Consider the following 56,111-nt stretch of genomic DNA (forward strand, 5'->3'; position numbering starts at 1 on the left):
GGACGGCAGCCCGGAGTACGCGGAGCTCCGGAACAAGCTGGTCCGGATGCATCTGCCGCTCGTCGAGCACCTCGCGCGCCGCTTCCGCAACCGCGGCGAGCCGCTGGACGACCTCACCCAGGTCGCCACCATCGGCCTGATCAAGTCGGTCGACCGCTTCGACCCGGAGCGCGGCGTCGAGTTCTCGACGTACGCGACCCCGACGGTCGTCGGCGAGATCAAGCGGCACTTCCGCGACAAGGGCTGGGCGGTCCGGGTGCCGCGGCGCCTCCAGGAGCTGCGCCTCGCGCTCACCACGGCGACCGCGGAACTCTCGCAGCAGCACGGCCGCTCCCCCACGGTCCACGAGCTCGCCGAGAAGCTGGCGATCTCGGAGGAGGAGGTCCTGGAGGGCCTGGAGTCGGCGAACGCGTACTCCACGCTGTCCCTGGACGTCCCCGACACGGACGACGAGTCCCCGGCAGTCGCGGACACCCTGGGCGCGGAGGACGAGGCGCTGGAGGGCGTCGAGTACCGCGAGTCCCTCAAGCCGCTCCTTGAGGATCTGCCGCCGCGCGAGAAGCGGATCCTGTTGCTGCGCTTCTTCGGCAACATGACCCAGTCGCAGATCGCGCAGGAGGTCGGCATCTCCCAGATGCACGTCTCCCGGCTGCTGGCGCGCACGCTGGCCCAGCTGCGGGAGAAGCTGCTGGTGGAGGAGTAGTCCCGCGCGGGCCGCCGCCGCGCGTTCTACTTCTCCGCGTTGCCGGGCCCGCGGATCCCGAGGGCCCGGGTCGTCTCGCCGTTGACGAGCAGCACCAGCGCGGCGATCGCGACGACCGCGAGCGCGATGCCCGCCGGGATCGCGATGCTGTCGGCCTGGAGCAGGTTGTAGGCCACGGGCAGCGCCATGATCTGCGTGATGACGGCGGGCCCGCGGCTCCAGCTGCGCTGCCCGAGCAGCCCGCGCGCGGCGAGCAGCGGCAGCAGCGCGAGGACGACGAGCGTGACCCCGCCGGTGACGGCGGACTGCCGGTCGTCCGGCTCGCCCGTGAGCCCCTCCACGAGCATCCAGACACCTCCGGCGACGAGCGCGAGCCCTTCCAGCGCGGCCAGAAGGGCGGCGTAGGTCAGGCGGCGCGGGCGGGGGTCGACAGTTTCCGGGGCGACGGGGTTCTGCTCACTGCTCACCCCAGAAGAGTAGCGCCGGGCCCGGCAGCGCCCTGAAGGGGCGCGGGGAACTGCGCGACCAGCCACGATGAGCCCGCAGACGGACGACGGCATTGCGCGGCACCCCCTTCCCCGCCCTCCCCGCGGAGCGGCTCCGTGGCAAGGTTCACGTACCGATCTCTTACGTGATCCCTACCTCGACCTGTGCCGAGTACCACCCAGTAGGTACGCTGCAACCCATGCGTGCACTTCTCGTGGTCAATCCGGCAGCTACCACCACAAGCGCACGTACGCGCGATGTCCTGATCCACGCGCTCGCGAGCGAGATGAAGCTCGAGGCGGTCACCACCGAGTACCGCGGCCACGCGCGCGACCTGGGCCGCCAGGCGGCGGAAAGCGGGAACATCGACCTGGTGGTCGCCCTCGGCGGCGACGGCACGGTCAACGAGGTCGTGAACGGCCTGCTGCACGCGGGCCCCGCCCCGGAGCAGCTCCCCCGCCTCGCCGTGGTCCCCGGCGGTTCCACCAACGTCTTCGCCCGCGCCCTGGGTCTGCCCAACGACGCCGTGGAGGCGACCGGCGCGATCCTGGACGCGCTGCGCGAGGGCAGTGAGCGCACGGTCGGCATGGGCATCGCCTCGGGCACGCCGGGCACCGAGGACGAAGGGGTGCCGGCCCGCTGGTTCACCTTCTGCGCGGGCCTCGGCTTCGACGCGGGTGTGGTCGGCCGGGTCGAGCAGCAGCGCGAGCGCGGGAAGAAGTCCACGCACGCCCTTTATCTGCGCCAGGTGGTACGCCAGTTCCTCCAGGAGCCGAACCGCCGGCACGGCACCATCACGCTGGAGCAGCCGGGCCAGGACCCGGTGACGGATCTGGTGCTGTCCATAGTCTGCAATACGTCGCCGTGGACGTATCTGGGCAATCGTCCGGTGTACGCGTCTCCTAAGGCCTCGTTCGATACCGGGCTCGACGTACTCGGTCTCAGCCGTATGTCCACGGTCGCGGTTGCCCGATATGGCACCCAGTTGCTCGCTTCGTCCCCCGAGCGCGGACCCCATGGCAAGCACGTCACATCCCTGCACGACCTGACCGAGTTCACCTTGCATTCGAAGGTCCCTCTGCCCCTCCAGATGGACGGCGACCACCTCGGGCTGCGTACGAGCGTGACGTTCACAGGCGTACGCCGTGCACTGCGTGTGATTGTGTGAGCAGAAAGGGCTGAAGTCCTTTCACTCGAACGTTTAGGCCAGGATCCACCCCATGGAAGTACGGCTGTGACCTAGTCGACACCGAGGAATCAAAAAAAACTTTCCGGAAGGGGTTGTATCCGCCGCTGAGGTTTGCGAGTCTCTACGTGGCGATCGGGACAGCCCGCAACACCGGCTCCACAGATCACCGGAACCCCTCTTCAACTCACAGGACCTCGTCAGGGAAACCTGACGGGCGGCCCTTCACTTGTTGAGGGATTCGTGAAAGCGTTCACATTCACAAGCAACTTGCACGTAATACCAAGGAGAGGTAGCAGCCATGGACTGGCGTCACAACGCCGTTTGCCGCGAGGAAGACCCCGAGCTCTTCTTCCCCATCGGCAACACCGGTCCTGCGCTGCTGCAGATCGAGGAAGCCAAGGCCGTCTGCCGCCGCTGCCCCGTCATGGAGCAGTGCCTGCAGTGGGCGCTCGAGTCCGGCCAGGACTCCGGCGTCTGGGGTGGTCTCAGCGAGGACGAGCGTCGCGCCATGAAGCGCCGCGCCGCCCGCAACCGGGCCCGTCAGGCTTCTGCCTGACGCACCCACCCCGCCTGAGCTTGGCGGCGCGTACAGCGAGTACGCATCTCCCGCCCCCGAGCCGCAGCGCGCAGTACCCCCGATGCGCAGCACAAGCTGGCAACGAGCATTCGAGCCCCGGACCACTTCTGGTCCGGGGCTTCTTGCTGTGCCCGGGCACTGAACACGGAGCGTTTCAGACCTACTTGCCGCGCCCGCCGCACGCGCCCGTCCGTACGTGCTCGCCCTACTTGTTCGCGCGCACCGGGACGTCCAGGAGCACCCGGGTGCCGCCCTCCGGCGCCGGGACCATGTCGAACGTTCCGCCCAACTCGCCCTCCACCAGGGTCCGTACGATCTGGAGGCCGAGGTTGCCGGCGGTGTGCGGGTCGAAGCCCTCGGGGAGGCCGACGCCGTCGTCCTGGACGGTGACGAGCAGGCGGGCCTCCTTCGTCGTACCGCCGCGGACCGCCGAGACCTCGACCGTGCCGGTGTCCCCTTCGCGAAAGCCATGCTCAAGGGCGTTCTGGAGGATCTCGGTGAGGACCATCGAGAGCGGGGTGGCGACCTCGGCGTCGAGGATGCCGAAGCGTCCGGTGCGCCGGCCGGTGACCTTGCCGGGCGAGATCTCGGCGACCATCGCGAGGACCCGGTCGGCGATCTCGTCGAACTCCACGCGCTCGTCCAGGTTCTGGGACAGCGTCTCGTGCACGATCGCGATCGACCCGACCCGGCGTACCGCCTCCTCCAGCGCCTCTCGGCCGCGGTCGGAGTCGATGCGGCGGGCCTGGAGGCGGAGGAGGGCGGCGACCGTCTGGAGGTTGTTCTTCACCCGGTGGTGGATCTCCCGGATGGTGGCGTCCTTGGTGATCAACTCGCGCTCGCGGCGCCGCAGTTCGGTGACGTCGCGGAGCAGGACCAGCGAACCGATGCGGGTGCCCTTGGGCTTGAGCGGGATGGCCCTGAACTGGATGACCCCGTCGCCGGACTCGATCTCGAACTCGCGCGGGGCCCAGCCGCTGGCGACCTTGGCGAGCGCCTCGTCCACCGGGCCGCGGGTCGGGGCGAGTTCGGCGGTGGTCATGCCGAGGTGGTGGCCGACCAGGTCGGAGGCGAGGCCGAGGCGGTGGTAGGCGGAGAGCGCGTTCGGGGAGGCGTACTGGACGATGCCGTCGGCGTCGAGGCGGATCAGGCCGTCGCCGACGCGCGGGGCGGCGTCCATGTCCATCTGCTGGTTCGCGAACGGGAAGGAGCCGGCCGCGATCATCTGCGCGAGGTCCGACGCGCTCTGGAGATAGGTCAGTTCGAGGCGGCTCGGGGTGCGCACGGTGAGCAGGTTGGTGTTGCGCGCGATGACACCGAGGACGCGCCCCTCCCGTCGTACGGGGATCGACTCGACCCGCACCGGGACCTCCTCGCGCCACTCCGGGTCGCCCTCGCGCACGATCCGGCCCTCGTCGAGCGCGGCGTCGAGGAGGGGGCGGCGGCCGCGCGGGACGAGGTGGCCGACCATGTCGTCCTGGTAGGAGGTGGGGCCGGTGTTGGGCCGCATCTGGGCCACCGAGACATAGCGGGCGCCGTCCCGGGTGGGCACCCACAGGACGAGGTCGGCGAAGGAGAGGTCGGAGAGCAGCTGCCACTCCGAGACCAGCAGATGGAGCCACTCCAGGTCGGAGTCGTCGAGGGCGGTGTGCTGGCGGACCAGCTCGTTCATGGAGGGCACGGGTGCGAGCGTACCTGGCGGTATGTATGTGGCCTACTGCACCTTCCCGGGGGATAACCCCCGGACCCCCAGCAGAAAAGCGGGTTGGCCCCGGCGACCGGCGCGGATATCGCGGGGCGAACCGAAGTGAACGGGCGCAGAAACACCCGCGGGCCGCGGCGCCTGAGAGGGACCCTCAACCCTCTCGGCACCGCAGCCCGGAGCAATATCGGCCACGGGGTGTGCGGTCCCGGACGGCCGAAGGATGAGGAGCCGGGGCAGTCAGGGCAGAGAGCACCGGTTCCTCGGTCCGCCTTCCTGTGCGGGGAAGACGGAAGTCCGTGTTTTCAGTTCTCTACACACGATTGTGGACTAGACCACTTCATGTGTCCATGCGTTGGAGCCTGTTTGTTGTTGTCGGCTCGCCGAGCGTCCCCGAGGGGCCTGGACCCCCGCTGGAGAACTGATCGGACGCCCTAGCATCCATCACGCAGCCTAACCCGTGTGGGTTCATGTGCGGGGCCAGATGGCCATGGCAATTTCCGCGAGCGCCTCCAGTTCCGCCCGGCTCGCCCCGTCCCGCGCCTGTTGCGACATGCCGGTGACGATCGCCCCGGAGTGCCGGGCGAGAGCGGCGGCGTCGGTGCCGGGCGGGAGTGCGCCGGTGGCGATGTCCGCCCGGATACGACTCTCGAAGGCGGCGATGGTGGCGTTGCGCCGGTCGCGCAGGGAGTCCGCGACCTCCGGGGTCGTGCAGTTGATGGCCGCGTGGGCGACCAGGCAGCCGTGCGGGTGGCCGGGGTCCGTGTACATGGCGGCGGCCTCCCGCAGGGTCCGCGCCACGACGGCGCGGGCGGTGGGTTCCTCGGCGAGGGCGCGGTCGGCGAAGGAGGCGTAGCGGGCGGTGTAGACGCGGACGGCCTCGTCGAAGAGCGAGGCCTTGTCGCCGAAGGCTGCGTAGAGACTCGGAGCTCCGATGTCCATGACCCGGGTGAGGTCGGCGACCGAGGTCGCCTCGTAGCCGTGCTCCCAGAAGGCCAGGATCGCCTTCTCCAGGGCGGTCTCCCGGTCGAAGGAACGGGGCCGGCCGCGGGGCTTGGGCGCGGGCCCGGCCTTCGCCGCGGGCCCGGCCTTCGCCTTCGTCTCCTCGCTGTTCACCATGGAGTGCATTTTATAGCGGGTGCTAGAGAATTGTCGGTGGGCTGTTGTACGGTCTTTCTGTATCGGTCGTTAGCGAATTGCGAGGGGGCGTCGGCATGGGTGGCACAGGTGTGCTCGCGGGCAGGACGGCACTGGTCACGGGGGCGAGCAGGGGGATCGGACGGGCGGTGGCCGAGCGGCTGGCGCGGGACGGGGCGCGGGTCGCCGTGCACTACGGCAGCAATGAGGCGGCGGCGAAGGAGACGGTGACCGCCATCGAGACGGCGGGCGGCAGCGCCTTCGCGATCCGCGCCGAGCTGGGGGTGCCGGGGGACGCGGAGTCCTTGTGGGAAGCCTTCGACCGGCATGCGCAGGGAGTGGACATCCTGGTCAACAACGCGGGCATGGCGTTCTTCGCGGGCATCGAGCAGACGGACGAGGAGCTCTACGACCGGACGCAGGCGGTCAATGCCAGGGCACCGTTCTTCATCGTCAAGCACGGCCTGCGGCGACTGCGCGACGACGGCCGGATCATCAACGTCACGGCCGCCACGGACTCCGCCATCGCCCCGATCGCCGCCACCCACATGGCCAAGGGCGCGGTCACCACCCTGACCCGCTCACTCGCCGCCGAGCTGGCACCTCGCGGCATCACCGCCAACTCGGTCGGACCCGGCTTCATCGACACCGACCTGACGAGCGCGGCCCTGGCCGACCCCGCGATACGGGCGCACGCGGAGTCCGTCTCGGTGTTCAAACGCGTCGGTACGGCGTCGGAGGTGGCCGATGTGGTGGCATTCCTGGCGTCACCGGACTCCCGCTGGGTCACGGGGCAGCACATCGACGCGACCGGGGGGTCACTGCTGAGCCTGCACTAAGGGTGAGAGCCGGACTGGGCTCGCCGACTCTCGCCGACTCTCGCCGACTCTCGCCGACTCTCGTCGGCTCTCAGCGGGTCTCAGCGGGTCTCCGTCACCTTCGCCAGGGCGCGCGGCGCGTCAGGGTCCTGGCCGCGGGCGATGGTGACCTCGTGGGCGAGGAGTTGCAGCGGGATGATCTCCAGGACGGGCTGGAGTTCCTCGGCGACGCCCTCGGTGGGCAGGACGAAGCCGGCCGAGGCCTGGGCGACCTGACCGGCGGGGCCGATGACGACCAGGTCCGCGCCCCGGCCGCGCAGCCGGTCGAGGACGGGCTGGAGGGCCTCGCCGCCCTTGCCGTCGGTGACGACCGCGATGACCGGGGAGACGTTGTCGACCATGGCGAGAGGGCCGTGCAGGAGGTCGGCGCCGGAGTACGAGAGGGCGGGGATGTAGCTGGTCTCCATCAGCTTGAGGGCGGCCTCCTTGGCCGTGGGGTAGCCGTAGCCGCGCGAGGTGATGACCATGCGCTCGGCGAAGCGGTAGCGGGCGGCGAGGGCACGGACCTCGTCCTGGCGGTCCAGGAGCCGCTGGGCCAGGTCGGGCAGGACCTTCGCCGAGGCACCGTCACCGCCGCGCAGGCCCTCGACGAAGAGATAGAGCGCGAGAAGGGAGGCCGTGTAGGTCTTGGTCGCGGGGAGGGCTCTCTCCGGTCCGGCCATGATGTCGATGTGGTACTCGGAGACACCGGCCAGCGGGGAGTCCGGGTTGTTGGTGACGGCGAGGGTGATCGCACCGGCCTCGCGGGCGGCGCGGGTCGAGGCCACCAGGTCCGGGGAGCCGCCGGACTGGCTGACGGTGACGACCAGGACGTCGGTGAGGTCGGGACGGGCGCCGTACGCCGTGGTGGTCGACATCGAGGTCAGACCGCAGGGCAGGCCGAGGCGGATCTCCAGGAGGTACTTGGCGTAGAGCGCGGCGTTGTCGGAGGTGCCGCGGGCGGTGAGCAGGACGAAGCGGGGTGCGCGGGCGGCGATCTCCTGGGCGACCTGGCGGATGCCGGGGGCACCGTCCTCCAGGATCCGGCGCAGCACGGCCGGCTGCTCGGCCATCTCGCGGGCCATGATGCGGCCGGGGAGTTCGCTCTGGGGGGCCGGTGTCGTGGTGGTCATGCGGGTCGTCCTCCCGGGTGGGCCGTGGATGTCGGGGTCACGCTTCCGTGGCAGCGCTTCGGTGGCAGCGCCTGCATGGCATCTCCTATTGCACTCCCCCGGGTGCGGGGACGCCTGTGCGGGGTGGGGATCCGTGCGTCCGACACCTCGTCCTGGCACCTCGCCCCGGCACCTCGCCCCGGCACCTCGTCCACACCTGGTCGTGGCCGCCTTGTAGGGGCCGCTTCACCTGGGCAGGAAAAGCTGGTTCTGTTAAATTGGTCTAAACCACATAGCCCTTTCAGAACGGCAGGCCCAGCGTGGAAGTTGTCATCGTTCCGGACGCCAAGTCGGGCGGCGAGCTCATCGCCGAGGCCATGGCTCAGCTCCTGCGGCGCAAGCCGGACGCGCTGCTCGGCGTGGCCACCGGCTCGACCCCGCTGCCCATCTATCAGGCGCTGACGGCGAAGGTGCGGTCCGGCGCCGTGGACGCCTCGCGGGCGCGGATCGCGCAGCTCGACGAGTATGTGGGGCTGCCGGCCGAGCACCCGGAGTCGTACCGGTCGGTGCTGCGGCGCGAGGTGCTGGAGCCGCTGGGGATCGGGATGGACTCCTTCATGGGGCCGGACGGGACCGCGGAGGACGTGCAGGCGGCGTGCGAGGCGTATGACGCGGCGCTGGCGGGCGCCGGGGGTGTGGATCTGCAGTTGCTCGGGATCGGGACCGACGGGCACATCGGGTTCAACGAGCCGTGTTCCTCGCTGGCCTCTCGGACTCGGATCAAGACGCTCACCGAGCAGACGCGGGTGGACAACGCGCGGTTCTTCGACGGGGACATCGCGCAGGTGCCGCATCACGTGATCACTCAGGGGATCGGGACGATCCTGGAGGCGCGGCATCTGGTGTTGCTCGCGACGGGTGAGGGCAAGGCGGACGCGGTGGCGGCGACGGTGGAGGGGGCGGTGGCCGCGGTGTGTCCTGCGTCGGCGCTGCAATTGCATCCGCATGCCACCGTGGTTGTCGATGACGCCGCCGCGTCCAAGTTGAAGCTGGCGGATTATTTCCGGCACACGTTTGCCAACAAGCCGGATTGGCAGGGGATTTGAGGGTAGTTCGCGGGGTGCGGGCCGTATGTGGCTGGTCGCGCAGTTCCCCGCGCCCCTAAGAGGCAAAAGCAGGCGCCGGTTCCCTTCCAAGGAACCGGCGCCTTTCTCGTCGTACTTCGAGTTACTCCCCCGCGATGACCTCCGCCGCCGCCCGTCCGCACACCCTCGCCGCGCCGTGGGTCGCGATGTGCAGGGTGCCCCGGGGAGGGGACTGGGGGACGCCCATCTCGACCACGATGGTGTCGGGGCGGGAGCGGAGGACGGTGTCCAGGGCCGTTGTCATCCAGGGGTGGCGGTGTTCGTCGCGGACCACGGCGACGATGCGGCGGGGGCCAGCGGCGGCTAGGGCGGCCATGCCGGCGCCGTCCTCGGTGAAGCTGCCGGTCTCGGTGCCCGGGAGGAGGCGGGAGAGTTCGGCGGCTACGCCCCAGGGGGTCTCGTCGCCGACCGCGATGTTGGCGACCGGGGTGAAGGCGGCGACGAAGGGAGGGTCGGTCAGGGGGGTGAAACCCTCCTTGCCGGTCAGCGTCAGGGCGCGGCGGGCTGCGCGGAGGCCCACCTCCGGGTCGGCGTCGGGCTCCGTGTCCGCCGCCGCGGCCGCTGCCGTCCAGCGGGCGAGGGAGCGGACTCGGTCCGCCGCGTCGGCGAGGCGTTCCTCGGGGAGGTCGCCGGAGCGGACCGCCCCGACCAGGGCGTCCCGCAGGCGGCGTACCGTCTCGTCGTCCGCCAGGCCGCCGCCCACGCAGATGGCGTCGGCGCCGGCGGCGATGGCCAGGACGCTGCCGCGTTCGATGCCGTAGGTGGCCGCGATGGCCTGCATCTCCATGCCGTCGGTGACGATGAGTCCGTCGTAGCCGAGTTCGGTGCGCAGGAGGTCGGTCAGGACCTTGCGGGACAACGTTGCCGGGTGGTCGGGGTCCAGGGCCGGGACCAGGATGTGGGCGCTCATCACCGCGCGGGTGCCGGCGGCGATCGCGGCGCGGAACGGGGACAGTTCGCGGGACATCAGCACCGAGAGGTCCGCGTCGATGCGCGGCAGGGCGTGGTGGGAGTCGACCGCCGTGTCGCCGTGGCCGGGGAAGTGCTTGGTGCAGGCCGCCACTCCGGCCGACTGGAGGCCGGTGACGTAGGCGGCGGTATGGCGGGCGACCAGGTCGGCGGAGGCGCCGAAGGAGCGGACGCCGATCACCGGGTTCGACGGGTTGGAGTTGACGTCCGCCGACGGGGCCCAGTTGAGGTTCACTCCGCAGGCCGCGAGACGGCGGCCCAGTTCGGAGGCGACCTGCCTTGTCAGGTCCACGTCGTCCACCGCGCCCAGCGCGTGGTTGCCCGGGAAGGAGGAGCCGGTGCGCACCTCGAGGCGGGTGACGTCACCGCCCTCCTCGTCGATGGCGACCAGGACGTCGTCGCGTTCGGCGCGCAACTGGGCCGTGAGGGCGGACAGTTGGTCCGAGGAGGCGATGTTGCGGCCGAACAGGCCCACCGAGGCCAGGCCCTCCCCCAGGCGGCGCAGCAGCCAGTCGGGGGCGGTGGTGCCGGTGAAGCCCGGCTGGAGGACCGTCAGGGCGTCGCGGGTCAGTGTGTCTGTGCCGCTGGCGAAAGTCGTCATCGGGTGGCGTTATCCCTTCACCGCGCCGGCGGTCAGGCCCGCGGCCATCTTGCGCTGGACGAGGAGGAACAGGACGACGATCGGCACGGCCATCATCGTGGAACCGGCCATCATCGGGGCGTACTCGGTGCCGTGCTTGGTGGTGAAGTTGCCGAGCCAGACGGTGGCGGTCTGGTTCTCCTGGCTGAGCAGCATGAGGGCGTAGAGGTACTCGTTCCAGGCCTGGATGAAGCCGTAGACCGAGGTGGCGACCATGCCGGGGGCCAGGAGCGGGAAGACCACGCGGATGAAGGCCATGGTGCGGGAGCAGCCGTCCACCATCGCCGCCTCCTCCAGCTCCTTCGGGATGTTGACGATGAAGCCGCGCAGCGTCCACACCGTGAAGGGGAGGATGAAGGTCAGGTAGGTGAGGATCAGGCCGGACAGCTTGTCGTACTGGCCCAGGTCGTTGAGGAGCAGGAAGACCGGGATGATCATCGCGACCAGCGGGACCATCTGGACCGCCAGGATGCCCACGATCACGATCTTCCGGCCGCGGAAGGCGAACCGGGAGATGGCGAGCGCCGCCAGCAGGCCGATGACGATGCCGATCGCCACCACCGAGAGCGAGACGATGAGGCTTCGGCCCACCGGGCCCCAGAAGTCGGCGATGTTCAGCGCCCGGCTGAAGTTGGAGAAGGTGACGCTCGTCGGCAGCAGGCTCGGGTCCGGGTCGATGGCGTCCTTGGCCGGCTTGAAGGCCGTGTTGAGCATCCAGTAGACCGGGAAGCCCGCGGTGACGAAGACGAGGAGACCGAGGAGGTTCCAGCCGAGCCGGGACCTGCCGCGCCCCCGCGCGGTTGCCGTACTCATGACGCTCATTCGACTTCCCCGATCTTCAGCATCTGGCGCATGTAGACCGCGACCACGCCGAGCAGGAGCAGCACGGTGAGCAGGGCGATCGCCGAGCCCTGCGCGTAGTCGTTGACCACGAAGGCGCGGTCGTAGGAGTACGTGGTGAGGAGCTGGAACTCGGCTTCCGGATGTCCGTTGCGCATCACGAAGACCTGCGGGAAGACGCCCATGTCCCAGATGACCGAGAGGGTCGTGAGCATCACGATGATCGGCTTGAGGATGGGGAGGGTGACGTATCGGAAGACGCCCCAGGCGCCCGCGCCGTCCAGGCGGGCCGCCTCCTCCAGCTCGGCCGGGACCTGGGTCAGGCCGGCGCTGAGGGTGATGACGACGAAGGGCACCGCTCCCCAGACCACCAGGAGCATGATCACGGCCAGGCCCTGCGGTCCGCTGGCGAACCAGTTGTGGCCGACCATCTCGACCCCGGGCAACTTGCTGAGCAGCGCGTTGAGGATGCCGTAGTCGGCGTCGAACAGCCACTTGAAGACGGTGGTGGCGACGATGATCGGCATGCCCCAGCTGGCCACGAGGGCGATGTTGACGAGGGTCTTCACCCAGCCGGAGACCCGCTGGAGGAGCAGCGCGATCAGCATGCCGATGACCATCGTGAAGATGACGCAGCCGGCCGCGAAGACGATCGTGCGGACGACGACCGCCCAGAACTCGCTGTCGCCCAGCACGCCCGTGAAGTTGTCGAAGCCGACCGACTCGGCGGGCTGGAAGCCCCACAGCTGGGACTGCCCGAACTTCTGGAAGGACAGGGTGACCAGGCGGACCAGCGGGTAGCCCATGACGAGGGCGAGGATCAGCAGACAGGGGGCGAGCAGCAGCCAGGGGGTGCCGGCGCCGCCCGAAGTCCGGCCTCTGCGTGGCTTTTTCGCGACCGCGGGTGGCGGCGGCGCCTGCCGCGGGGGCGGCACCTTGGCAGGGGTGGTGGTCTCTGCGGCACTCATCGCGCGCTCCTCAGCGGTCCCTCAGGTCGTACGAGAAGCAGGGCCCCGTCGTGCTCAACGGGGCCCCGCCGGTGGTCACTTGGTGTTGATGACCTTGTCGATCGCGGCGTCCGCTTCCTTCGCGGCCTCCTCGACCGTCTTCTTGCCGGTGCCGATGGACTGGAGCATGGTCTGGAGGACCTGGGCCTTCTCGACCTGGCCCCAGCCCGGCGCCATCGGGACGAACCAGTTGGACTCGGCCGCGGTGGCCGGGACCGCGGTCGCCGGGTCGTTCTTCAGGGTGGCGAGGTCCGTCTTGTTGTTGGGCAGGTTGCCCTTGGCCATCAGGCCCTTCTGGCCGGAGGAGCCCGCGAAGGCGTTGATCCACTCGGCGGCGACGGCCTGCGCGTCGGACTTCACCGGGACGGCGAGGTCGGAACCGCCCAGGAAGACCGGGAGGTTCTTGCCGGACGGGCCGGGCATCACGAAGTTCTCGACGTTGTTGGCCAGCTTGCCGGTCTTGTCGTTCTCCTTGGCCGCGGCGGTCGCGCCCTCCCATGCGGGGGCGAAGATCATGCCGGACTTGCCCTGGCCGTAGACGATGTAACGGTCGGACTCGTCCTTGGTCTTGTCGCCGTGCATGTACTTGTCGACGACGTTCTGGAACGCCTTGAGGCCCTGGATGGACTCGGGCGAGGAGAGGTTGGCCTTCCACTGGCCGCCCGACTCGACGGCGATGGAGCCGCCGGCGTCGTAGACGAAGGACATGGCCGCGTACCAGTCGCGGGTGGGCTGGTACCAGGCGGAGAACTTGTTCCCCTCCTTCTTCTGGACCTTGTCCAGGGCGGCGGTGAGCTCGGTGTAGGTCTTCGGGGCGGACTTCACGCCGACCGAGGCGAAGAGGTCCTTGCGCCAGTTGGCGACACGGCCACCGGCGTAGTACGGGACGCCGTAGGTCTTGCCGTCGTAGGTCACCGAGGCCTTGAGGCCGTCCAGCCAGGCGCCCGAGTTGTCGAACTTCGCCGGGTCGACGGGGGCGAAGGCGCCCTTGACCATGTAGCTGAGCATCTCGGTGTTGCCCATCTCGACCACGTCGGGGGCCTTGTCCGTGGCGAGGACCGCGTCGAGCTTGGCGTTCTTGTCCGGCCAGCCGTAGTACTCGTGCTTGATCTTGATGCCGGGGTGCTTCTTGGTGACCGCCGCGTCGGCGGCCTTCACCAGCTCGGGCCAGTTGTTCTGCGCGTCGACCGTGAGCCAGACGGTGAGTTCCTTGGCGTCCGCGCCGCTGTTGTCCGAGCTGCCACTGTCGCTGTCACCACACGCCGCGATGGAGACCATCATGCCCGCGATACCGATCGCGGCTATCAGCTTGCGCTTCACGCCACCCTCCTCAGGGATGCCCACACCCCCCACCCATGGAGCTGGGATCTGGACCAATGGTGTAGACCAGTAGGGGGAGCTTGGACCAGACCAGAAGCGCTGTCAAGGGTCCTAGAAAAGGCCCTGACCAGCCGTTATGGGACCTACATATGCAGGAACCTTTAAGTAAGAAGCCAGCGAAAACACCGGCAGCGGAGTACTCTCGTCCGCTATACCACTCACCTCTGTGGACTAGACCAAAAGAGGCGGTGACGGTATACAGAAGGGATCACGACGGGATCGTCCTCGTGACCCGCATCCGGAGCCGGGAAGGCAGACCATGAGCAGCGATGTCAGCAGTGCGGAGACCGAGGGTGGGGCCGGCGTCCGTACCGCGCGCGTGCCCAAGTACTACCGCCTGAAGAAGCACCTGCTCGACATGACGGAGACACAGTCGCCCGGCACGCCGGTCCCGCCCGAGCGCACCCTCGCCGCCGAGTTCGACACCTCGCGCACGACGGTCCGCCAGGCCCTCCAGGAGCTCGTGGTCGAGGGCCGCCTCGAACGCATCCAGGGCAAGGGCACGTTCGTCGCCAAGCCGAAGGTCTCCCAGGCGCTCCAACTCACCTCGTACACCGAGGACATGCGCGCCCAGGGCCTCGAACCCACCTCCCAGCTCCTCGACATCGGCTACATCACCGCCGACGACCGCCTCGCCGAGCTCCTCGACATCACCGCCGGCGGCCGGGTGCTGCGCATCGAGCGCCTGCGCATGGCGAACGGCGAGCCGATGGCCATCGAGACCACCCACCTCAGCGCCAAGCGCTTCCCGGCGCTGCGCAGGTCACTGGTCAAGTACACCTCCCTCTACACGGCCCTGGCCGAGGTGTACGACGTCCATCTCGCCGAGGCCGAGGAGACCATCGAGACCTCCCTGGCCACCCCGCGCGAGGCCGGCCTGCTCGGCACGGACGTGGGCCTGCCCATGCTGATGCTGTCCCGGCACTCCATCGACAAGGGCGGGGAGCCGGTGGAATGGGTGCGGTCGGTGTACCGGGGGGACCGGTACAAGTTCGTGGCGAGGCTGAAGAGGCCGGTCGACTGACCGCCCTTGCAATACGGCTCGCGGTGTAGCGCAACTGCACATCCTGCTCTACGGTCCTTCCGTCTCCATATGGACGGGAGGACCGCGCTGTGCGTACCGCGAACGTCCGAACCATCGCCATCTGGACCCTTGTCGCGCTGATCGGCGCCACCGGCTGGGCCGTGCTGGCTCTGGCGCGCGGTGAGGACGTCTCCGCCGCCTGGATGGTCGCCGCCGCCCTCGGCACATATGCGATCGCGTACCGCTTCTACGCGAAGTTCATCGCGTACAGGGTCCTCAAGGTCGACGGGACGAGGGCCACCCCGGCCGAACGCCTCAACAACGGCATCGACTTCCACCCCACCGACCGGCGCGTCCTGCTCGGCCACCACTTCGCGGCGATCGCCGGCGCCGGACCGCTCGTCGGGCCCGTACTGGCAGCGCAGATGGGCTACTTGCCCGGCACGATCTGGATCATCGCGGGCGTCGTCTTCGCGGGCGCGGTCCAGGACATGGTGGTGCTGTTCTTCTCGACCCGCCGCGACGGGCGGTCCCTCGGTCAGATGGCCCGGGAGGAGATCGGTCCCTTCGGCGGCGCGGCGGCGCTGATCGCCGCGTTCGCCATCATGATCATCCTGCTCGGGGTGCTGGCCCTGGTCATCGTCAACGCCCTCGCCCAGTCGCCGTGGGGCACCTTCTCCATCGCGATGACGATCCCGATCGCTCTGCTCATGGGCTTCTATCTGCGCGTCCTGCGCCCCGGCCGGATCGCCGAGGTCTCCCTCATCGGCGTGGCGCTGCTGCTGCTCGCACTGGTCGCGGGGCGCTGGGTCGCCGAGTCCTCGTGGGCCGACACCTTCACGCTCGCGCCCTCGACGCTGGTCGTCTGGCTGGTGGCGTACGGCTTCATCGCCTCGATCCTGCCGGTGTGGATGCTGCTCGCACCCCGCGACTACCTCTCCACGTTCATGAAGATCGGCACGATCTTCCTGCTCGCGCTCGGGGTCGTCATCGCGCTGCCGACGCTGAAGATGGACGCGGTGACGGACTTCGCCTCGCGCGGCAACGGGCCGGTGTTCGCCGGGTCGTTGTTCCCGTTCGTCTTCATCACCATCGCCTGTGGGGCGCTGTCGGGCTTCCACTCGCTCATATCGAGCGGCACCACGCCGAAGATGATCCAGAAGGAGACGCAGGTCCGGATGATCGGCTACGGCTCCATGCTGATGGAGTCGTCCGTCGCCATCATGGCGCTGGTCGCGGCGAGCATCATCGACCCGGGCCTGTACTTCGCGATGAACGCGCCCTCGGGAGCCATCGGCACCACCGTGCAGGAGGCCTCGCGGGTGGTGACCGGCTGGGGCTACTCCATCTCCCCCGACGACCTGGCCCGCGCGGCCGAACGCGTCGAGGAGTCAAGCCTGTTGTCCCGGACCGGCGGCGCGCCCACCCTCGCCATCGGTGTCTCGGAGATCTTCTCCAAGGTCACCGGCGGAAGCCTGCGCGCCTTCTGGTATCACTTCGCGATCATGTTCGAGGCGCTGTTCATCCTGACCGCGCTGGACGCCGGCACACGCGTGGGCCGGTTCATGCTCCAGGACATGCTGGGCAATGTCATCAAGCCCTTCAAGAACGTGAGTTGGAAGCCCGGACTGGTCATCACCAGCGCGCTCGTGTGCGGGCTGTGGGGGTACTTCCTCTGGGTCGGCGTCCATGAGCCGCTCGGTGGGATCAACCAGCTGTTCCCGGTCTTCGGCATCTCCAACCAGCTGCTCGCCGCCGTCGCCCTGGCCGTCTGCACCACGCTGCTCGTGAAGTCCGGGCGCCTCAAGTGGGCCTGGATCACCGGGATCCCGCTCGCCTGGGACGCCACGGTCACGCTGACCGCCAGCTGGCAGAAGGTGTTCTCCAGCGACCCCAAGGTCGGCTTCTTCAAGCAGCGCCAGGTGTTCCAGGACGCCATCGACGACGGCAGGATCCTGCCGCCCGCCAAGAGCATGGACGACATGCGCACCGTGGTCACCAACTCGACGGTGGACGGCGTACTGACCGCGATCCTCGCGCTGTTGATCGTGGTGGTGATCGCCGACGCCCTGCGGGTCTGCGTCCGGCACATCCGCCGCCCCGCGCTCTCCACGCTCAGCGAGTCGCCGTACGTCGAGTCGAAGCTCGTCGCCCCGGCCGGGCTGATCCCCACCCGGGAGGAGAAGGAGGAGGCACGCCATGAGGTCGGCGCTCCGGCGGGCACTTAGGGGTGTGCGCTGGTATGTACGGGAGTTGACCGACGAGTCGGCGTACGACCGCTATGTCGCGCACGTCCGCGGGGAGCATCCGCAGGCGGACGTGCCGACCCGGCGGGCGTTCGAGCGGATGCGGACGGACCGGCAGGAGGAGGATCCGCGCCAGGGTTTCCGCTGCTGCTGAGCCCGCCGCCGACACACCTCCGCCGGCCCACCTCTGACACCGATGTCAGACCTCTTGTCGGACCTTCACCGAATCGACATACCGATATGCGGACGAGGTCTTCCACTCCTGTCACACCGTGACCTAGATTGCCTGCGCGTTACACGGTGATCAGTGATGAGGGGATCGGAGCCGCCGCATGTCATCAGATTCGCCCGAGGCCAGACCACCGGTGGTGACACCGGTCCGGGTGGTCATCGCGCTCTGCCTCCTCGCGCCCTTCGTGGCGATGCTGTGGGTGGGCTCGTACGCGAAGGTCGACCCGACCCTCGCCGGCATCCCGTTCTTCTACTGGTACCAGATGCTCTGGGTGCTCCTCTCCACCGCGCTGACGATGGTCGCGTACAAGCTGTGGCAGCGTGACCAGCGCGCCCGCAAGGGAGGTGCCACCAAGTGAAGAACGACGTGAACGGCGTCGCACTCGCCGTCTTCATCCTCTTCTTCCTGGCCGTCACGGTCATGGGCTTCCTCGCCTCGCGCTGGCGCAAGGCCGAGAACGAGCACACCCTCGACGAATGGGGCCTGGGCGGCCGGTCGTTCGGCACCTGGATCACCTGGTTCCTGCTCGGCGGCGACCTCTACACGGCGTATACGTTCGTGGCGGTCCCGGCGGCGATCTACGCGGCGGGCGCGGCCGGCTTCTTCGCCGTGCCGTACACGATCCTCGTCTACCCGCTGATCTTCACCTTCCTGCCCCGCCTCTGGTCGGTCTCGCACAAGCACGGCTATGTGACGACGTCCGACTTCGTGCGCGGCCGGTGGGGTTCGAAGGGCCTGTCGCTGGCGGTCGCCGTGACCGGCATCCTCGCGACGATGCCGTACATCGCCCTCCAGCTCGTCGGCATCCAGGCGGTCCTGGACGTGATGGGCGTCGGCGGCGGCGAGAACACCAACTGGTTCGTGAAGGACCTGCCGTTGCTGCTCGCCTTCGGCGTGCTGGCGGCGTACACCTACTCCTCGGGTCTGCGTGCCCCGGCGATGATCGCGTTCGTCAAGGACACGCTGATCTACGTCGTCATCGCGGTGGCGATCATCTACATCCCGATCAAGCTGGGCGGGTTCGACGAGATCTTCGGCGCGGCGAACGACAAGTACACCGCCGCGAAGGCGGGCGGCCTGGTCCCGCCGGAGGCGGGCCAATGGACGTACGCCACGCTGGCGTTGGGCTCCGCGCTCGCGCTCTTCATGTACCCGCACTCGATCACCGCGACGCTCTCCTCCAAGAGCCGTGAGGTGATCCGCCGCAACACCACGATCCTGCCGCTGTATTCGCTGATGCTGGGTCTGCTCGCGCTGCTGGGCTTCATGGCGATCGCGGCCGGAGTCAAGGTCACCAACCCGCAGTTGGCGATCCCGCAGCTCTTCGAGGACATGTTCCCGAGCTGGTTCGCGGGCGTGGCCTTCGCGGCGATCGGCATCGGCGCGCTGGTCCCGGCGGCGATCATGTCCATCGCGGCGGCGAACCTCTTCACCCGCAACATCTACAAGGACTTCATCAAGCCGGACGCGACGCCCGAGCAGGAGACGAAGATCTCCAAGCTGGTCTCGCTCCTGGTGAAGGTCGGCGCCCTGATCTTCGTCCTGACGATGGACAAGACGGTCGCCATCAACTTCCAGCTCCTGGGCGGCATCTGGATCCTCCAGACCTTCCCGGCCCTGGTCGGCGGCCTCTTCACCCGCTGGTTCCACCGCTGGGCCCTGCTCGCCGGCTGGGCGGTCGGCATGATCTACGGCACGGTCGCCGCGTACGGCGTCGCCTCCCCGACGCAGAAGCACTTCGGCGGCTCCTCGAAGGAGATCCCGGGCATCGGCGAGATCGGCTACATCGGCCTCACGGCGTTCGTCCTCAACGTCCTCGTCGCCGTGGTCCTCACCTTCGTCCTGAGGGCCGCCAAGGCCCCCGAGGGCGTGGACGAGACGAGCCCGGCGGACTACACGGCGGACGCGGGCGACCCGGGCGTGGAGGTCGAACTGCCCCCGGCGACGGCGGGCGCCGCGCACTGACGGTTTTCGCACCAAGGGTTACGGTGATCAGCGGGCCGTCGGAATATCCGGCGGCCCGCTGTCGTACCCGTCGGGCACACTCGCCCTCATGGACATCGAGATCCGGGCGGCGGACCCGAGCGAATACGACACCATCGGCGAGATCACGGCCCAGGCCTATCTCCTGGACGACCTCCTGGCCTTCGGCGAGAGCGACTGGTACCTCGGCGAGTTGAGGGACGTCGCCAAGCGCGCCGCCTCCGCGGAGGTGCTCGTGGCCGTCCTGGGCGGCGAGCCCGTCGGCACCGTCACCTACGTCTCCCCGGCCGGCGGACACATGGCCGAGCTCTCCCGCCCCGGCGAGGCGGAGATCCGCATGCTGGGCGTCGCGCAGGCGGCCCGTGGCAGAGGCGCCGGAGAAGCCCTCGTACGCGCCTGTGTGGACCGCGCCAAGGCCACGGAGGGCTGCACCGGCATGGTCCTGTCGACCCAGCCGATCATGCACGCGGCCCACCGCATCTACGAGCGCCTGGGCTTCGTCCGCGCCCCCGAGCGCGACTGGCGGCCGATCGAGGGCGACGACTTCACGCTCGTCACCTATGAGTTGACGTTCTGACACGCTCCGAAGTCACCGCGACACAACATCTGGGGGCGCCAACAGAACCCGGCACAAGATGTATGCTCATGCTCGCTGTCGCCGCAGGGGAATCCGGTGTGAATCCGGAACTGTCCCGCAACGGTGTACTTGTGCATGCCTTGTGCGTGTACGGGAGTCAGTCCGAGGACCTGCCGACAGCGTGCCCGGCCATCGTGGACCGGGTGCCATTGACGTCCGGGCCTCGTGGAATGGGCCGGTGGACGCGACGCCCCGTGCGCTCGTGAGCTGCCGCCTGCCCTCCGCAAGGCCCCGTGCCGAGCGAGGGAGAGCCCCCACGTGACCATCGCGCCAGCCGACCCGGCTTCAGCGACCACCTTTGTGGACGAGGACGGTCCCGGTACCGCGTTGCTGCGGACCCTGACCGAGCTGACCGCCGACCTGCCCGACGCCGACCCCGGACGGGTCGCCGCCGCCGCCCTGCGCGGCCGGTCCGCACGGGCCGACGAAGCGGAGTTGCGCGAGCTGGCGACGGAGGCCGCCGCCGGTCTCATCTCCGAGGACCCCGCCTACTCCCGGCTCGCCGCCCGGCTGCTGACCATCAGCATCGCCGCCGAGGCCGCCTCGCAGGGCGTCACCTCCTTCACCGAGTCGGTCGCGGTCGGCCACCGCGAGGGCCTGATCGCAGACCGCACCGCGGAGTTCGTACGCGTCCACGCGGCGCGCCTCGACGCGCTCATCGACCCGGCCGGCGACGACCGCTTCGGCTACTTCGGCCTGCGCACCCTGCACAGCCGCTACCTGCTCCGGCACCCGATCACCCGTCGCGTGATCGAGACGCCCCAGCACTTCATGCTCCGGGTCGCCTCCGGCCTCGCCGAGGACGACACGACCCGGGCCGTGGACGAAGTCGCCGCGCTCTACGGGCTCATGAGCCGCCTCGACTACCTCCCCTCCTCCCCCACCCTCTTCAACTCCGGCACCCGGCACCCCCAGATGTCGTCCTGCTACCTCCTCGACTCCCCGCTGGACGAGCTGGACTCCATCTACGACCGCTACCACCAGGTGGCCCGCCTCTCGAAGCACGCCGGCGGCATCGGGCTGTCGTACTCCCGGATCCGCAGCCGCGGTTCGCTGATCCGGGGCACCAACGGGCACTCCAACGGCATCGTCCCGTTCCTGAAGACGCTCGACGCCTCGGTCGCCGCCGTGAACCAGGGCGGCCGGCGCAAGGGCGCGGCGGCGGTGTACCTGGAGACCTGGCACTCCGACATCGAGGAGTTCCTGGAGCTGCGGGACAACACCGGTGAGGACGCCCGGCGTACGCACAACCTGAACCTCGCGCACTGGATCCCGGACGAGTTCATGCGCCGCGTGAACGCCGACGCCGAGTGGTCGCTGTTCTCCCCCGCCGATGTGCCCGAGCTGGTCGACCTGTGGGGCGAGGAGTTCGACGCCGCGTACCGCAAGGCGGAGGCGGCCGGTCTCGCCAAGAAGACCATCCCGGCCCGTGACCTGTACGGCCGCATGATGCGCACCCTCGCGCAGACCGGCAACGGCTGGATGACCTTCAAGGACGCCGCCAACCGCACCGCCAACCAGACGGCGCTGCCGGGCAGCGTGGTCCACTCCTCGAACCTCTGCACGGAGATCCTGGAGGTGACCGACGACGGGGAGACGGCGGTCTGCAACCTGGGCTCGGTGAACCTGGGCGCGTTCGTCGACCAGAAGGCCGGGGACATCGACTGGGAGCGGCTGGACGAGACCGTCCGCACCGCCGTCACCTTCCTCGACCGGGTCGTCGACATCAACTTCTACCCGACCGAGCAGGCGGGCCGCTCCAACGCCCGCTGGCGCCCGGTGGGCCTGGGGGCGATGGGCCTCCAGGACGTCTTCTTCAAGCTGCGGCTGCCCTTCGACTCGCCGCAGGCCCGCGCCCTGTCCACCCGGATCGCCGAGCGCATCATGCTCGCCGCGTACGAGGCCTCCGCCGACCTCGCCGAGCGCAACGGCCCGCTGCCGGCCTGGGAGAAGACCCGTACCGCGCGGGGTGTCCTGCACCCCGACCACTACGACGTCGAACTGACCTGGCCGGAGCGCTGGTCGGCGCTGCGCGAGCGGATCGCGGCGGTCGGCATGCGCAACAGCCTGCTGCTCGCGATCGCGCCCACGGCCACCATCGCCTCGATCGCCGGTGTGTACGAGTGCATCGAGCCGCAGGTGTCCAACCTGTTCAAGCGCGAGACGCTGTCGGGTGAGTTCCTCCAGGTCAACTCCTACCTGGTGGCCGAGCTGAAGAAGCTCGGCGTGTGGGACGCGCAGACCCGGGAGGCGCTGCGCGAGTCCAACGGCTCGGTCCAGGGCTTCACCTGGGTCCCGCAGGACGTGCGTGACCTGTACCGCACGGCGTGGGAGATCCCGCAGCGCGGCCTGATCGACATGGCGGCGGACCGCACCCCGTTCCTCGACCAGTCCCAGTCCCTGAACCTGTTCCTGGAGACGCCGACCATCGGCAAGCTCTCCTCGATGTACGCGTACGCCTGGAAGCAGGGCCTGAAGACGACGTACTACCTGCGCTCGCGCCCGGCGACGAGGATCGCCCGCGCGGCCCAGGCCCAGGTCCAGCCTGAAAAGACCATCCCCGTCCAGCAGGTGACCGCCGAAGAGGCCCTCGCCTGCTCCCTTGAGAACCCCGAGTCCTGCGAGGCCTGCCAGTAATGAGTTCGACCGAGAAGAACCTGCTCGACCCGGGCTTCGAGCTGACTCTCCGCCCCATGCGCTACCCGGACTTCTACGAGCGCTACCGGGACGCCATCAAGAACACCTGGACCGTCGAGGAGGTCGACCTCCACTCCGACGTCGCCGACCTGGCGAAGCTGTCCGAGGGCGAGCAGCACATGATCGGCCGGCTGGTCGCGTTCTTCGCGACGGGCGACTCGATCGTGGCGAACAACCTCGTGCTGACCCTGTACAAGCACATCAACTCCCCCGAGGCGCGCCTGTATCTCTCGCGCCAGCTCTTCGAGGAGGCCGTGCACGTCCAGTTCTACTTGACGCTGCTCGACACCTACCTCCCCGACCCGGAGGACCGCGCGGCGGCGTTCGCGGCGGTGGAGAACATCCCCTCCATCCGCGAGAAGGCCGAGTTCTGCTTCAAGTGGATCAACGAGGTCGAGAAGCTGGAGCGCCTGGAGTCGCAGGCCGACCGCCGCCGCTTCCTCCTCAACCTGATCTGCTTCGCCGCGTGCATCGAGGGCCTGTTCTTCTACGGTGCCTTCGCGTACGTCTACTGGTTCCGCAGCCGGGGTCTGCTGCACGGCCTCGCCACCGGCACCAACTGGGTGTTCCGCGACGAGACCATGCACATGAGCTTCGCCTTCGACGTGGTCGACACGGTCCGCAAGGAGGAGCCGGAGCTCTTCGACGACGAGCTCCAGCAGCAGGTCACCGACATGCTGAAGGAGGCCGTGCAGGCCGAGCTCCAGTTCGGGCGCGACCTGTGCGGTGACGGCCTGCCGGGCATGAACACCGACTCGATGCGCCAGTACCTCGAATGCGTCGCCGACCAGCGCCTCACCCGCCTCGGCTTCGCCCCGGTGTACGGCTCCGAGAACCCCTTCTCCTTCATGGAGCTCCAGGGCGTCCAGGAGCTGACCAACTTCTTCGAGCGGCGCCCGTCCGCGTACCAGGTCGCCGTGGAGGGCACGGTCGACCTGGACGAAGATTTCTAGGAAGGGATCCGTGCGGGCGCGTGGTACGTCTCATCGCTGAGGAGGCCATGCCATGCGCCGTACGACATTCGCCCCTGCCGCACTCCTGACGCTCGTGCTGGCGGGGTGCGGCACCCAGGCCGGGAGTGACGGGAGCGGCGGCAGCGACAAGGTGTCGCCGTCGCCGCCCACGTCATCGTCCTCGCCCTCGTCGCCTTCGTCCTCCTGCACGCCCGCGTCGGAACTGAACGCCTCCGACAGCGGCGACACGGTGTGCCTGGCGGTCGGCGGCACGATCCGGGTCGCCCTGGACGGCACCAAGTCCCGCCCCTGGAAGCCGGTCACCACCGAGGGCACCGGCCTGGAGGCCACCAACAGCGGCATCGTCCTGCTGCCGGGCGACGCGAACGCCGCCTACCAGGCGGTATCGGCGGGCACGGTACGCCTGACGTCGTCCCGCCCCCTGTGCGCCACCGAGACCGGCAAGGTGTCCTGCAAGGGCATCCAGGACTGGTCGGTCACCGTGGTGGTCACTTCAGCGTGACGGCGTCCCCGACCGACACGATGTCACGGGAGAGGGTAGGCCTCCTTGATCTGCCGGTCGATCCGGCGCTCGTGGAGATATCCGGCCAGCCCTGGCGCCGCGAGGAAGGCGAAGAGGACCAGCAACGTCACGTATCCGATGAATGCGTCCATGAGGTAAGGATCGTGGATGCCCCACACTCCTGACAGTGGCAGGACTGCCGCACTACCTCGATTTACTGCCAGTTCCGAGGCACACTGGAAACATGCTGAAGAACGTGGCCGCCGTCCTCCTCGACGGAGTGCACCCCTTCGAACTCGGAGTCGTCTGCGAGGTGTTCGGCATCGATCGCAGCGACGAGGGACTGCCGACGTACGACTTCGCGGTCGTCTCCGCGGAGGGCCCCGCGCTCTCCACCCACGTCGGCGGGCTCAGCGTCTCCACGCCCTACGGCCTCGACCGGCTGGAGGAGGCCGACCTCATCGCCGTACCGGCGGGGAGCGACTACGTCACCCGGGACTATCCGCCTGAGCTGCTCGACGCCCTCAGAAGGGCCGTCGACCGGGGCACCCGCGTGCTCAGCGTCTGCTCCGGCGTCTTCGTGCTCGGTGCCGCCGGGCTGCTCGACGGGCGGCGGTGCAGCGTGCACTGGCGGCAGGCGGAGGAGCTGGCGATCAGGAACCCGCGGGCGGTCATCGAGCCGGACGTGCTCTACGTCGACGAGGACCCGGTGATCACCTCCGCCGGCACGGCCGCCGGTATCGACGCCTGTCTGCACATCGTGCGCAAGGAACAGGGCCCCGAGGTCGCCAACAAGATCGCCCGGCGCATGGTCGTACCGCCGCACCGGGACGGCGGACAGGCGCAGTACATCGAGCGCCCCGTGCCCCAGTCGAAGTGCGACACCGTCGGCGAGGTGCTCGTGTGGATGGAGCGGCACCTCGACGAGGAGGTCACCGTCGAGCAGCTCGCCGAGCGCGCCCTGATGTCCCCGCGCACCTTCGCCCGCCGCTTCCAGCAGGAGACGGGGACGACTCCGTACCGCTGGATCCTGCGCCAACGGGTGCTGCTGGCCCAGCGCTTGCTGGAGGGCACCGACGAGACGGTGGACGCGGTCGCGGGCCGAACGGGGTTCGGCACCGCGGCCGCACTGCGCCACCAGTTCGTACGGGCCCTCGGGACCACCCCGAACGCCTACCGAAGGGCGTTCAGGGGACCCGAGGCGGCCTGAGCCTCACCTCGCGACGGGCCGCAGCAGCAGCTTGTGCGGGCGGAGCGTGATGCCCACCCGCGTCGCGTCGTTGGAGCCCGACACCTGCTCGAAGCGGTACTTCGCCGAGATCGCCGCCGTGATCAGCGACAGCTGCGCCATGGAGAAGTGGTCGCTCGGGCACTTGCGGTTGCCCACACTGAACGGGCTCATGGCGTATTTCGGCACCTCCTTGACCGGTTCCGGAAGCCAGCGGTCGGGGTCGAACTCCAGGTTGCCGGCGTACGACTTCGCGTCGCGCTGGATCGCGTACGGGCTGTACACGATGTCCGCTCCGGCCGGAATGCGATACCCACCGAGTTCCGTGTCGGTGACCGCCCGCCGCGTCAATATCCATACGGCGGGACGCAGCCGCATGGCCTCGACGACGACATTGTTGGTGTGGGTGAGCTTGCGAACGTCGTCGAATGCGACGGGCCGGCCGCCGGTTACCGATTCGACCTCGTCCCGCACCCGGTCCGCGTGTTCCGGATGTTCCGCGAGCACCTGGAGCAGCCACATGATCGTGGACGCCACCGTTTCGCTTCCGGGGGTGAGTATGGCGACGACCTGGTCGTGGATCTCCTGTTCCCCGATGGGGTCGCCATTGTCGTCCGTCGCCTCCAGCAATGCCGTCAGCAAATCGTCCGGCTTTTGACCAGATGCGCGTCGCTCGGCGACGATCTCGTCGACGAGGAGATGCAAATCGGCCAGCGCCGCGTTGAATTTGCGGTTGGGCGGCAGGGGCAGCTTGTACAGCGGTCCGAGGGGGACGACCATCCGCCGGTACATCCCGCGGAAGACGGTGGCGAGGGCGACGCACAGCCGCTCGGCGCGCTCGTCCATGAAGTTTCCGCGCAGCAGACAGCGGGCCGCTATGCGCACGGCCACCCGGAAGGACTCGGAGGTGCAGTCGATGGTCTCGCCGGGCCGCCAGCGCTCGGTGAGCGCGTGCGCCTCCTCCTCCATGATCGGCCCGTAGGCGGGTATCGCGTCGAGCCGGAACGCGGGCTGGATGGTGCGCCGCTGGCGCCGGTGCCGCGGCCCGTTGGCGGTGGCCACGCCCTCCTTGCCGAGCAGGCCCTCCAGGGACTCCCACAGGGGCCCGTCGATGATGAAGTCGGGGTTGAGCGCCAGCTCTCCGGTGAGGGCCGGCGTGGTGGGGGCGTACACCGTCTTGGGGCCCAGCTTGAGCCGTACGACGTCGCCGTGGTCGCGCAGTCCGGACATGAAGGCCAGCGGATCGCGCAGCAGCTTCAGCCCGTGCCCGAGCACCGGTACCGCTCCTCCCGCGAGGACCGGCTCGCGCGGCCCGGACGCCGGGGTGACCGGGGCTTCGGGCTTCACAGACTCGACGGTCATTTCTCACCTGCCGCTTCGTTGTTGACGTACGGGGGCGTGGACCGGTCGTCCCAGCTGTCGACCATGTAGCGGCCGGACTCGTGGTGGAACCAGTAGACGGTGCTGAACCAGTTGCGCATATTGCCGACACAGGCCCGCACGGCGGCGCTCAGTTCTTTTCCGCGCACGGTGTTGTCGTCGAGCGATGCGGCGAACCGCAATGCGGCCTTCTCGGCGACGAGGAATTCACTGACACAATTCTCGACGCGCCGCCGGACTTCCCTGACCGCTTCTTCGAGCGTCAGCCCCTCGTGTTTGATGAGACTGATTCCGAGATTGTGGACCTCGTCGCCCGCTATTTCCTTCGGCAGCGAGCAGAGGTCGTTGTACCAGGCGGCGAATTCCTGGCTCAGGAGTGCCGCCCGCCGGTACGCCGGATGTTTCCGGACCCGGTCCGGGAGTTCCCGGCCCGCGCTCGGTTCCAGAAGATCCGTCCAGATCCAGTGCGCGAAGGTGAGGCGGCGCAGGGCGAGGTATTCCTCGACGGTCGGCACGACACCTTCGGTGCGGTTGTGGAATTCCCGGTCGTACGCCTCGATCACCGCGTGGAAGTGGCGGGCGAACCGCGTGTTCCACGTCCGGGGCAGGAACGCGTACAGCCGCACCATGCAGTCCGCGAACGCGGCGACCAGGGGATCCTCGTGGTGCAGATGGTCCTCGGGAGAGTCGAGGGCCGCGTGCAGCCGGTACCTCAGCCGCCGCCAGGCGGCGGGCCGATGGTGGACGATGTCGCGGTCATGACGGTCGTCCCAGACGAAGAACCACGCGCTGTAGTCCGCGATCGCCTGGAGGACCTCGTCGGGCGCGCCGAGGTAGTAGCCCGCCATGAGGTCCGTGTAGCAAAGACCGTCGGCATATTCCTCCACCTTGTCCGCGGGCATGAGCCGCCTTTCCAGCAGCCAGGTGCGTGTCTTCTCCTGGAGCTGGGGCCAATACGGGTGGAGTTGCCGGGGAAACGCCGCCTCGATCACCGGGAGAGAGAGCGACGGTGGGACCGCGACCGCTGTCGGTGTCGATGTGGTGCCGTGTGAGAAAGCATGCACGAACTAACCCCTCTCAGCCGCCAGTTGCGCACGCCCCTCCCGCTGTACCGGGCGTGCGCCGTTGCGTATCCCCGCACTTACTATTCAGCACCACAACTGACCGATCTGGGAACGGATTTGCACCCTTCACTACCCCACAGTGCCGAGAATCTCCCCTTGTGTGACTGATTCTGGATCACTAAGGGAGCACAAACGATCGAACGTGCGACGGACAGACGAACGGCGCCTGGTCAGGAAGGGGAACCTGAACAGACGCCGTGCGTACGGGACTTGTGTGATCTCAGTCGTTCGCGACCACGGGGTAGCGGGGCTCGTTCTCGGCCATCTGCCGCAGCGCGTCCTTGCGTTCACGCTTCGAGAGCCGGTCGATGTAGAGGTACCCGTAGAGATGATCCGTCTCGTGCTGCAAACACCGAGCGAAGTACCCGGTGCCGCGCACCTTGATCGGGTTGCCCTTCTCGTCCTGCCCGGTCAGCTCCGCGTAGTCGGGGCGGGCGAGCGGCGCGTAGGCGGTCGGCACCGACAGGCACCCCTCGTTGCTGTCGTCCAGCCGGCGCTTCTCCGCGGGCAGTTCGACGAGCTTGGGGTTGCAGACCACGCCGACGTGCCGCTTGCCCTCGTCGTCCATGCAGTCGTACACGAAGACCTTCAGGTCCACGCCGATCTGGTTGGCGGCCAGGCCCACACCCTCGGCGGTCCGCTGCGAGGCGAACATGTCCGCGACCAGCTGGTCCAGCTCCGCGCCGAACTCGGTGACGTCCTTGCACTCCTTGTGCAGCACCGGGTTCCCGACCACGGTGATGGGCCGCGAGGTCCCCCGCTCCCGCCAGCCGTTCTCCCGCTCCTCGGTCCCCTCGGTGTCGTTGACGAACCCCTCGTCGTCCACGGGGAGCACGCCCGCGTGCTGCTGATCGGTGTCCTGCTGCGCCATGACCGACGATGCCTTCCTCAAACCAAAACAGGGGGTAGATGCTGATACAGGGTAAGGGGATCGCGCCCCACAGGGGCGCGGGGAACTGCGCGACCAGCCACAACGGCGCCGCAGCGAGCTACGGACCTAACAGACCTCTTCCAAGTCGCGCCAGTCACGAGAATCCGGGCTGTCCGCGACCCACCCGTCCAGCAACCCCCGAACCAGCCCAGCCGGCGCAGCCACCCCGCACTCCCGCTCCGGCACCCACAACTGCCCGTCCGTCCGATGCCCCAGCGGCCCAGGATGCCCAGGCTCACTGTGGTCGTGCGGGTCGAGATGCTCCCCGTCCCCCTCATCGGACGGCATCCGGGACTCCGAACACATCCGACACAGCAGCCGCACCGAAGAAGACCAGTCCTCCGCAGCGAACCCCGCATCAGCCGCGAGCTGCTCCAACGCATCCCGGTCCGCCTCGGTGGCAGCCTCAAGCAGCACCACCCACGTAGGCACCGGCGAAGGCGCCCACAGCTCGATCTCATCGAACACCGGATACGAGTGCCCCGCCGCGGTGGACCGCTCCCCGTGCGGCACCCCGTCATGGAGGACGACCTCACCCCACCGCCGCCCCGAAGACGGCAACGGAATCGACAGCACCTCGACCCTGGCCGGATCCAGCCGCCGCCCCCAGACCACCTCGGCCTCGCCCTCCGGCGACAGCCGTACCGCGGCACTGCCGAGGTCCATACCCACCGGCTCCCCGGACGCCGCGGCCTCCCCCGGCACCCGCAGCCCGTACGCCTGCCAGGCCCGCCGAGCCAGCGGCCAGTCCTGGAGCGCGGTCGCGGCGATGCCGACGTTCCACCAGTCGGGTGCGCCCGTCTCACGGTCGAGGAGGGCCACGGCACGCAGCCCGGCGGCCCGCGCCTGCTCCCAGTCGTGCCGGAACTTGTGCAGAAGGGCGAGGTTGAACCAGGACTCGGAGAGCCACGGCTCCAGATCGGCGGCGCGCGTGAGCAGCGCGCCCGCGTCCTCGTACCGGCCGTCGCCGATGAGCGTGAACGCGCGGTCGGTGGCCTGCCGCCAGGAGGCGGAGGGCCGGTGCCGTCCCTTGCCGAAGATCCTCACGATTCCCGCCTGCCAGTTCCGTTCAGTGGGCTGGCCACTGCCCCCGGACGCCCTCTTTCTCGGGTCTTCCTTCGCATCCAACCACGTACGGCTGGAAGGTCGCTCATTACCCATGGGTTACCCAGCCGAGGGGAGGGTCAGACAGTCTCGCGACAGGACCCTGGCCAGTGCCTCCACGACCTCCGGAGCGTAGTCCCCGGCAGTGCCGAGGCGCAGCTCCTCCAACGCGGTCAGTGGCCCGCCGGGCCCCGCGTCCCGCACCTTCTCCTCGTACGCGTTCACCGTCCGCACGATCCGCGCGGCCACCGGCTGCTGCCGGTACGGGTCGGCCTGCCGCTCCACGACCACGGCCACCGCCCCGTCCACCCCCGTCTGCCGTACGACGGCCCCGCCGAGCAGCGCGATCCGCCGCTGCTCGGCGGCCGGCAGTCCGGCCGTGGCCCCGGACGGCACCGGGTCGACGAGGCTGAGCTGTCCGATGTCGTGCATGAGGGCGGCGTACTCCAGGACGGTGAGATCGGGCCCGGAGAGGCCCAGGTCCCGTCCCACGGCCTTGCTGAGCTCGGCGACCCGGCGGGCGTGCCCGGCGGGGGTGTATCCGGCGATCTCGGTGGCCCGGGCGAGGGAGGCGATGGTCTGCCGGTAGGTGGTCCGGACGGCGGCGTACCGCCGGAAGGCCAGCTGGGTGAGGAGCAGCGGCAGGGAGAACACGGGCAGCGCCCACAGACCGACGACGGCGACCGCGAGCGCCATCACCGCGCCGGTCGCGCAGACGGCGGACCCGATGCCGAGCAGGGCCCGCAGCTCGTGCCGGAGCAGCGGGGCGAAGGGCCAGCGGGTGCGGGAGTGCGCGAGGGCGGCGGCGAGCACGGCGTCGCAGAGCGCGGTGAGGGCGAGCAGTGCGATCAGCAGGAGGGAGTACGCCGGTCCGCCCCAGGCGTCGAGGACGCCCCGGTTGTAGAGGGGCTGGAAGCAGACGGCGGCGAAGGCGGTGCTCAGCACGCGCCGGGAGAGGTGGTCGATCATCGGGCCCTGCCCGCGCGCGATGTGCGGCACGCTGCCGAGCAGCGCGGCGGCGAGGACGACGGTGACGACCTGGAGGACGCCGTGCGTGGTGGGCCGCCCGCCGTCCGCCCCGAGCAGCGCGTACGCCAGCGCCCCGGCGGCCCCGAGCGGCGCGGCCTCCCGAACTCGCGCACCGGTCCAGCGGGCGAGCTCCCCGAGGGTGATCAGGAGCCCGAAGGCGAGGGCGGCCCCGCGCTCTTCGAGGCCGGTCCAGAGGATGACGGCGAGGGAGACGGCGGAGAGGAGCCCGGCGGAGCCGTGGACGAGCAGACGAGGCCACCTCATCGGCGCGCTCCGGAACGCCCCTCGACCGGTCGTCGCGGCCGGGGCGGCTCCTCCTCGTCCGCGGTGACGGCGGGGTGCCAGCCATGTCTGCCCAGCGCCCGCACGAGAGCCGTCACCATCCGCGGATCGAACTGCGACCCGGCACAGCGCTCCAGCTCCTCCAGAGCGGCCGGCACAGGCCGGGCCCGCCGATAGGACCGCGTCGAGGTCATGGCGTCGAAGGCGTCTGCGACCGCCACCACCCGCGCCGGCTCCGGAATCTGGCTCCCCACCAGCCCGTACGGATACCCGCTCCCGTCCAGCCGCTCATGGTGATGCAGCACGGCGGCCCGCGCCTCCCCCAGAAAGGAGATCCCGCGCACCATCTCGTGCCCGTACTCGGGATGCAGTTCGATGATCCGCCGTTCCTCGGGCGTCAGCGGCCCGTCCTTGCGCAGGAGCCGCGTCGGCACGCCCAGCTTGCCCACGTCGTGCAGGATCCCGGCGAAGCGCAGCACCTCGATCCGCCCCTCGTCCATCCCCAGCTCGCGGGCGATCATCATCGAGGCCTGTCCGACGCGCTCGCTGTGCCCGCGCGTGTAGCCGTCCTTGATGTCGACGGCCTGGACGAGGGCACGGATGGTGGCCTGATGGGCGGCCTGCTCCCGGTGGTACTGGGCGAAGGCCCACCAGGACACGCACATCGGCAGCAGCACGAGCAGCGCGGCGACGGGACCGTACGGGCTGCGCCACAGGACGGCCATCATGAGCCCGGCGAGCCCGTGCACGGCGATCGGCGCGAGGGAGCGGAGGAAGAGCCCCCGCCAGGCGAGCCGCGCGGGCACCCGCTCGGCGAGCGCGAGGATGCCGCCGTCGAGCACGGTCAGCACGAGGCAGAAGACGAGGACGGCCGCACCCGCCGGGACAAGCGCGTAAGGGAAGTCGGAGGCCACGACGGCGTCCCGTCCGCCCAGCGCCCAGTGCACCCGGGCCGCCGCCCATACGGCGACGACGAGCTGTGCGGCCCGCCAGATCCGGCGGACGGTGCGGGGCCGCTGCGCGACCGGGGAGAGCAGCGCACCCGGTACCGCGACGAGCGCGGCGGCCGGCGGCGGCAGCAGAAAGGCCCCGGCGAGCAGCACGGGATAGAAGGTGCCGGAGAGCCGCTCGCCCCCGGCGTAGAGGGCGGCGAGCAGAGCCACCGCCCACCAGGGCGCGGTCACCGACGGGAGTGCGCGCACGCAGTACAGGGCACCGAGGACGACACAGACCACGTACAGGCATGCCCGTGCCGGTATCCCCTCCATGACGCCCCTTTAGATCTCCGAGCCAGCTCAGCTCCGGAGCCTAAAGGGGCGAAAGAGGGTCGCGCGGGCCGATTACCCGCGGATTAGCACGTTCGAGTGACGACAGTCCGTTCCCAGAGGGGAGTTCAGGACTCCTGGAGCGGGGCCGTGGCCGGGCTCGCCGTGACGTCGTGCTCGGGCACGGCCTGCCCCGAGCGGATCAGATCGAGCCGCCCGAGGACCTTGGAGCGCAGGTCGGTGGGGACGTCGTCGTGACCGCAGCACCGCTTGACCAGCTTCTTCACGGCCTCTTCGAGACCGTACTTCTCCAGGCACGGCGAGCACTCCGTGAAGTGCTGCTTGAACTTGTCGCGGTCGACGTCCGGCATCTCGCTGTCGAGGAACTCGTAGAGATGATCGAGTACCTCACTGCAGTCCGTCTCGTGCGGCTCTCCGCAGCTCATGAGCCCGAGCCTTTCGCTTCGTTCGACTCTCCGGCGCCGGCCGGGACCAGTCCGCGCTCACGCGCGTAGTCCTCCAGCATGCCGCGCAGTTGGCGACGGCCTCGGTGCAGCCGGGACATCACCGTACCGATGGGTGTCCCCATGATGTCCGCGATCTCCTTGTAGGCAAAGCCCTCAACGTCCGCCAGATAGACGGCGATGCGGAATTCCTCGGGGATCGCCTGGAGTGCTTCCTTCACGTCCGAGTCGGGCAGGTGGTCGAGCGCCTGCGACTCGGCGGAGCGCAGACCGGTCGACATGTGCGACTCGGCACGCGCCAGCTGCCAGTCCTCGATCTCCTCGGCCGCCGAACGCTGCGGTTCACGCTGCTTCTTGCGGTACGAGTTGATGAAGGTGTTGGTGAGGATCCGGTACAGCCAGGCCTTCAGGTTGGTGCCCTCACGGAACTGGTGGAAGGACGCGTACGCCTTGGCGTACGTCTCCTGCACCAGGTCCTCGGCGTCGGCCGGGTTGCGCGTCATGCGCAGGGCGGCCGAGTACATCTGGTCGAGGAATTCGAGCGCGTCCCGCTCGAAGCGCGCGCTGCGCTCCGCCGTGGACTCCGTGCTCGTGCCCTGGCCCTCGGGCTGCTCCGCCTGGCCGTGTTCGGTCCCTGCGTCGGTACCGGGAACCGGACCCACCTCCTCAAGATTCCGGGCAGCACCGAACCCGATGCCACCAGAATCGGAGGATAGACGACTACCCGTCCCCGCCGCCCCTCGAATAGGGCCGGTCTTGGCCGCGTGCAGCACCGACCAGTCCAGGTCAGCGCGGCTGCCACGGCTCGGGCAGAAGGTCGAACCCATGCGGCGGACTTCCTCTCTACGACGGTCGGTGCCGGTTCTTCAGCACTTCCGTGCCGGTTCTTCAGCACTTATGTCCGCCTCAACAGAGGTCCGGGGCTCAACATTCCCGACCCTTTACCCGAGTGACCCGGCCCACTCCACCACCGCGTCGGTGATGATCGTCACGGCCCGCTCCTGCGAGATCTCCGCCCGCTTGGGCACGGCGAACCCATGATCCCCGTACGGCACCTCGACCAGCTCATAAGCACCGCCGTCCGGAAACTCAGCCGGCTTCCCGAACGGGTCGTTGCCCCCTTGTACGACGAGGGTGGGCACCCCCGACCCGAGCAGCTCGTCGGCGCGGGACTTCTCGGGCTTGCCGGGCGGATGGAGCGGAAAGCTGAGCGCGAGCACGGCGGCGGCCCCCAGCTCGACCGCCGTCCGGCAGGCCACCCGGGCCCCGGCACTCCGCCCGCCGGAGACGACGGGCAGCCCCGGCCCGGCCACCGCCGCCCAGATCCCCCGCCACCCCACGTCCAGCGTCTTCGGCGCGGGCGCCACCTTCTTGCCGGCCACCCGCCAGGGCTGCTCGACGAGGGCGACGGTGACGCCGTGGTCGGGGAGCACCTGGGCGAGCGCCTGAAGGTCCCGCGCCTCGATGCCCCCACCCGCGCCATGGCTGACGGCGAGGACGAGGCGTGCCTCGCGCACGGCGGGGTGCCAGGTAATGCGGGCGTCTCCGGCATCCGTGGCGACGGTCTCAGTGGTCACTCGGGTCGCATGGGTCACGTCAGAAGAGTGTGCCCTCTTCGGGCCCCTCCAGCTCGGTCAGCAGCTCCGGCCCGTTGTTGCGGACGTTGCTGACGGCCGTGGAGACGGGGTAGGCGCGCATGAGCCCGGCCGGGGGCGGCTCCAGCAGGGACCGCAGGTCCTCGACGTCCGTACGGGACGGGTCGAGCCAGGAGTCCCAGCGGTCCGGGGTGAGCATCAGGGGCATCCGGGGGTGGATGTCGGCGAGCGCGTGCGGCCCGTCGGCGGGGGAGACGGCGAGCGGGGCGGTCTCGGCCTCGGTCGTGATCACCGAGCAGGTGACCCACCAGGCCTGCGGGTGGTCGTCGGGCAGGGTCTTGTCCCGCCAGAACTCGTAAAGCCCCGCCATGGCGAAGACGGACCCGTCGGCGGGCAGCACGAAGTACGGCTGCTTCCGCGGCCGCTTCTTCTTCCCCTCGACCTCCAGCTCCCGCTCGGCGGCGGCGGTGACCCACTCGTAGTAGCCGTCGGCGGGGATGATGCATCGGCGCGAGGAGAAGGCACGCTTGTACGACGGCTTCTCGTGAACGGTCTCCGCACGGGCGTTGATCATCCGGGCGCCGCCCTCGGGGGTCTTCGACCAGGAGGGCACCAGCCCCCACTTCAGCTTCCGCAGCTGCCGAACCGGCCGCGGATCGCCGGCGTCTTTGAGAGGACGGTCGAGGACGGCGTAGACCTCCTTGGTCGGGGCCACGTTGTAATCGGGGGCCAGGACCTCCTCGGGCTCCCACTTCTCGATCTCAAAGATTCCTGCGAGATCCTCGGGCCCACGACTAGCTGCATACCGTCCGCACATACGTGCCACACTGCCAGACTCCGTACGACCTGAGGGAGCCACCGCCGAACATGGACACCAGCACAGCGACCTCTCTCTGGGACGAGCTGATCGGCACCCAGCCCGACCCCGACCTCTGGGTGGTCCTCGCCACCCTTGTCGCGGCGCTCGCCATAGTCGTCCCGCACGCCCTGTGGCGTGTCTCCCGCAACGCCATCACCATCGCCCACGAGGGCGGCCACGGCATCGTCGCCCTCCTCACCGGCCGCCAGCTCACCGGCATCCGCCTCCACTCCGACACCAGCGGCCTCACGGTCAGCCGAGGCAAGCCGCACGGCATCGGCATGATCCTCACGGCGGCCGCGGGCTACACGGCCCCACCCCTGCTGGGCCTGGGCGGCGCGGCCCTGCTGGCGGCGGGCCGCATCACCCTCCTCCTCTGGCTCGCGACAGCCCTCCTCGTGGCCATGCTGGTGATGATCCGCAACGCGTACGGCGCCCTGACGGTGGTCCTGACCGGCGGCACGTTCGTGGTGGTCTCGTGGCTGGCGGGTCCCCAGGTGCAGGCGGCGTTCGCGTACGCGGTGGTGTGGTTCCTGTTGGTCGGTGGAGTACGTCCCGCTTTCGAGTTGCAGGCGAAGAGGGTCAGGGGCGGGGCGGGCGACTCGGACGCGGACCAGCTGAGCCGCCTGACACACGTACCGGCGGCCTTGTGGCTGTTCCTGTTCCACGCGGTGAGCCTGTGTTCACTGATAGGGGGCGGCAGGTGGTTGCTGGAGGTATGACGCGCCCCAAAGGGGCAGGCGTCAGGGGCGCGGGGCTGCATCCATCAGCGGCTCCGCCGCGGGGCGCGACCAGCCACAACGGCGCCGCACCCGAACCACCACCCCCCACTAGAGTGGGCTCATGGCTTTGAACCCCGCAGACACCGCCCTCTGGCCCGCCCCCCACGCAAGCGGAGCCGTCGACGCAACGGTCCACGTCCCGGGGTCGAAGTCCGTCACCAACCGCGCGTTGGTCCTCGCAGCCCTCGCGAGCGAACCCGGCTGGCTCCGCCGCCCCCTCCGCTCCCGGGACACCCTCCTCATGGCAGCCGCCCTCCGGGAAATGGGCGTAGGCATCGAGGAGGGGGTCGGCCCGGACGGCACAGGCGAGACCTGGCGCGTACTCCCCGCCGGCCTCCGAGGCCCCGCCACGGTGAACGTCGGCAACGCCGGCACCGTCATGCGCTTCCTCCCCCCGGTCGCCGCCCTCGCCGACGGCGAGATCCGCTTCGACGGCGACCCGAGGTCGTACGAGCGCCCCCTGAACGGCGTGATCGACGCCCTGCGCGTCCTCGGTGCCCGTATCGACGACGACGGCAGGGGCGCGCTCCCGCTGACGGTCCACGGCGGGGGCGCGCTGGACGGCGGCCCGGTGGAGATCGACGCGTCGAGCTCTTCCCAGTTCGTGAGTGCCCTCTTGCTGAGTGGCCCCCGCTTCAACCAGGGCGTCGAGGTCCGCCACGTGGGCTCCACGCTCCCCTCGCTCCCCCACATCCGTATGACGGTCGACATGCTCCGCGCTGTGGGCGCCCAGGTGGACACCCCGGAGTCGGGCGGCGAGCCGAACGTCTGGCGGGTCACCCCGGGCGCCCTGCTGGGCCGGGACCTGACGATCGAGCCGGACCTCTCCAACGCCCAGCCGTTCCTCGCCGCGGCCCTGGTGACCGGCGGCAAGGTGGTCATCCCCGACTGGCCGTCCCGCACCACCCAGCCCGGCGACAGGCTGCGGGAGATCTTCACGGAGATGGGCGGTTCCTGCGAACTCACCGAGTACGGGCTGGTGTTCACCGGTTCGGGTGCGATCCACGGCATCGACGTGGACCTGAGCGAGGTCGGCGAGCTGACCCCCGGTATCGCGGCGGTCGCGGCCCTCGCGGACTCCCCCTCGACCCTCCGCGGCGTGGCCCATCTCCGCCTCCACGAGACGGACCGCCTGGCCGCGCTCACCAAGGAGATCAACGAACTCGGCGGTGACGTCACCGAGACCGCCGACGGCCTCCACATCCGCCCGCGCCCCCTGCACGGCGGCACCTTCCACACGTACGAGGACCACCGCATGGCGACGGCCGGCGCGATCATCGGCCTCGCGGTCGAGGGTGTGCGGATCGAGAACGTCGCGACGACCGCGAAGACCCTGCCGGACTTCCCCGACCTGTGGACCGGGATGCTCGGGAGCGATGGGGCGTAGGGACTCACCGTCATGCGCCGCTACGGCAAGCACACCGACGAGGACGACATCCGCTCCCGCCCGAACCGCAAGGGCAACCGGCCGCGTACGCACATCCGCCCCAAGCACGAGGAAGCGGTCGAGGGCATGGTCCTCACCGTCGACCGGGGACGGCTGACGGTTCTGGTCGACGACCACATCGTGATGGCCATGAAGGCCCGTGAACTGGGCCGCAAGGCGGCGATCGTCGGCGACCGGGTGGCCCTCGTCGGCGACCTGTCCGGCAAGAAGGACACCCTCGCGCGGATCGTCCGCATCGAGGAGCGCACCTCGGTGCTGCGCCGCACGGCGGACGACGACGACCCGTACGAGCGCGTGGTCGTCGCCAACGCCGACCAGCTCGCCATCGTGACGGCCCTCGCCGACCCGGAGCCCCGCCCCCGCCTCATCGACCGCTGCCTGGTGGCGGCGTACGACGGCGGTCTGGAGCCCCTCCTGGTGATGACGAAGTCGGACCTGGCCCCGCCGGACAAGCTCCTGGAGCTCTACGGCGACCTGGACATCCCGTACGTCGTCACCAGCCGCGAGGAGCTGGAGAACGGCGACGCGGCGGCCCGGGTGCGCGAGCAGCTGGACGGCAAGATCACGGCGTTCGTCGGGCACTCGGGGGTCGGTAAGACCACGCTGGTCAACGCGCTGGTCCCCGAGGACCGCCGCCGTCTGACGGGCCATGTCAACGCGGTGACCGGGCGCGGCCGCCACACCACCACCTCCGCGCTGGCCCTCCCCCTGGACGGCGACGACGGCTGGGTGATCGACACTCCGGGCGTCCGTTCCTTCGGGCTGCACCACGTCGATCCGTCCCGGGTGATCCACGCGTTCCCGGACCTGGAACCGGGAACCGAGGGCTGTCCGCGTGCGTGCAGTCATGATGAGCCGGACTGCGCGCTGGACCAGTGGGTGGCGGAGGGGCACGCCGACCCGGCCCGTCTGTACTCGTTGCGCCGACTGCTGGCCACGCGTGAGCGGAAGGAAGGCGACTGACCTCCGCGTTGTTTGCCGGGGCACGAGTCCGGTAAGTGCATAATCGCACCGAGCCGGACCGAGCCGGACAAACGGGAGGACAGCACATGGCGTGGCTGCTGGTGGTAGTGGCCGGGTTGCTGGAGACCGGTTTCGCCGTGTGCCTCAAGCTCTCCCACGGGTTCACCCGGCTCTGGCCCACGGTCGCCTTCTGCATCTTCGCCCTCGGCAGCTTCGGCCTGCTGACCCTCTCCCTGCGGAAGCTGGACGTGGGCCCGGCGTACGCGGTGTGGACCGGCATCGGCGCGGCGGGCACGGCCATCTACGGCATGATCTTCCTCGGCGACCTGGTGTCGACGCTGAAGCTCATCTCGATCAGCCTGGTCATCGTCGGCGTGATCGGCCTCCAGCTGTCGGGCTCCGCTCACTAGGCCGGGACCGCCTAAGCTCCCCCGCATGGTCTCGGTGGTGCAGAACGTGGCGATCGACTGTGCGGACGCCTATGAACTGGCGCGCTTCTGGAGCGAGGTGACGGGCAGCCCCCTGGACCCGGACGCCAGGCCCGGCGACCACGAGACACAGGTCCTCCTCCCCGAGGGCCCGGTCCTGTACTTCAACCAGGTGCCGGAACCCAAGACGACCAAGAACCGGGTCCACCTCTGCCTGCGCCCGGAAACCTCCCGCGAGGAGGAGTACGAGCGCCTCCTGAACCTCGGCGCCACCCTCTTCGCCGATCACCGCAACCCCGACGGCACGGGCTGGGTCATCCTCACGGACCCCGAGGGCAACGAGTTCTGTGTGCTCCGCAGCACGTCCGACCGCGAAGCCCCTGGACCGGACCGGGAAACCTCCTAGACCACCTCACGCACCCGCGGGAAGTGGCAGGCGGCCCCGTCCCCCTCCAGCATCGGCACATCATGGGCGCACCGCTTCCGCTCCTCCTCCGCCAGCGTCGGATACAGCGGGCACCGCGCCCGGAACCGGCACCCGTCGTACCGCCGCGTCGGACTCGGCGGATCCCCGGCCAGCAGGATCCGCGACCGCTGCCGCTCCCTCTCCCGCTCCGGGTCCGGCAGCGGTACGGCGGACAGCAGGGCCTGGGTGTACGGATGCCGGGGCCGCTCGAAGACCTCGTCGACCGGCCCTGCCTCGACCGTGCGGCCGAGATAGACCACGCTGACCCGGTCCGCGATGTTCCGTACGACGGACAGGTCGTGCGAGACGAGGAGATAGGCGAGCCCGAGTTCCTCCTTCAGCCGCTGGAGCAGCTTGAGCACTTCGGCCTGCACCGACACGTCCAGCGCCGACACCGGTTCGTCGAGGACGAGCAGTTTCGGCTCGACGGACAGCGCGCGGGCGATACCGATCCGCTGCCGCTGGCCGCCGGAGAACTCGTGCGGGAAACGGTCGGCGTGGGAGGGGTCGAGGCCGACCTGGGTCAGCAGTTCGGGCACCCGGTGGGCGATCGTCGTCTTGTCCACGCCGTGGGTGCGCAGCGGCTCGGCGATGATGTCGCCGACGGGCATCCGGGGGTCGAGGGAGGCCATCGGGTCCTGGAAGACGATCTGGATCCGCCGCCGCAGCGCCTTCACCTCGGCCTTGCCGAGCTCCCCCAGCCGCTGCCCGAACAGCTCCACCGACCCGCCCTCCGGCCGGGCCAGCTCCAGCAGTTCGAAGAGCGTCGTCGACTTCCCGGACCCCGACTCCCCCACCAGGGCGAGCGTCTCGCCGCGCCGTACGTCGAGATCGACGCCGTCGACGGCGTACACCGTGCCGACCCGGCGCTTGAAGGCGGCGCCCTTGAGGACCGGGAAGGTGCGGGTGAGGCCGCGGACCTTCAACACCGGGTCGCCGGTGGGGGATTGGGGTGCGTGTGGGGCGTCGAGGCGGGGGACGGCGGCGAGGAGCTGTCGGGTGTACGGCTCCTGCGGGCGCCCGAAGACCTCCACGGCCGTGCCCGACTCCACGACCCGGCCCTTGTGCATGACGGCCACCCGGTCGGCCATCCCGGCGATGACCCCGAGGTCATGGCTGACCAGGAGCAGCGCGGCGCCCGTCTCGCGCCGGGCGGTGCGCAGGACGTCGAGGACCTGGGCCTGGATGGTGACGTCGAGGGCGGTGGTGGGTTCGTCGGCGAGGATGATCTCGGGGTCGTTGGCCATCGCCATGGCGATCATCGCGCGCTGGCGCATCCCGCCGGAGAACTCGTGCGGGAACGCCCGTGCGCGCAGGGCGGGTTCGGGGATGCCGACGAGGTCGAGGAGTTCGACGGCCCTCACCAGAGCCCGCTCCCGGGACACGTCCTGGTGGGCGCGTACGGCCTCGGCGATCTGGTCTCCCATGCGATGGACGGGCGTGAACGCGGAGAGCGGGTCCTGGAAGACCATGGAGACGCGGTTGCCGCGGATCCGGGTGAGTTCGCGCTCACCGGCACCGACCAGTTCCCGCCCGTCGAGCCGCACTGAGCCCCGTACAGCCGCGTTCCCCGGCAGCAACCCCAGTACCGCCAGGGCGGTCGCGGACTTGCCGGAGCCCGACTCGCCCACCAGGCCCAGGACTTCACCCCGCTCCAGTGCGAGGTCGACTCCGCGGACCGCCGGGCGGCCGTCGAAGTCGACGTCCAGTGCGGTCACTTCGAGCAACGGGCTCACCGGGAGGCCCCTTTCGAGGTCGGGTCGAGGGCATCGCGGAGCCCGTCGCCGACCAGGTTCACCGCCAGGACGAACACGACCAGCAGGCCGGCCGCGAAGAAGAACATCCAGGGATACGTCACCGCTGCGCCGGTCCCCGAGGCGATCAGCGTGCCGAGGGAGACGTCGGGCGGCTGGACGCCGAAGCCGAAGTAGGACAGGGCCGTCTCGCTCATCACGGCGGCGCCGACCTGGATGGTGGCGTCGATGATCAGGAAGGAGGCGACGTTGGGGAGGATGTGGCGCCAGATGATCCGGAACGGCGGGACGCCCATGAAGCGTGCGGCGCGGACGAACTCGCGCTCCTTCAGGGACAGGGTCATCGAGCGCACCACCCGCGCGGTGATCATCCAGCCGAACAGGGCGAGCAGGAGGGCGAGGGCGAACCAGCCGCCCGACCTCAGTCTCGGTGACACGATCGCGATGATCAGGAAGGCGGGGAGGGCGAGCAGCAGATCGACGAAGAAGATCAGCAGCCGGTCGGTCCAGCCCCCGAAGTAGCCCGCGCAGGCGCCGACGAGCGCGGCGAGCCCGGTGGACAGGACCGCCACCAACAGGCCGATGATCAGGGACTTCTGGAGCCCTCGCGCGGTCTGCGCGAACACGTCCTGGCCGATGCGGTTGGTGCCCCACCAGTGGTCGGCGCTGGGCGCTGCGCGCAGGGCGAGGTAGTCGATGTGGGTGTACGACCACGGGGTGACGTACGGGCCGGCGAAGGCGAGCAGGAAGAGCAGCACCAGGACGACGGCGCCGGCGAGCGCGCCGCGGTTGCGGAGGAAGCGGCGCAGGATGACGGTCGTACGTCCGGCGACCGGCGGTGCCGCTTCGGCGGTGAGGGTCATGACGCCTGCCTGATCCGCGGGTCGAGCGCCGCGTGCAGCACGTCCGCGAGGAAGCCGGAGAGCAGGACGGTGACGGCGGCGAAGAGGTTCACGGCGACGACCGAGTTCACGTCGTTCTTCCAGATCGAGGCGACGAACCACTCGCCCATGCCGTGCCAGCCGAAGATCGTCTCCGTGAAGGTGGCACCGGTGAACAGGGCGAGGAAGCCGTACGAGAAGTAGGTGGACATGGGGATGAGGGCGGTGCGGAGTCCGTGCTTGAGCAGGACCGTCCGCCGCCCGAGTCCCTTGGCGCGTGCGGTGCGCAGATAGTCCGAACCGAGCACGTCCAGCATGGTGTTGCGTTGGTAGCGGCTGTAACTGGCCACGGCGAAGAGGGCGATGGAGAGGGTGGGCAGGAGCAGATGCACGGATCGGTCCTCGATGACCGTCCAGAAGCCGCTGTCGACTCCCGGGCTCTTCTCCCCCGTGAACTGGATCAGGTCCGTGCCGGTCGTCTGGTTGAACCAGATCGCACCCGTCTTCAGCAGGATCGCCAGCAGGAACACGGGAGTCGAGAGCAGCGCGAAGGACGCGACGGTCACCGCCCGGTCGCTGAACCGGTACTGGCGTACGGCGGTCCAGGCGCCGAGGAGCACTCCGGCGACGGTCCCGAGGAGCGTCCCGGCGAGCAGCAGCCGCAGGCTGACCCCGATACGGCGGCCGAACTCGGCGTTGACGGAGGTGCCGTCGATGGTCTGCCCGAGGTCGCCCCGGGCCGCGCGCCCGGCCCAGCCGAGGAAGCGGCCGAGGAGGGGCTCGTGGTCGTTGACGCCGATCGCGGTGAGGTGGTGGTTCACCGCGGCGGCGGACACGGGTGGCTGCCGGGCCGCGTAGTACTCGCGCGGGTCGAGCGCGTACGAGGCCAGCAGATAGGAGAGGCAGACGGCGGCCAGGAGCAACACGGCGTAGTAGCCGAGGCGTTTGGCCAGGTAGACAGGCACAGAGAAAATGGTCCAGGCCTCTTGTTGCCGCATCATGAAGAGAACATGTCAGGTGGCCAGGAGGCCTCCCGCGGGTGTCGTACGCCGTTCTACGTTCGGCGCGTCGAGCCATCCAGCTCGCCTTCCGCCAGCCTCCCACCCGCCCCACGAAGGACACCGACATGCGCCAGCAGACCCCCACCGCAGCCTGGGCCGCCGCCACCGCGGCCGCCGCGTTGCTGGTGACCGGTTGCGGCTCCTCCGACGACGACGGCAAACCCGTCGCGCAGCAGAGCGCCGCCCCGGCCGGCAGCCAGGACATCAACGCCCACCCGCTCTCCGCCGTCAAGCAGGGCGGCACGCTCAAGCTCCCGATCTCCCAGTGGATCGCCGACTTCAACCGCTACACGGCCAACGGCAACCAAGGTGACGCGGCGGAGATCAACGAACTGGTCGAGCCCAGCCTGTTCAGCGCGGACGCCAAGGGCGAGGTCCACGAGGACAAGAACTTCCTGCTGTCGGCGGAGGTGACCTCCACCAGCCCCCAGACGGTCGTCTACAAGCTCAACCCGAAGGCCAAGTGGTCCGACGGAAAGCCGCTGAGCTGGCGGGACTTCGAGGCCGTGTGGAAGGCGCTCAACGGCACGGACAAGGAGTACGAGGCCGGCAGCACCGCCGGCTACGAACTGGTCGGCAAGGTCGAACAGGGCGCCGACGCCCACCAGGTGAAGGTCACCTTCACCAAGCCCTACGCCGACTGGAAGCGCCTGTTCGACCCGCTGCTGCCGGCCGCCGGGATCGACACCCCGGAGAAGTTCAACAAGGGCTGGACCGAGCAGATCCCGATCACGGGCGCCGCCTTCAAGATCTCCTCGTACGACAAGACGGCCCAGACGATCACCGCGGTGCCGGATCCCAACTGGTGGGGAACGAAGCCCAAGCTGGACTCGATCGTCTTCCGCGCCCTGGACTACTCGGCCTGGACCGACGCCTACCTCAACAAGGAGATCGACTACGCCACAGCGATCCTCCCCGAGGACTACAAGCGGCTGGCGAAGGCCGCCGGCACGGACATCCGCGTCGGCGCCCGCTGGGACGAGGTGCACATCGAGTTCAACGGCGCCAAGGGCCCGCTGAAGGACGTCCGGGTCCGCCAGGCCCTCCAGCACGCCATCGACCGCAAGTCCATCGCCGCCGCCTTCGGCAAGGACCTCCCGGTCGAACTGAAGACGTACGGCAGCCACTTCTTCATGCCCAACCAGGCGGGCTACCAGGACAACTCCGGTTCGTACGGCGCGTACGACCTCGACGCGGCGGGCAAGCTGCTCGACGCGGCCGGCTGGAAGCTGGAGGGCGACAAGCGGGTCAAGGACGGCAAGCAGCTCACCCTCTCCTACACCCTGAGCTCGGGCAGCACGAGCGCACAGGTGGACCAGGCCCAGCTCGTCCAGGCCCAGTTGGCGGCCGCCGGCATCAAGCTGACGATCGACAAGGTCCCGGCCAACGACTACTTCTCCAAGTACGTCACCATCGGCAACTTCGAGCTGACCAGCTTCCGTTGGGTCGACCAGACGTTCCGCTCGGAGGCGTACCCGATCTACCGGCAGCCCGAGGGCAAGAACCTCTTCCAGAACTACGGCTCGGTCGGCTCCCCCGAGGTCGACGCCCTGCTGGAGAAGGCGGCCGAGACGACGGACCCGGCGGCGGCCAACAAGCTCTACAACGAGGCCGACGCGAAGATCTGGGCCCTCGGCCACTCCGTCCCGCTCTACCAGCGCCCCCAGGTCCTCGCGGTCCGCTCGACCCTCGCGAACTACGGGGCGACGGGTCTCGCGGACGACGACTACACGAAGGTGGGCTGGCTGAAGTAGCGGCCCTCGGGAGTACGGCCTCAGACCGGCTGCCGGTGCAGCGCGCCCCGTACGAGTTCGGCGACCCCGCCCTCACCCGGCGGGGCCGCCACGCAGGACAGCGCGATGCGGACGGTCAGTTCGCAGGAGCGGGCGAGGTCGGCGAGGTCCGACTTGTTGTGCGCGCCGGGTCCGGAGAGCACCGCCACGGCACGGTCGCGGACCAGGGCCACGAAGTCGCCGGGCGAGGGCAGCGGGCCGTCCGCCCGGCGCTGTGCCGGTACCGCCGAGGAGGACGGGACCGCGGACAGCGTCGGGGAGGGCAGCCGCTCGCTCCAGCAGCCGGTGAGCATGGCCCGTACCAGCGCGTTGTCCTTGGCGGTGGCGGCGGTCCACTCGGCGGTCGCGGTCAGCCGCTCGCGCGCGTCGCTGTGCGTGGCGAGAGCGCGCTCGACGCCGGCGAGATAGCCGTCGGCCTCCCTTCTCACCAGCGCGCGGGCCAGCCCTTCCTTGCTCCCGAACTCGTTGTACAGCGTCTGCCGGGACACCCCCGCGGCCGCGGCGACGTCCACCATCCGCACCGCGGACCACGGCCGACGCGCCAGCGCCGTGTACGCGGCGTCCAGCAGGGATTCCCTCGCTGCAGGCATCGTCGCCTCCTAGGGAACGAGCGGGTCTGCGCCCCAGATTTGACGCGCGTGAAGGCACTGTCAAGGGTTCGCGAAGGCATCCGGGGGCGCCCTTGATCCACCGCACGCCGTCCGGCCCGGGGGCCGTCCGCGCCTTGGTCCCGTGTAGCCCCGCACCGACAACCACAGATAGCGTTCGCCACATGGCCGACTACCTCGACGACCTCCGCTTCGCCCATGTCCTCGCGGACGCGGCCGACGCCACCACCATGGACCGCTTCAAGGCCCTTGACCTCAAGGTCGAGACGAAGCCCGACATGACCCCGGTGAGCGAGGCGGACAAGGCGGCGGAGGAACTGATCCGTACCCAGCTCCAGCGCGCCCGCCCGCGCGACGCGGTCCTCGGCGAGGAGTACGGCCTCCAGGGCACCGGCCCGCGCCGCTGGGTGGTCGACCCGATCGACGGCACCAAGAACTACGTCCGGGGCGTGCCCGTCTGGGCCACCCTGATCTCCCTGATGGAGGCGTCGGAGGGCGGCTACCAGCCCGTCGTCGGGGTCGTCTCCGCCCCGGCGCTCGGCCGCCGCTGGTGGGCCGCGAAGGGCCACGGCGCCTTCTCGGGCCGCAGCCTCTCCTCGGCCTCCCGTCTGCACGTCTCCCGTGTCTCGAAGCTGCCGGACGCCTCCTTCGCGTACTCCTCGCTGAGCGGCTGGGAGGAGCAGGGCCGCCTGGGCGGCTTCCTTGACCTGACCCGCGAGGTGTGGCGCACGCGCGCGTACGGCGACTTCTGGCCCTACATGATGGTCGCCGAGGGCTCGATCGACTTCTGCGCCGAGCCCGAGCTCTCCCTGTGGGACATGGCCGCCAACGCGATCATCGTCACGGAGGCGGGCGGCACCTTCACCGGCCTCGACGGCCGCCCGGGCCCGCACAGCGGCAACGCGGCCGCGTCGAACGGCCTGCTCCACGACGAACTGCTGGGATATCTCAACCAGCGCTACTAGTCGTTGCCGGTCCTCAGGCAGACGCACAGGTGAGCGCGTACGCCCTCAATCGTCCGCACGCGCCCCCTTGTTGACCCTCGCTTTACCTGCGACTCTGAGAGGACCCTCATTTGTGAACTTGTGAATCCCTGAACAATCAGAAGGGGATTCCTGTTGGAGGTGACTCCGCACCCATGCTCGTCCGCGACGCCATGAGCACGGTGGTCCTCACCATCGGCCCCGACCACACCCTCCGCCAGGCCGCAGCCCTCATGTCCGCCCGCCGCGTCGGCGCGGCCGTGATCCTCGATCCCGACGCCGGCGGCATCGGGATCCTGACCGAACGCGACGTCCTCAACTCCGTGGGGCTCGGCCAGAGCCCGGACACGGAACGCGTCCACAACCACACCACCACGGACGTCGTCTTCGCCGCCCCGTCCTGGACCCTGGAGGAGGCGGCCCGGGCCATGGCCCACGGCGGCTTCCGGCACCTCATCGTCCTGGACCAGGACGAGCCCGTCGGGATCGTCTCGGTCCGCGACATCATCCGCTGCTGGGCCCCGGCCCGACAGCACGTCTCCGTCTGAGCGCGGCAAGGGGGGGTGGGCCGGGCGATCCGGCCCACCCCTTAACTCTGGACATTGTCCAACTCAAGGTGCACTCTAAATTCACACCTGTTCGGAGCCTGGTCCCCCTTGCTGTTAAGGTGACCCCTATGAGTGACCTTCTGGAACGACTGCGCGGACGCGGATGGCGAATGACCGCGCAGCGGCGCGTCGTGGCCGAGGTCCTCGACGGCGATCACGTCCACCTGACGGCCGACGAGGTCCATGCGCGGGCCGTCGCCAAGCTGCCCGAGATCTCCCGGGCCACCGTCTACAACACCCTGGGCGAGCTGGTCTCCCTCGGCGAGGTGCTGGAAGTCGCCACCGACAAGCGCGCCAAGCGGTACGACCCCAACGCGCACCGTCCGCACCACCACCTGGTCTGCGCCCAGTGCGGCGCGATCCGCGACGTCCACCCGAGCGGCAACCCGCTGGCCGACCTCCCCGACTCGGAGCGCTTCGGCTTCAAGGTCTCGGACGTCGAGGTGACCTACCGCGGCATCTGCCCGAACTGCGCGGCGGCGTAAGCGCCGTCTCCCGAGCCCCGGCCGCCTCCAGGCGCCGGGGCTTTGTGCTGCCTACAGGCTTCCCGGAACTGACGGCCCGTCATACGATCAACGGCACCCACCAGTCCGTACCGCACTCCGTTCCGCACTCCGCGAGGAGACCCCGTGGGAGAGCCGTATCCGAAACTCAGCGCACATGACCTGACCCGCACCTTCGGCCGGGGCCCGGGCGCGGTGGCCGCCCTGGGCCCGCTCGACCTCTCCGTCGCCACCGGCGAGTTCGTCTGTGTCGTCGGCCCCTCGGGCTGCGGCAAGTCCACGCTGCTGCGCATCGCGGCGGGCCTGCTGCGCCCGAGCACGGGCCGCCTGGAGATCCGCACCTCAAGTCCCCGGCCGGCGGCCATGATCTTCCAGGACTACGGCATCTACGACTGGAAGACGGTCCGCGCCAACGTCCGCTTCGGCCTCGACATCCAGCGCGTCCCCCGCCGCGAGGCCAACGCCCGCGCCGACGCCTGGCTGGCCCGCATGGGCCTGTCGGACTTCGCGGACGCCTACCCGGCGACCCTGTCCGGCGGCATGCGCCAACGCGTGGCGATCGCAAGGGCGTTGGCGGTCAAGCCCGAACTCCTCCTCATGGACGAGCCTCCCCCACTGCCCTGAACGGGCGTGGGAGGTGCCCCCAGCGGCCCTGGACGCCCAACTCCGCATGATCCTCCAGGAGGAGCTCCTGCACCTCACCCAGACCACCCCCACCACCACCCTCTTCATCACCCACAGCCTGGAGGAGGCGATCGTCCTCGGCGACCGCGTCCTGGTGATGTCCGCCCGCCCGGGCCGCGTCATCGCCGAGCGCCACCCGCCCTTCGCCCGCCCCCGCTCCGGCGACATCCGCTCGGCACCCGAGTTCACCGATCTGCGGACCGAGCTGTGGGACCTGCTGCGCAAGGAGGCGGTACCGGCATGACGACGACGACTCCCGCACCGGAATCCGTCCTGATCCGCGCTCCCGGCCCGCACGAACTCCACCCCGTACGCACCCACAGGCGCCGCCGCGCACTGGAACTGTCCCTCGCGGTGGCGGTCCCCCTCCTCCTGGTCCTCCTGTGGCAACTCGCCGCCACCCAGGCCTGGATCGACGCCCGCGTGTATCCGGCCCCGTCCACGATCTTCGCGGACGGCTGGGACCGGGCGGCGGCGGGCGACCTGTGGCCGGACGTGTGGGCCACCCTGAAACGCGTCCTCGCGGGCTACGCGGTGGGCACGGCCGCGGGGTACGCCCTGGGCCTCCTGATGGGCTCCCTGTCCTGGGTACGGGCGGCTCTGGAACCCCTCCTCGACGCCCTGTACGTCGTCCCGAAGCTGGCCCTGCTCCCGATCTTCCTGAACATGTTCGGCCTCGGCGAGGGCCCGCAGGTGGCCCTGGTGGCGGCCACGGTCTTCTTCTTCGTCTGGATCTCCACCATGTCCGCGGTCATGTCCATCCCCTCCGGCCACCGCGACGCCGGCCAGGTCTTCGGCGCCTCACCGTGGCAGATGTTCCGCCACGTCCTGCTCCCGGCGTCACTGCCGTCGGTCCTGGTGGGCGCCCGCATAGCGGCGGGCGTGGCCGTACTGGTGATCGTCGCCTCGGAACAGATCGCCGCGCCGAACGGCCTCGGCCACCTGATCTTCGACTCGCGCGCGCTGTTCCAGAACGACGTGATGTTCGTGGGCATCGTGTGTGTGGCGGTGTTGGGAGTGGTCTTCTCCGAACTGGTGCGCGTGGTGGGCCGTCTGCTCACCCCGTGGGCACCGAGGGACCGTGGACGGGGGCAGTCATGAGGGGACGTACCTGGGTGGTGTCCGTGGCCGTGGCGCTGCTCGCATCGGCGGCGTGCTCATCACCGTACGAGGACAACAAGCCGCAAGCGGGCGTCGGCAATCGCACGATCAGCCCGGTGGAGGGCTGTGGCGACACGTCCTGGACGGACCCCGCCGACCTCTCCTCCGACCGCCACCCGGCCCGCTGCCAGGCCGGCGCCCCGGCCCCGCAGCCGCTCGCCGAGCCGAAGAAGCTGACGATCGCGACGGGAACGCTGAGCGCGGAGTACGTGGCACCGCTGCAAGTGGCCTTGGACAAGGGTGAGTTCAAGAGGGAGGGCCTGGATGTCACGCTGAAGGTGTTGCCGACGCCGGACGCGTTGCCGTTGCTCGCCAAGGGCGACCTGGACGCGATCTGGGCGGCCCCTGAAGCGGCGGTGATGAACGGCATCCGCGGCGGCTTCGACATCAAGTGGGTCGCGGGCAACTTCTCACCGGGCACCGGCTCCAAGAGCGGCCTCTGGGTGCGCCTGAAGGACGGCGAGAGCGCGAACCACGTCGAGATGTCCGGCCGCAAACTCGGCACGATGATCGGCAAGGGCTCGGTCATCGCCTACCCCATGGAGAAGGCCCTCCGGAAACACGGCGGCGGCCTCGACAAGATCCAGTACCAGCAGCTCGGCTCGGCGGACGTCCTCACCGCCCTGGAGAACGGCGGCGTCGACTCGGCATGGCTCCTCGACCCGGTCTGGCGCAAGATCGACGGCCGCGGGGGCTACGCCTTCCTCGGCGGCCAGCCCCCGGGCGAGCCGCTCGGCGGCATGCTGTACGGCACCTCGCTGCTGCGGGAGGACGTGGACGCAGGGGTGGCTCTGCTCCGGGCCTACATCCGCACGGTCAACTCGTACTTCGCGACGGACTACAAGAAGGACGAGGCGTTCGTCACGTACCTGGCGAAACTCCTGAAGACCGACCAACAGATCCTCCGGTCGACCCCGTCCCTCCACATGGACTGGGAGATCCGCAAGGGCACGACGGACCGCTTGCAGTCGGCGTACACCGAGCAGGGCGTGACGGAGGGAGACGCCCTGCCGGAGTCACAGACGGTGAACCGCACCCTGTACGAGGAGGCGGTGGGCCACAGGCCCTAGACATCAGTGGAGAAACACCGAGGGCCGGAACCCTTTCGGATTCCGGCCCTCGGCCTTCAGTAGCGGGGACAGGATTTGAACCTGCGACCTCTGGGTTATGAGCCCAGCGAGCTACCGAGCTGCTCCACCCCGCGTCGGTGAAATGAACACTACGTCAACGGGAACGACAGAAGCAAATCAGTTACCCAGCCCCACCGGGCCCCGGCCCCCACCGCGCGCACCCTCACGCCGACAGTTCCTCCCGCAACGCGTCCCGCAACCGAGCAGCCCGCTCAGACACCTCCGCCGGTCCCAGGGAAACGGCCCGATCCGCCCACCGCTTCCCCTCCGCCAGCTCCCCCCGACGCGCGTAGACCAGGGCCAGCCGCAACGCCGCCCGCCCATGCCCCGCGTCAGCCGCCCGCGTCCACCACACCGCCGCCTCGGGCTCACTCCCCTCCCGGGCCAGCAGCAGCCCGAGATTGAACGCCCCGTTCCGGGACCCCGCCTCGGCGGCCTCCCGGTACCACCGAGCCGCCTCCACCACGTCCCCCCGAGCCGCGGCGAGCATCCCGACCCGCACCTGAGCCCGCCGGTGCCCTTGCGTGGCCGCCCGCTCGTACCACTCCTCGCACTCGCTCTTGGCGGAGTGCAGGGACTCCCCCAGCTCATGCGCGGGCGCGGGCGGACGCCGCGCGTCCAGCACGGTGGCCAGCCGGTACGCCGCCTCCGCGCTCCCACCCCCCGCGGCACACCGCAGATGCCGCTCGGCGGCGGCCTCGTCCCCGTCCCGCAGCAGCGCGATACCCACCTGGAGCGCGGCCTCCGTATGCCCGGCGGCAGCCGCCCGCTCGTACCACCGCAGCGCGACGACAGCCCCCTCCTCGGTCCCCCGCCCGGCGAAGAGGATCCCGAGGTTGAACGCGGCGTCGACGCTCCCCGCCTCGGCCGCCTTGGAGAACCACGGCTCGGCCCCGGCGGTGTCCCCGCCCTGGAGCAGCAGGATCGCCAGCGCGTTCGCCGCCTCCCGGTGCCCGGCGTACGCGGCCCGCCGGTACCACTGCTCGGCCTGCGCGGTCCGCCCCTGCTCGGCGCAGAGCAGCCCGAGGTTGTAGGCGCCGTTGACGTCACCGGCGTCCATGGCGGCCCGGTACCACCGCTCGGCGGTCTGGGTCTCGCCGCGCTCGGCGTGCAGCGCGCCCAGCGCGTTCGCGGCGTTGCCGTCGCCGTCCTGGGCGGCCCGCAGCCACCACACGGCGGCGCTGTCGGTGTCCCCCGCGTCCCGCAGCAGGAACCCGAGCGCGCAGGCGGCCCGCGCCTCGCCGTCCTTGGCGGAGGTCAGGTACCAGCGCCCGGCCTCCTTGAGGTCACCGCGCTTCTCCAGGATCGCGCCGAGGTACAGCGCGGCCCGCTGGTGTCCGCGCGCGGCGGCCTGCCGGTACCACTGCTCGGCCTCGGCGGCCTGGGAGACACCGTTGTCAGCCCCGTCGTCGCCCTCGGGCGACACCTCGCGGTCAAGAGCGCGCGCCAGCCGGTACGCCGCCTCGCGGTGTCCCCGCTCGGCCGCGGCCCGCATCCACTGCCGGGCTCCGGCGTCGCCGCGGTGCTCCAGCAGATCGGCGAGGGCGTACGCGCCGAGGGCGTGCCCCTGTTCGGCGGACTGGCGCAGCCAGTACTCGGCGGCGGGTTCGTCGCCCTTCTCGCGGTGATGCCGGCCCAGCGCGTGCGCGGCGGCGGCGGACCCGGCGACGGCGGCGATCCGCCACCAGCCGGCGGCCTCGTCGGCGTAGCCGCGCTGATGCAGGAGGACACCCAGGTTGTTGGCGGCGGCACGGTCGCCCTCGGCGGTGGCGGCACGCAACTGGGGCTCGGCTCCGTCGAGATCACCACGGCGCAGCAGCATGGCCCCGAGGACACTCATCGCCTCGACGTCACCGGCCTCGGCGGCCAGCCGCTGGCGCAGTTCCTCGGCAGCCTCTTCGGCCACGTCGCCGGACTCGGTCTCGCCCGGTCCGACGGGCTGCACAAATCGCCCTGTCTCGAACAGAGTTGCCTTGTCCCCCATAACGTCCATCGTCGCACCACCTGCAACCTGGGTACACCTGGTATACCGCAGCCATTGAGGTCACTTCAGCGTTTTGTCGACATGCCCACAGAGAGACAAGTCAAACACAGTTCCCCCAACTCCCCACAGCGGCACGTCCATCACTTCGTGCGGTACATGCGTTCGCACATCACGAAGGCCCGGATCCTTGATCAGGATCCGGGCCTTCGTTTCAGTAGCGGGGACAGGATTTGAACCTGCGACCTCTGGGTTATGAGCCCAGCGAGCTACCGAGCTGCTCCACCCCGCGCCGTTGTGTTGAAACCGTACCACGGCGCGGGGAGGGGCGATGACCAGCGATCAGCCGCTGGGACTGCTGCTCGGGCTGCTGCTGGGACTGCCGCTCGGACTCGGGCTCGCGCTGGGCCCCGTACTGGGCTTCGCGCTGGTCTTGTCCTCCTTGGCCTGCGCGTCCTCGGCCCGCTGGAGGGCCTCCTCCAGGTCCTTCTGCGCCACGCCGTACGCCTCCCAGTCGCCCTTCTTCAGGGCTTCCTGGCCGGCTTCGAAGGCCTTCTGGGCGTCGTTCAACGCCTCTTGGACCGTGGGGTTGCCGGAGGTCGGTGGTGGATTCGTGGTGTCCCCGCCGTCGTCCTCCGGTGGTGTGGTGGTGCCCTCCGCCCCGAACACCTTGTTCAGCGCCTCGTCGAGGGTGTCCTCGAAGGCGGTGTTGCCTCCGTAGGTCACCAACACCTTGCGCAGCAGCGGGTACTTGAGTCCGCCGCCGCGTACGTAGACCGGCTCCACGTACAGCAGTCCGCCGTCGAGCGGCACCGTCAGCAGGTTGCCGTACTCGACCTTGGAATCACCTCTGTTGAGGAGGCTGATGGTCTCGGCGATGTCCTGTTCGGAGTTGAACTGGCTCTGTACCTGTTTAGGGCCTTGGACGCTGGTGTTCGTCGGCAGTTTCAGGATTCTGATCTTGCCGTAGTCGCTGGTGCCCGCCTCGGCGTCGACCGACATGAACGCGCTGAGCTGGTCCCGGCCGTTGGGCGTGAACGTCGTGGTGAGCGAGAACGCCTGTGCCTTCTGGTCGGGCATCTTCATGCTCAGGTAGTACGGCGGCACCGCGTCACCCGACGTGTTGGTCGGGTCGTCCGGCACCTGCCACACCTCGGAGCCGCTGAGGAACGTCGTCGCGTCCTTCACGTGGTACCGGCTGAGCAGCTCGCGCTGGACCTTGAACAGGTCCTGCGGGTAGCGGAGATGGGCCATGAGCGAGTCCGAGATCTCGGTCTTCGCCTTCACCGTGCCCGGGAACGCCTTCATCCAGGTCTTCAGGACCGGGTCCTCGGTGTCCCACTGGTACAGCTTGACCTGGCCGGTGTACGCGTCGACGGTCGCCTTCACCGAGTTGCGGATGTAGTTGACCTGGTTCTGCTGGGCCACCACCGCGCGCGAGTTGTTCGTCGCGGTCAGCGAGTCGGCCGTGGTGTCACCGAGGGTCGTACGGGACGAGTACGGATAGCCGTTCGTCGTCGTGTACGCGTCGACGATCCACTGGATCTTCCCGTCCACGACCGCCGGATAGGCGTCGCCGTCGATGGTCAGCCAGGGCGCGACCGCCTCGACGCGCTCCTTGGGCGTGCGGTTGTACAGGATCCGCGAACCCTCGCCGATCGCCCCGGAGTAGAGGATCTGCGGCTCGCTGAACGCCACCGCGTACGCGGCCCGGTTGATCGGGTTGGAGAGGTTGACCCCGCTCTTGCCGGTGTAGCTGAAGGTCTTCTCGCCGCTGTCGTCGGAGTAGTCGATCTCCTTCTGGGGACCGCCGACGATCGAGTACTCGGTCGTCTTCTCGCCGTAGTAGACCCGCTGCTGGTACATCCCGAGGTCGCCCTGCGAGGGCAGGTCGGACTCGGTGAAGACCGGGCGGCCCTCGGAGTCGGCGGCGGTGCCCTTGGCGGCGACCACGCCGTAGCCGTGGGTGTAGCGGAAGTGGTCGTTGATCCAGTTGTTCTTCGGAATGCCGGCGAGGTTCAGCTCGCGCAGACCGATGACCGTGTCCTGGTCCTTGCCGTCCTTGGTGTAGCGGTCGACGTCCAGGTTGGTCGGGAAAGCGTAGTAGTTACGCATCTGCTGGAGCTGCTGGAACGTCGGCGAGACGATGTTCGGGTCCACCACCCGGATGCTGGCCGTGGTGTCGACGTCGTCGCGCAGCTTGGTCTTGTCCGTGGTCGTGGACGTGCCCGCGTACTCCGTGACGTTGGCGTCGTCGATGCCGTACGCCTCACGCGTCGCCTTGAGGTTCTTCTCGACGTACGGCGCTTCCTTGGCCTGCTCGTTCGGCTGGACCTGGAACTTCTGCACGATCGCCGGGTAGAGACCGCCGATGAGGATCGCCGACAGGACCATCAGGCCGAAGCCGATGACGGGCAGCTGCCAGGTGCGCCGCCACAAGGTGGCGAAGAACAGCACGGCGCAGATGACGGCGATGCAGAACAGGATCGTCTTGGCCGGCAGATAGGCGTTGGCGTCGACGTACCTGAGGCCGGTCCAGTTGTCGGTCGCCTTGAAGTCGCTGGACTTGACCGCGAGGCCGTACCGGTCGAGCCAGTAGGCCACCGCCTTCAGCGTGACGAAGATACCGAGCAGCACCGACAGATGGCCGGTGGCCGCGGCCGTGGCCCGCGCGCCCGGGCTGGTGATGCGCAGCCCGCCGTACAGGTAGTGGGTGAGCGCGGCGGCGATCACGGACAGGATCGCGGCGGCGAAGCCGAAGCCGAGCAGGAACCGGTACCAGGGCAGGTCGAAGGTGTAGAAGGAGATGTCGAGCTTGAACTGCGGGTCCTTCTCACCGAAGGACACGCCGTTGACCCACATCAGCCAGGTACGCCACTGGCTCGACGCCGAGGCCCCGGCGATCAGACCGACCAGCGAGGTGATCCCGAGCAGCAGCCACTTCTTGTAGGGCGCGATGCCCATGCGGTAGCGGTCGAGGTTCTGCTGCTCCATGGACATGGCGCTCAGCGGCGGGCGCAGCCGGTGGGCCAGCCAGATGTTGAAGCCGACCGCCAGTGCCATCAGCAGACCGAAGACGAAGAACAGTCCGATCTTGGTCCACAGGGTCGTCGTGAACACGGACGAGTAGTTCACCGACCGGTACCAGAGCCAGTCCGTCCAGAACCCGGCGAACATGGTGAACGCCATGCCCAGTACGGCAAGGACGCCCAACGTCATGAGCAGGGTCCGGACACGCCGGGACGGGCGGCCCACTCTCATCCGCGGCCCCGTGGGGCCTCCGCCGCGGTCCGGCATCTGGAAAGCCAAGGTGCGCACCTCGAATGTCGCTGTTGGTCCGTCAGACCCGCGTCCCCGCGGGCCGTCCGTGGGCCACGTGATCGTAGGCCCTCACCTATGCAACTTACTCACGCTTTACTCGGTTCCCGATTCCGGCCATGAACGAGGCAGGATTGTGACCATGTCCAACACTCCCATGGCAGCGAGCCCCCTGACCCGGGCCGTACTCGAGATCGACGAGTACGTCTCCGGCCTCGGCTGGGACCAGCCCGCTCGCCTTTTCGCCCTCGTAGACACCG

At 69.5% G+C, this 56,111-nt stretch carries 52 protein-coding genes, 2 tRNA genes, 1 pseudogene and 1 riboswitch (2 of these 56 running past the window's edge); of the genes and pseudogenes, 28 read left to right on the plus strand and 27 right to left on the minus strand.

Features of this window, described 5'->3' with window-relative positions; genetic code table 11:
• Positions 1-703, plus strand: partial view of an RNA polymerase sigma factor SigF gene (locus tag ABZ928_RS36470; protein ID WP_361528376.1) — the 3' portion only. 395 nt of this gene lie to the left of the window's left edge; the window shows 703 of its 1,098 coding nt (coding positions 396-1,098); its start codon lies beyond the left edge, outside the window; the stop codon is at positions 701-703.
• A 26-nt stretch (positions 704-729) separates the two neighbouring features.
• Here ABZ928_RS36470 and ABZ928_RS36475 read toward each other — a convergent pair whose 3' ends face one another.
• A complete protein-coding gene (locus ABZ928_RS36475; protein WP_361528378.1) occupies positions 730-1,170 on the minus strand; it encodes a hypothetical protein in 441 nt (146 codons plus the stop codon).
• Positions 1,171-1,388: 218 nt separating this feature from the next.
• On the opposite strand from ABZ928_RS36475, the gene ABZ928_RS36480 reads away from it, so the two are divergent.
• Both ABZ928_RS36480 and ABZ928_RS36485 read left to right on the plus strand, forming a co-directional pair.
• The gene (locus ABZ928_RS36480) at positions 1,389-2,357 is read left to right on the plus strand and encodes a diacylglycerol kinase family protein (protein ID WP_361528380.1); all 969 of its coding nucleotides are present in this window, start codon (positions 1,389-1,391) and stop codon (positions 2,355-2,357) included.
• A 319-nt stretch (positions 2,358-2,676) separates the two neighbouring features.
• Positions 2,677-2,934: a WhiB family transcriptional regulator gene (locus tag ABZ928_RS36485; protein WP_016639615.1), complete on the plus strand. Its 258-nt coding sequence runs from the start codon at positions 2,677-2,679 to the stop codon at positions 2,932-2,934.
• Positions 2,935-3,160: 226 nt separating this feature from the next.
• On the opposite strand, the gene ABZ928_RS36490 is transcribed toward ABZ928_RS36485, so the two are convergent.
• Positions 3,161-4,627, minus strand: coding sequence for a PAS domain-containing sensor histidine kinase (locus ABZ928_RS36490; RefSeq protein ID WP_361528529.1), 1,467 nt, complete (start codon positions 4,625-4,627; stop codon positions 3,161-3,163).
• Positions 4,628-5,125: 498 nt separating this feature from the next.
• On the minus strand, positions 5,126-5,776 hold the full coding sequence (locus ABZ928_RS36495; protein WP_361528382.1) for a TetR/AcrR family transcriptional regulator: 651 nt from the start codon (positions 5,774-5,776) through the stop codon (positions 5,126-5,128).
• 95 nt (positions 5,777-5,871) lie between these two features.
• Here ABZ928_RS36495 and ABZ928_RS36500 point away from each other — a divergent pair, with 95 nt between their 5' ends.
• A complete protein-coding gene (locus ABZ928_RS36500) occupies positions 5,872-6,633 on the plus strand; it encodes an SDR family oxidoreductase (RefSeq protein WP_361528384.1) in 762 nt (253 codons plus the stop codon).
• An 80-nt stretch (positions 6,634-6,713) separates the two neighbouring features.
• Here the strand turns inward: ABZ928_RS36500 and ABZ928_RS36505 are convergent, their stop codons facing one another.
• Entirely contained in the window at positions 6,714-7,784 is a 1,071-nt protein-coding gene (locus ABZ928_RS36505; RefSeq protein ID WP_361528386.1) for an SIS domain-containing protein, read from the minus strand.
• A 299-nt stretch (positions 7,785-8,083) separates the two neighbouring features.
• Between ABZ928_RS36505 and nagB the strand changes: the two genes are divergently transcribed.
• A complete protein-coding gene (gene nagB, locus ABZ928_RS36510) occupies positions 8,084-8,869 on the plus strand; it encodes a glucosamine-6-phosphate deaminase (protein ID WP_361528388.1) in 786 nt (261 codons plus the stop codon).
• Positions 8,870-8,990: 121 nt separating this feature from the next.
• Here the strand turns inward: nagB and ABZ928_RS36515 are convergent, their stop codons facing one another.
• The 4 genes from ABZ928_RS36515 to ABZ928_RS36530 form a co-directional block, all read right to left on the minus strand.
• Positions 8,991-10,478 carry a glycoside hydrolase family 3 protein gene (locus ABZ928_RS36515; RefSeq protein WP_361528390.1) on the minus strand — a complete coding sequence of 496 codons (1,488 nt, stop codon included), beginning with the start codon at positions 10,476-10,478 and terminating at the stop codon, positions 8,991-8,993.
• A 9-nt stretch (positions 10,479-10,487) separates the two neighbouring features.
• Positions 10,488-11,339: a carbohydrate ABC transporter permease gene (locus tag ABZ928_RS36520; protein ID WP_361528392.1), complete on the minus strand. Its 852-nt coding sequence runs from the start codon at positions 11,337-11,339 to the stop codon at positions 10,488-10,490.
• Positions 11,336-12,325, minus strand: coding sequence for a sugar ABC transporter permease (locus ABZ928_RS36525; RefSeq protein ID WP_361528394.1), 990 nt, complete (start codon positions 12,323-12,325; stop codon positions 11,336-11,338). Before ABZ928_RS36525 ends, ABZ928_RS36520 begins: the two co-directional genes overlap by 4 nt.
• Before the next feature lie 75 nt (positions 12,326-12,400).
• Positions 12,401-13,684, minus strand: coding sequence for an extracellular solute-binding protein (locus ABZ928_RS36530; RefSeq protein ID WP_361528396.1), 1,284 nt, complete (start codon positions 13,682-13,684; stop codon positions 12,401-12,403).
• Between the two features lie 319 nt (positions 13,685-14,003).
• Between ABZ928_RS36530 and ABZ928_RS36535 the strand changes: the two genes are divergently transcribed.
• The 9 genes from ABZ928_RS36535 (at position 14,004) to ABZ928_RS36575 (ending at position 24,039) form a co-directional block, all read left to right on the plus strand.
• Positions 14,004-14,768 (plus strand): GntR family transcriptional regulator, encoded by a 765-nt coding sequence (locus ABZ928_RS36535; protein WP_361528398.1) that lies wholly within the window; start codon positions 14,004-14,006, stop codon positions 14,766-14,768.
• An 89-nt stretch (positions 14,769-14,857) separates the two neighbouring features.
• Positions 14,858-16,996, plus strand: coding sequence for a carbon starvation CstA family protein (locus ABZ928_RS36540; RefSeq protein WP_361528400.1), 2,139 nt, complete (start codon positions 14,858-14,860; stop codon positions 16,994-16,996).
• A complete protein-coding gene (locus ABZ928_RS36545) occupies positions 16,968-17,168 on the plus strand; it encodes a YbdD/YjiX family protein (RefSeq protein WP_361528402.1) in 201 nt (66 codons plus the stop codon). Before ABZ928_RS36540 ends, ABZ928_RS36545 begins: the two co-directional genes overlap by 29 nt.
• A 178-nt stretch (positions 17,169-17,346) precedes the next feature.
• A complete protein-coding gene (locus ABZ928_RS36550) occupies positions 17,347-17,604 on the plus strand; it encodes a DUF3311 domain-containing protein (protein ID WP_361528404.1) in 258 nt (85 codons plus the stop codon).
• Positions 17,601-19,211, plus strand: a complete 1,611-nt coding sequence (mctP, locus tag ABZ928_RS36555) for a monocarboxylate uptake permease MctP (RefSeq protein WP_361528406.1) — start codon at positions 17,601-17,603, stop codon at positions 19,209-19,211. Before ABZ928_RS36550 ends, mctP begins: the two co-directional genes overlap by 4 nt.
• A gap of 88 nt (positions 19,212-19,299) precedes the next feature.
• Positions 19,300-19,806, plus strand: coding sequence for a GNAT family N-acetyltransferase (locus ABZ928_RS36560; protein ID WP_361528408.1), 507 nt, complete (start codon positions 19,300-19,302; stop codon positions 19,804-19,806).
• An 87-nt stretch (positions 19,807-19,893) separates the two neighbouring features.
• A riboswitch (cobalamin riboswitch) is annotated at positions 19,894-19,977 on the plus strand.
• 147 nt (positions 19,978-20,124) lie between these two features.
• The gene (locus ABZ928_RS36565; RefSeq protein WP_361528410.1) at positions 20,125-22,503 is read left to right on the plus strand and encodes a ribonucleoside-diphosphate reductase subunit alpha; all 2,379 of its coding nucleotides are present in this window, start codon (positions 20,125-20,127) and stop codon (positions 22,501-22,503) included.
• Positions 22,503-23,516: a ribonucleotide-diphosphate reductase subunit beta gene (locus ABZ928_RS36570; protein WP_361528412.1), complete on the plus strand. Its 1,014-nt coding sequence runs from the start codon at positions 22,503-22,505 to the stop codon at positions 23,514-23,516. The genes ABZ928_RS36565 and ABZ928_RS36570 overlap by 1 nt, the downstream gene beginning before the upstream one ends.
• 52 nt (positions 23,517-23,568) lie before the next feature.
• Positions 23,569-24,039, plus strand: a complete 471-nt coding sequence (locus ABZ928_RS36575) for a hypothetical protein (RefSeq protein WP_361528414.1) — start codon at positions 23,569-23,571, stop codon at positions 24,037-24,039.
• A gap of 23 nt (positions 24,040-24,062) precedes the next feature.
• Here the strand turns inward: ABZ928_RS36575 and ABZ928_RS36580 are convergent, their stop codons facing one another.
• Positions 24,063-24,191 (minus strand): hypothetical protein, encoded by a 129-nt coding sequence (locus ABZ928_RS36580; RefSeq protein WP_361528416.1) that lies wholly within the window; start codon positions 24,189-24,191, stop codon positions 24,063-24,065.
• 92 nt (positions 24,192-24,283) lie between these two features.
• Here ABZ928_RS36580 and ABZ928_RS36585 point away from each other — a divergent pair, with 92 nt between their 5' ends.
• Complete coding sequence (locus ABZ928_RS36585; protein ID WP_361528418.1) at positions 24,284-25,249, plus strand: helix-turn-helix domain-containing protein; 966 nt, start codon at positions 24,284-24,286, stop codon at positions 25,247-25,249.
• 3 nt (positions 25,250-25,252) lie between these two features.
• On the opposite strand, the gene ABZ928_RS36590 is transcribed toward ABZ928_RS36585, so the two are convergent.
• From ABZ928_RS36590 to ABZ928_RS36635, 10 genes are all read right to left on the minus strand, one after another.
• On the minus strand, positions 25,253-26,629 hold the full coding sequence (locus ABZ928_RS36590; RefSeq protein ID WP_361528420.1) for a cytochrome P450: 1,377 nt from the start codon (positions 26,627-26,629) through the stop codon (positions 25,253-25,255).
• Positions 26,626-27,711 (minus strand): epi-isozizaene synthase, encoded by a 1,086-nt coding sequence (gene cyc1 / locus ABZ928_RS36595; protein ID WP_361528422.1) that lies wholly within the window; start codon positions 27,709-27,711, stop codon positions 26,626-26,628. The genes ABZ928_RS36590 and cyc1 overlap by 4 nt, the downstream gene beginning before the upstream one ends.
• A gap of 280 nt (positions 27,712-27,991) precedes the next feature.
• Entirely contained in the window at positions 27,992-28,642 is a 651-nt protein-coding gene (def, locus tag ABZ928_RS36600) for a peptide deformylase (RefSeq protein WP_361528423.1), read from the minus strand.
• Positions 28,643-28,768: 126 nt separating this feature from the next.
• Entirely contained in the window at positions 28,769-29,749 is a 981-nt protein-coding gene (locus ABZ928_RS36605; RefSeq protein ID WP_361528425.1) for a hypothetical protein, read from the minus strand.
• A 117-nt stretch (positions 29,750-29,866) separates the two neighbouring features.
• Positions 29,867-31,099, minus strand: coding sequence for an HD domain-containing protein (locus ABZ928_RS36610; RefSeq protein ID WP_361528427.1), 1,233 nt, complete (start codon positions 31,097-31,099; stop codon positions 29,867-29,869).
• The gene (locus ABZ928_RS36615; protein WP_361528429.1) at positions 31,096-32,385 is read right to left on the minus strand and encodes an HD-GYP domain-containing protein; all 1,290 of its coding nucleotides are present in this window, start codon (positions 32,383-32,385) and stop codon (positions 31,096-31,098) included. The genes ABZ928_RS36610 and ABZ928_RS36615 overlap by 4 nt, the downstream gene beginning before the upstream one ends.
• 125 nt (positions 32,386-32,510) lie before the next feature.
• On the minus strand, positions 32,511-32,828 hold the full coding sequence (rsrA, locus tag ABZ928_RS36620) for a mycothiol system anti-sigma-R factor (RefSeq protein ID WP_361528431.1): 318 nt from the start codon (positions 32,826-32,828) through the stop codon (positions 32,511-32,513).
• Positions 32,825-33,508 carry an RNA polymerase sigma factor SigR gene (gene sigR, locus ABZ928_RS36625; protein ID WP_194080002.1) on the minus strand — a complete coding sequence of 228 codons (684 nt, stop codon included), beginning with the start codon at positions 33,506-33,508 and terminating at the stop codon, positions 32,825-32,827. Before sigR ends, rsrA begins: the two co-directional genes overlap by 4 nt.
• A gap of 279 nt (positions 33,509-33,787) precedes the next feature.
• Complete coding sequence (locus ABZ928_RS36630; RefSeq protein ID WP_361528433.1) at positions 33,788-34,423, minus strand: alpha/beta family hydrolase; 636 nt, start codon at positions 34,421-34,423, stop codon at positions 33,788-33,790.
• A 19-nt stretch (positions 34,424-34,442) separates the two neighbouring features.
• Positions 34,443-35,258, minus strand: a complete 816-nt coding sequence (locus ABZ928_RS36635) for an SOS response-associated peptidase (protein WP_361528435.1) — start codon at positions 35,256-35,258, stop codon at positions 34,443-34,445.
• A 50-nt stretch (positions 35,259-35,308) separates the two neighbouring features.
• On the opposite strand from ABZ928_RS36635, the gene ABZ928_RS36640 reads away from it, so the two are divergent.
• From ABZ928_RS36640 to ABZ928_RS36660, 5 genes are all read left to right on the plus strand, one after another.
• A complete protein-coding gene (locus ABZ928_RS36640) occupies positions 35,309-36,022 on the plus strand; it encodes a M50 family metallopeptidase (RefSeq protein ID WP_361528437.1) in 714 nt (237 codons plus the stop codon).
• Between the two features lie 121 nt (positions 36,023-36,143).
• Positions 36,144-37,469: a 3-phosphoshikimate 1-carboxyvinyltransferase gene (aroA, locus tag ABZ928_RS36645; protein WP_361528439.1), complete on the plus strand. Its 1,326-nt coding sequence runs from the start codon at positions 36,144-36,146 to the stop codon at positions 37,467-37,469.
• Between the two features lie 12 nt (positions 37,470-37,481).
• The gene (gene rsgA / locus ABZ928_RS36650; RefSeq protein ID WP_361528441.1) at positions 37,482-38,492 is read left to right on the plus strand and encodes a ribosome small subunit-dependent GTPase A; all 1,011 of its coding nucleotides are present in this window, start codon (positions 37,482-37,484) and stop codon (positions 38,490-38,492) included.
• 86 nt (positions 38,493-38,578) lie between these two features.
• On the plus strand, positions 38,579-38,902 hold the full coding sequence (locus ABZ928_RS36655; protein WP_361528443.1) for a multidrug efflux SMR transporter: 324 nt from the start codon (positions 38,579-38,581) through the stop codon (positions 38,900-38,902).
• 25 nt (positions 38,903-38,927) lie between these two features.
• Positions 38,928-39,326 carry a VOC family protein gene (locus ABZ928_RS36660; RefSeq protein WP_361528445.1) on the plus strand — a complete coding sequence of 133 codons (399 nt, stop codon included), beginning with the start codon at positions 38,928-38,930 and terminating at the stop codon, positions 39,324-39,326.
• Here ABZ928_RS36660 and ABZ928_RS36665 read toward each other — a convergent pair.
• The 3 genes from ABZ928_RS36665 to ABZ928_RS36675 are packed head-to-tail and all read right to left on the minus strand — an operon-like array spanning position 39,323 to position 42,986.
• Positions 39,323-41,122 carry an ABC transporter ATP-binding protein gene (locus tag ABZ928_RS36665; RefSeq protein ID WP_361528447.1) on the minus strand — a complete coding sequence of 600 codons (1,800 nt, stop codon included), beginning with the start codon at positions 41,120-41,122 and terminating at the stop codon, positions 39,323-39,325. The genes ABZ928_RS36660 and ABZ928_RS36665 overlap by 4 nt on opposite strands.
• The gene (locus ABZ928_RS36670) at positions 41,119-42,003 is read right to left on the minus strand and encodes an ABC transporter permease (RefSeq protein ID WP_361528448.1); all 885 of its coding nucleotides are present in this window, start codon (positions 42,001-42,003) and stop codon (positions 41,119-41,121) included. The genes ABZ928_RS36665 and ABZ928_RS36670 overlap by 4 nt, the downstream gene beginning before the upstream one ends.
• Positions 42,000-42,986, minus strand: coding sequence for an ABC transporter permease (locus tag ABZ928_RS36675; protein WP_361528450.1), 987 nt, complete (start codon positions 42,984-42,986; stop codon positions 42,000-42,002). The genes ABZ928_RS36670 and ABZ928_RS36675 overlap by 4 nt, the downstream gene beginning before the upstream one ends.
• 161 nt (positions 42,987-43,147) lie before the next feature.
• Between ABZ928_RS36675 and ABZ928_RS36680 the strand changes: the two genes are divergently transcribed.
• A complete protein-coding gene (locus ABZ928_RS36680) occupies positions 43,148-44,836 on the plus strand; it encodes an ABC transporter family substrate-binding protein (protein WP_361528452.1) in 1,689 nt (562 codons plus the stop codon).
• A gap of 20 nt (positions 44,837-44,856) precedes the next feature.
• Here the strand turns inward: ABZ928_RS36680 and ABZ928_RS36685 are convergent, their stop codons facing one another.
• Positions 44,857-45,465, minus strand: a complete 609-nt coding sequence (locus ABZ928_RS36685; RefSeq protein ID WP_361528454.1) for a TetR/AcrR family transcriptional regulator — start codon at positions 45,463-45,465, stop codon at positions 44,857-44,859.
• A gap of 182 nt (positions 45,466-45,647) precedes the next feature.
• Between ABZ928_RS36685 and hisN the strand changes: the two genes are divergently transcribed.
• The 6 genes and pseudogenes from hisN to ABZ928_RS36715 all read left to right on the plus strand — a co-directional run bounded on the left by hisN (position 45,648) and on the right by ABZ928_RS36715 (position 50,492).
• Positions 45,648-46,448, plus strand: coding sequence for a histidinol-phosphatase (gene hisN / locus ABZ928_RS36690; protein WP_361528456.1), 801 nt, complete (start codon positions 45,648-45,650; stop codon positions 46,446-46,448).
• A gap of 173 nt (positions 46,449-46,621) precedes the next feature.
• Complete coding sequence (locus ABZ928_RS36695) at positions 46,622-47,014, plus strand: CBS domain-containing protein (protein WP_361528458.1); 393 nt, start codon at positions 46,622-46,624, stop codon at positions 47,012-47,014.
• 128 nt (positions 47,015-47,142) lie between these two features.
• Positions 47,143-47,559, plus strand: coding sequence for a Fur family transcriptional regulator (locus tag ABZ928_RS36700; protein ID WP_361528460.1), 417 nt, complete (start codon positions 47,143-47,145; stop codon positions 47,557-47,559).
• A 144-nt stretch (positions 47,560-47,703) separates the two neighbouring features.
• Positions 47,704-48,505 (plus strand): annotated as a pseudogene (locus ABZ928_RS36705) (ABC transporter ATP-binding protein).
• Positions 48,502-49,362 carry an ABC transporter permease gene (locus ABZ928_RS36710; RefSeq protein ID WP_361528462.1) on the plus strand — a complete coding sequence of 287 codons (861 nt, stop codon included), beginning with the start codon at positions 48,502-48,504 and terminating at the stop codon, positions 49,360-49,362. The pseudogene ABZ928_RS36705 and the gene ABZ928_RS36710 overlap by 4 nt, the downstream one beginning before the upstream one ends.
• Positions 49,359-50,492 (plus strand): ABC transporter substrate-binding protein, encoded by a 1,134-nt coding sequence (locus ABZ928_RS36715; protein ID WP_361528464.1) that lies wholly within the window; start codon positions 49,359-49,361, stop codon positions 50,490-50,492. The genes ABZ928_RS36710 and ABZ928_RS36715 overlap by 4 nt, the downstream gene beginning before the upstream one ends.
• A gap of 60 nt (positions 50,493-50,552) precedes the next feature.
• On the opposite strand, the gene ABZ928_RS36720 is transcribed toward ABZ928_RS36715, so the two are convergent.
• From ABZ928_RS36720 to ABZ928_RS36735, 4 genes are all read right to left on the minus strand, one after another.
• Positions 50,553-50,626: transfer RNA gene (locus ABZ928_RS36720), tRNA-Met, on the minus strand.
• An 89-nt stretch (positions 50,627-50,715) separates the two neighbouring features.
• Positions 50,716-52,545, minus strand: coding sequence for a tetratricopeptide repeat protein (locus ABZ928_RS36725; RefSeq protein WP_361528466.1), 1,830 nt, complete (start codon positions 52,543-52,545; stop codon positions 50,716-50,718).
• A gap of 206 nt (positions 52,546-52,751) precedes the next feature.
• Positions 52,752-52,825: transfer RNA gene (locus tag ABZ928_RS36730), tRNA-Met, on the minus strand.
• Positions 52,826-52,875: 50 nt separating this feature from the next.
• On the minus strand, positions 52,876-55,830 hold the full coding sequence (locus tag ABZ928_RS36735; protein ID WP_361528531.1) for a UPF0182 family protein: 2,955 nt from the start codon (positions 55,828-55,830) through the stop codon (positions 52,876-52,878).
• A gap of 163 nt (positions 55,831-55,993) precedes the next feature.
• On the opposite strand from ABZ928_RS36735, the gene ABZ928_RS36740 reads away from it, so the two are divergent.
• Positions 55,994-56,111: the 5' portion of a PPA1309 family protein gene (locus tag ABZ928_RS36740; protein ID WP_361528468.1), read on the plus strand. It continues 425 nt past the right edge of the window; the window shows 118 of its 543 coding nt (coding positions 1-118); it begins with the start codon at positions 55,994-55,996; the stop codon falls past the right edge of the window.

Origin of the sequence: Streptomyces sp. NPDC046909, assembly GCF_040644695.1 — a bacterium.
In the GTDB taxonomy this organism is placed as follows: Bacteria; Actinomycetota; Actinomycetes; order Streptomycetales; family Streptomycetaceae; genus Streptomyces.

Excerpts from the sequence above, each read along its gene's own strand:
- ABZ928_RS36480 (WP_361528380.1), top strand. The coding sequence starts at position 1,389 with ATGCGTGCACTTCTCGTGGTCAATCCGGCAGCTACCACCACAAGCGCA.
- ABZ928_RS36485 (WP_016639615.1), top strand. The coding sequence starts at position 2,677 with ATGGACTGGCGTCACAACGCCGTTTGCCGCGAGGAAGACCCCGAGCTC.
- ABZ928_RS36490 (WP_361528529.1), bottom strand. The coding sequence starts at position 4,627 with ATGAACGAGCTGGTCCGCCAGCACACCGCCCTCGACGACTCCGACCTG.
- ABZ928_RS36495 (WP_361528382.1), bottom strand. The coding sequence starts at position 5,776 with ATGGTGAACAGCGAGGAGACGAAGGCGAAGGCCGGGCCCGCGGCGAAG.
- ABZ928_RS36500 (WP_361528384.1), top strand. The coding sequence starts at position 5,872 with ATGGGTGGCACAGGTGTGCTCGCGGGCAGGACGGCACTGGTCACGGGG.
- ABZ928_RS36505 (WP_361528386.1), bottom strand. The coding sequence starts at position 7,784 with ATGACCACCACGACACCGGCCCCCCAGAGCGAACTCCCCGGCCGCATC.
- ABZ928_RS36515 (WP_361528390.1), bottom strand. The coding sequence starts at position 10,478 with ATGACGACTTTCGCCAGCGGCACAGACACACTGACCCGCGACGCCCTG.
- ABZ928_RS36520 (WP_361528392.1), bottom strand. The coding sequence starts at position 11,339 with ATGAGCGTCATGAGTACGGCAACCGCGCGGGGGCGCGGCAGGTCCCGG.
- ABZ928_RS36525 (WP_361528394.1), bottom strand. The coding sequence starts at position 12,325 with ATGAGTGCCGCAGAGACCACCACCCCTGCCAAGGTGCCGCCCCCGCGG.
- ABZ928_RS36535 (WP_361528398.1), top strand. The coding sequence starts at position 14,004 with ATGAGCAGCGATGTCAGCAGTGCGGAGACCGAGGGTGGGGCCGGCGTC.
- ABZ928_RS36545 (WP_361528402.1), top strand. The coding sequence starts at position 16,968 with ATGAGGTCGGCGCTCCGGCGGGCACTTAGGGGTGTGCGCTGGTATGTA.
- ABZ928_RS36550 (WP_361528404.1), top strand. The coding sequence starts at position 17,347 with ATGTCATCAGATTCGCCCGAGGCCAGACCACCGGTGGTGACACCGGTC.
- ABZ928_RS36560 (WP_361528408.1), top strand. The coding sequence starts at position 19,300 with ATGGACATCGAGATCCGGGCGGCGGACCCGAGCGAATACGACACCATC.
- ABZ928_RS36570 (WP_361528412.1), top strand. The coding sequence starts at position 22,503 with ATGAGTTCGACCGAGAAGAACCTGCTCGACCCGGGCTTCGAGCTGACT.
- ABZ928_RS36575 (WP_361528414.1), top strand. The coding sequence starts at position 23,569 with ATGCGCCGTACGACATTCGCCCCTGCCGCACTCCTGACGCTCGTGCTG.
- ABZ928_RS36580 (WP_361528416.1), bottom strand. The coding sequence starts at position 24,191 with ATGGACGCATTCATCGGATACGTGACGTTGCTGGTCCTCTTCGCCTTC.
- ABZ928_RS36585 (WP_361528418.1), top strand. The coding sequence starts at position 24,284 with ATGCTGAAGAACGTGGCCGCCGTCCTCCTCGACGGAGTGCACCCCTTC.
- ABZ928_RS36590 (WP_361528420.1), bottom strand. The coding sequence starts at position 26,629 with ATGACCGTCGAGTCTGTGAAGCCCGAAGCCCCGGTCACCCCGGCGTCC.
- def (WP_361528423.1), bottom strand. The coding sequence starts at position 28,642 with ATGGCGCAGCAGGACACCGATCAGCAGCACGCGGGCGTGCTCCCCGTG.
- ABZ928_RS36610 (WP_361528427.1), bottom strand. The coding sequence starts at position 31,099 with ATGAGGTGGCCTCGTCTGCTCGTCCACGGCTCCGCCGGGCTCCTCTCC.
- ABZ928_RS36615 (WP_361528429.1), bottom strand. The coding sequence starts at position 32,385 with ATGGAGGGGATACCGGCACGGGCATGCCTGTACGTGGTCTGTGTCGTC.
- rsrA (WP_361528431.1), bottom strand. The coding sequence starts at position 32,828 with ATGAGCTGCGGAGAGCCGCACGAGACGGACTGCAGTGAGGTACTCGAT.
- ABZ928_RS36635 (WP_361528435.1), bottom strand. The coding sequence starts at position 35,258 with ATGTGCGGACGGTATGCAGCTAGTCGTGGGCCCGAGGATCTCGCAGGA.
- ABZ928_RS36640 (WP_361528437.1), top strand. The coding sequence starts at position 35,309 with ATGGACACCAGCACAGCGACCTCTCTCTGGGACGAGCTGATCGGCACC.
- aroA (WP_361528439.1), top strand. The coding sequence starts at position 36,144 with ATGGCTTTGAACCCCGCAGACACCGCCCTCTGGCCCGCCCCCCACGCA.
- rsgA (WP_361528441.1), top strand. The coding sequence starts at position 37,482 with ATGCGCCGCTACGGCAAGCACACCGACGAGGACGACATCCGCTCCCGC.
- ABZ928_RS36655 (WP_361528443.1), top strand. The coding sequence starts at position 38,579 with ATGGCGTGGCTGCTGGTGGTAGTGGCCGGGTTGCTGGAGACCGGTTTC.
- ABZ928_RS36660 (WP_361528445.1), top strand. The coding sequence starts at position 38,928 with ATGGTCTCGGTGGTGCAGAACGTGGCGATCGACTGTGCGGACGCCTAT.
- ABZ928_RS36670 (WP_361528448.1), bottom strand. The coding sequence starts at position 42,003 with ATGACCCTCACCGCCGAAGCGGCACCGCCGGTCGCCGGACGTACGACC.
- ABZ928_RS36680 (WP_361528452.1), top strand. The coding sequence starts at position 43,148 with ATGCGCCAGCAGACCCCCACCGCAGCCTGGGCCGCCGCCACCGCGGCC.
- ABZ928_RS36685 (WP_361528454.1), bottom strand. The coding sequence starts at position 45,465 with ATGCCTGCAGCGAGGGAATCCCTGCTGGACGCCGCGTACACGGCGCTG.
- hisN (WP_361528456.1), top strand. The coding sequence starts at position 45,648 with ATGGCCGACTACCTCGACGACCTCCGCTTCGCCCATGTCCTCGCGGAC.
- ABZ928_RS36695 (WP_361528458.1), top strand. The coding sequence starts at position 46,622 with ATGCTCGTCCGCGACGCCATGAGCACGGTGGTCCTCACCATCGGCCCC.
- ABZ928_RS36700 (WP_361528460.1), top strand. The coding sequence starts at position 47,143 with ATGAGTGACCTTCTGGAACGACTGCGCGGACGCGGATGGCGAATGACC.
- ABZ928_RS36710 (WP_361528462.1), top strand. The coding sequence starts at position 48,502 with ATGACGACGACGACTCCCGCACCGGAATCCGTCCTGATCCGCGCTCCC.
- ABZ928_RS36715 (WP_361528464.1), top strand. The coding sequence starts at position 49,359 with ATGAGGGGACGTACCTGGGTGGTGTCCGTGGCCGTGGCGCTGCTCGCA.
- ABZ928_RS36725 (WP_361528466.1), bottom strand. The coding sequence starts at position 52,545 with ATGGACGTTATGGGGGACAAGGCAACTCTGTTCGAGACAGGGCGATTT.
- ABZ928_RS36735 (WP_361528531.1), bottom strand. The coding sequence starts at position 55,830 with ATGCCGGACCGCGGCGGAGGCCCCACGGGGCCGCGGATGAGAGTGGGC.